Annotated in this window: 41 protein-coding genes and 15 pseudogenes (1 of these 56 running past the window's edge); 15 read left to right on the forward strand and 41 right to left on the reverse strand. The window is 64.9% G+C overall.

The features are described 5' to 3' along the window. Window positions 1–66 precede the first annotated feature (66 nt). The 5 genes and pseudogenes from BTO02_RS34945 to BTO02_RS00015 all read left to right on the forward strand — a co-directional run. Window positions 67–165: pseudogene (locus tag BTO02_RS34945) on the forward strand (flagellar biosynthetic protein FliO); the annotation flags it as partial. Then, window positions 166–381, forward strand: a complete 216-nt coding sequence (locus tag BTO02_RS34670) for a hypothetical protein (RefSeq protein WP_198039164.1) — start codon at window positions 166–168, stop codon at window positions 379–381. Window positions 382–440: 59 nt separating this feature from the next. Then, window positions 441–993: pseudogene (fliP, locus tag BTO02_RS00005) on the forward strand (flagellar type III secretion system pore protein FliP). 115 nt (window positions 994–1,108) lie between these two features. Beyond that, window positions 1,109–1,377 (forward strand): annotated as a pseudogene (gene fliQ / locus BTO02_RS00010) (flagellar biosynthesis protein FliQ). A 59-nt stretch (window positions 1,378–1,436) separates the two neighbouring features. After that, window positions 1,437–2,120: pseudogene (locus BTO02_RS00015) on the forward strand (flagellar biosynthetic protein FliR). Between the two features lie 280 nt (window positions 2,121–2,400). Here the strand turns inward: BTO02_RS00015 and flgL are convergent. The 12 genes and pseudogenes from flgL to flgB all read right to left on the reverse strand — a co-directional run bounded on the left by flgL (window position 2,401) and on the right by flgB (window position 14,623). Beyond that, window positions 2,401–3,456 carry a flagellar hook-associated protein FlgL gene (flgL, locus tag BTO02_RS00020; RefSeq protein ID WP_232243405.1) on the reverse strand — a complete coding sequence of 352 codons (1,056 nt, stop codon included), beginning with the start codon at window positions 3,454–3,456 and terminating at the stop codon, window positions 2,401–2,403. 12 nt (window positions 3,457–3,468) lie between these two features. Then, a pseudogene (flgK, locus tag BTO02_RS00025) lies at window positions 3,469–5,460 on the reverse strand (flagellar hook-associated protein FlgK). Window positions 5,461–5,835: 375 nt separating this feature from the next. Beyond that, window positions 5,836–6,591 carry a flagellar brake protein gene (locus BTO02_RS00030; protein WP_075155278.1) on the reverse strand — a complete coding sequence of 252 codons (756 nt, stop codon included), beginning with the start codon at window positions 6,589–6,591 and terminating at the stop codon, window positions 5,836–5,838. A 253-nt stretch (window positions 6,592–6,844) separates the two neighbouring features. Next, a pseudogene (gene flgJ / locus BTO02_RS00035) lies at window positions 6,845–7,848 on the reverse strand (flagellar assembly peptidoglycan hydrolase FlgJ). A gap of 16 nt (window positions 7,849–7,864) precedes the next feature. Beyond that, a pseudogene (locus BTO02_RS00040) lies at window positions 7,865–9,114 on the reverse strand (flagellar basal body P-ring protein FlgI). Between the two features lie 5 nt (window positions 9,115–9,119). Beyond that, window positions 9,120–9,808 (reverse strand): annotated as a pseudogene (flgH, locus tag BTO02_RS00045) (flagellar basal body L-ring protein FlgH). A gap of 71 nt (window positions 9,809–9,879) precedes the next feature. Next, window positions 9,880–10,665: pseudogene (gene flgG, locus BTO02_RS00050) on the reverse strand (flagellar basal-body rod protein FlgG). A gap of 66 nt (window positions 10,666–10,731) precedes the next feature. Then, window positions 10,732–11,489, reverse strand: a pseudogene (flgF, locus tag BTO02_RS00055) (flagellar basal-body rod protein FlgF). A gap of 80 nt (window positions 11,490–11,569) precedes the next feature. Then, a pseudogene (flgE, locus tag BTO02_RS00060) lies at window positions 11,570–12,835 on the reverse strand (flagellar hook protein FlgE). Between the two features lie 24 nt (window positions 12,836–12,859). Further along, the gene (locus tag BTO02_RS00065) at window positions 12,860–13,585 is read right to left on the reverse strand and encodes a flagellar hook assembly protein FlgD (RefSeq protein ID WP_075155279.1); all 726 of its coding nucleotides are present in this window, start codon (window positions 13,583–13,585) and stop codon (window positions 12,860–12,862) included. 22 nt (window positions 13,586–13,607) lie between these two features. Further along, the gene (flgC, locus tag BTO02_RS00070; protein ID WP_232243400.1) at window positions 13,608–14,030 is read right to left on the reverse strand and encodes a flagellar basal body rod protein FlgC; all 423 of its coding nucleotides are present in this window, start codon (window positions 14,028–14,030) and stop codon (window positions 13,608–13,610) included. Window positions 14,031–14,136: 106 nt separating this feature from the next. Beyond that, window positions 14,137–14,623, reverse strand: a pseudogene (gene flgB / locus BTO02_RS00075) (flagellar basal body rod protein FlgB). Between the two features lie 1,061 nt (window positions 14,624–15,684). Here flgB and flgA point away from each other — a divergent pair. The 3 genes and pseudogenes from flgA to BTO02_RS00090 form a co-directional block, all read left to right on the forward strand. Next, window positions 15,685–16,541: pseudogene (flgA, locus tag BTO02_RS35585) on the forward strand (flagellar basal body P-ring formation chaperone FlgA); the annotation flags it as partial. Between the two features lie 134 nt (window positions 16,542–16,675). Beyond that, window positions 16,676–17,020: pseudogene (gene flgM, locus BTO02_RS00085) on the forward strand (flagellar biosynthesis anti-sigma factor FlgM). A 112-nt stretch (window positions 17,021–17,132) separates the two neighbouring features. Then, window positions 17,133–17,567: a flagella synthesis protein FlgN gene (locus tag BTO02_RS00090; protein ID WP_075155281.1), complete on the forward strand. Its 435-nt coding sequence runs from the start codon at window positions 17,133–17,135 to the stop codon at window positions 17,565–17,567. A gap of 19 nt (window positions 17,568–17,586) precedes the next feature. On the opposite strand, the gene BTO02_RS00095 is transcribed toward BTO02_RS00090, so the two are convergent. The 22 genes from BTO02_RS00095 to flhD all read right to left on the reverse strand — a co-directional run bounded on the left by BTO02_RS00095 (window position 17,587) and on the right by flhD (window position 40,847). Next, on the reverse strand, window positions 17,587–18,378 hold the full coding sequence (locus BTO02_RS00095; protein WP_232243409.1) for a GSU2403 family nucleotidyltransferase fold protein: 792 nt from the start codon (window positions 18,376–18,378) through the stop codon (window positions 17,587–17,589). 373 nt (window positions 18,379–18,751) lie between these two features. Further along, on the reverse strand, window positions 18,752–19,483 hold the full coding sequence (locus tag BTO02_RS00100; RefSeq protein WP_075155282.1) for an RNA polymerase sigma factor FliA: 732 nt from the start codon (window positions 19,481–19,483) through the stop codon (window positions 18,752–18,754). A 24-nt stretch (window positions 19,484–19,507) separates the two neighbouring features. Then, window positions 19,508–20,377 carry a nucleotide-binding protein gene (locus tag BTO02_RS00105; protein WP_075155283.1) on the reverse strand — a complete coding sequence of 290 codons (870 nt, stop codon included), beginning with the start codon at window positions 20,375–20,377 and terminating at the stop codon, window positions 19,508–19,510. After that, a complete protein-coding gene (flhF, locus tag BTO02_RS00110; protein WP_075155284.1) occupies window positions 20,370–22,226 on the reverse strand; it encodes a flagellar biosynthesis protein FlhF in 1,857 nt (618 codons plus the stop codon). The genes BTO02_RS00105 and flhF overlap by 8 nt, the downstream gene beginning before the upstream one ends. Beyond that, window positions 22,223–24,331, reverse strand: coding sequence for a flagellar biosynthesis protein FlhA (gene flhA, locus BTO02_RS00115; RefSeq protein WP_075155285.1), 2,109 nt, complete (start codon window positions 24,329–24,331; stop codon window positions 22,223–22,225). Before flhA ends, flhF begins: the two co-directional genes overlap by 4 nt. Next, window positions 24,328–25,590 carry a flagellar biosynthesis protein FlhB gene (gene flhB / locus BTO02_RS00120; RefSeq protein WP_075155286.1) on the reverse strand — a complete coding sequence of 421 codons (1,263 nt, stop codon included), beginning with the start codon at window positions 25,588–25,590 and terminating at the stop codon, window positions 24,328–24,330. Before flhB ends, flhA begins: the two co-directional genes overlap by 4 nt. Before the next feature lie 194 nt (window positions 25,591–25,784). Beyond that, window positions 25,785–26,999: a DUF3443 family protein gene (locus BTO02_RS00125; protein ID WP_232243402.1), complete on the reverse strand. Its 1,215-nt coding sequence runs from the start codon at window positions 26,997–26,999 to the stop codon at window positions 25,785–25,787. Between the two features lie 79 nt (window positions 27,000–27,078). After that, entirely contained in the window at window positions 27,079–27,690 is a 612-nt protein-coding gene (locus BTO02_RS00130; protein ID WP_075158481.1) for a DUF2844 domain-containing protein, read from the reverse strand. Between the two features lie 353 nt (window positions 27,691–28,043). Next, on the reverse strand, window positions 28,044–28,751 hold the full coding sequence (gene cheZ / locus BTO02_RS00135; RefSeq protein ID WP_075155288.1) for a protein phosphatase CheZ: 708 nt from the start codon (window positions 28,749–28,751) through the stop codon (window positions 28,044–28,046). Between the two features lies 1 nt (window position 28,752). Beyond that, window positions 28,753–29,148 (reverse strand): chemotaxis response regulator CheY, encoded by a 396-nt coding sequence (gene cheY / locus BTO02_RS00140; RefSeq protein WP_075155289.1) that lies wholly within the window; start codon window positions 29,146–29,148, stop codon window positions 28,753–28,755. Window positions 29,149–29,361: 213 nt separating this feature from the next. Beyond that, on the reverse strand, window positions 29,362–30,453 hold the full coding sequence (locus BTO02_RS00145; RefSeq protein ID WP_075155290.1) for a protein-glutamate methylesterase/protein-glutamine glutaminase: 1,092 nt from the start codon (window positions 30,451–30,453) through the stop codon (window positions 29,362–29,364). Window positions 30,454–30,458: 5 nt separating this feature from the next. After that, window positions 30,459–31,226: a chemoreceptor glutamine deamidase CheD gene (gene cheD / locus BTO02_RS00150; protein ID WP_075155291.1), complete on the reverse strand. Its 768-nt coding sequence runs from the start codon at window positions 31,224–31,226 to the stop codon at window positions 30,459–30,461. Further along, window positions 31,223–32,158 carry a CheR family methyltransferase gene (locus BTO02_RS00155; RefSeq protein WP_075155292.1) on the reverse strand — a complete coding sequence of 312 codons (936 nt, stop codon included), beginning with the start codon at window positions 32,156–32,158 and terminating at the stop codon, window positions 31,223–31,225. The genes cheD and BTO02_RS00155 overlap by 4 nt, the downstream gene beginning before the upstream one ends. Before the next feature lie 177 nt (window positions 32,159–32,335). Then, window positions 32,336–34,270: a methyl-accepting chemotaxis protein gene (locus BTO02_RS00160; protein WP_075155293.1), complete on the reverse strand. Its 1,935-nt coding sequence runs from the start codon at window positions 34,268–34,270 to the stop codon at window positions 32,336–32,338. Between the two features lie 27 nt (window positions 34,271–34,297). Further along, complete coding sequence (cheW, locus tag BTO02_RS00165) at window positions 34,298–34,825, reverse strand: chemotaxis protein CheW (protein WP_075155294.1); 528 nt, start codon at window positions 34,823–34,825, stop codon at window positions 34,298–34,300. Window positions 34,826–34,876: 51 nt separating this feature from the next. Continuing rightward, window positions 34,877–37,210 carry a chemotaxis protein CheA gene (gene cheA, locus BTO02_RS00170; protein WP_075155295.1) on the reverse strand — a complete coding sequence of 778 codons (2,334 nt, stop codon included), beginning with the start codon at window positions 37,208–37,210 and terminating at the stop codon, window positions 34,877–34,879. A gap of 122 nt (window positions 37,211–37,332) precedes the next feature. After that, the gene (locus BTO02_RS00175; RefSeq protein WP_075155296.1) at window positions 37,333–37,704 is read right to left on the reverse strand and encodes a response regulator; all 372 of its coding nucleotides are present in this window, start codon (window positions 37,702–37,704) and stop codon (window positions 37,333–37,335) included. A 29-nt stretch (window positions 37,705–37,733) separates the two neighbouring features. Next, the gene (motB, locus tag BTO02_RS00180; RefSeq protein WP_075155297.1) at window positions 37,734–38,828 is read right to left on the reverse strand and encodes a flagellar motor protein MotB; all 1,095 of its coding nucleotides are present in this window, start codon (window positions 38,826–38,828) and stop codon (window positions 37,734–37,736) included. Between the two features lie 25 nt (window positions 38,829–38,853). Continuing rightward, complete coding sequence (gene motA / locus BTO02_RS00185; protein ID WP_075155298.1) at window positions 38,854–39,714, reverse strand: flagellar motor stator protein MotA; 861 nt, start codon at window positions 39,712–39,714, stop codon at window positions 38,854–38,856. Window positions 39,715–39,848: 134 nt separating this feature from the next. Beyond that, window positions 39,849–40,394, reverse strand: a complete 546-nt coding sequence (gene flhC, locus BTO02_RS00190; protein WP_075155299.1) for a flagellar transcriptional regulator FlhC — start codon at window positions 40,392–40,394, stop codon at window positions 39,849–39,851. Beyond that, window positions 40,384–40,518, reverse strand: a complete 135-nt coding sequence (locus tag BTO02_RS35355) for a hypothetical protein (protein ID WP_269667971.1) — start codon at window positions 40,516–40,518, stop codon at window positions 40,384–40,386. The genes flhC and BTO02_RS35355 overlap by 11 nt, the downstream gene beginning before the upstream one ends. Continuing rightward, window positions 40,518–40,847, reverse strand: a complete 330-nt coding sequence (gene flhD, locus BTO02_RS00195) for a flagellar transcriptional regulator FlhD (RefSeq protein ID WP_075155300.1) — start codon at window positions 40,845–40,847, stop codon at window positions 40,518–40,520. The genes BTO02_RS35355 and flhD overlap by 1 nt, the downstream gene beginning before the upstream one ends. Before the next feature lie 713 nt (window positions 40,848–41,560). On the opposite strand from flhD, the gene BTO02_RS00200 reads away from it, so the two are divergent. Further along, window positions 41,561–42,631: a glycosyltransferase family 4 protein gene (locus tag BTO02_RS00200; protein ID WP_075155301.1), complete on the forward strand. Its 1,071-nt coding sequence runs from the start codon at window positions 41,561–41,563 to the stop codon at window positions 42,629–42,631. A gap of 519 nt (window positions 42,632–43,150) precedes the next feature. On the opposite strand, the gene BTO02_RS00205 is transcribed toward BTO02_RS00200, so the two are convergent. After that, a complete protein-coding gene (locus BTO02_RS00205) occupies window positions 43,151–43,456 on the reverse strand; it encodes an H-NS histone family protein (RefSeq protein WP_075155302.1) in 306 nt (101 codons plus the stop codon). Window positions 43,457–44,015: 559 nt separating this feature from the next. On the opposite strand from BTO02_RS00205, the gene BTO02_RS00210 reads away from it, so the two are divergent. Beyond that, on the forward strand, window positions 44,016–44,294 hold the full coding sequence (locus tag BTO02_RS00210) for a PXPV repeat protein (RefSeq protein ID WP_075158482.1): 279 nt from the start codon (window positions 44,016–44,018) through the stop codon (window positions 44,292–44,294). A gap of 178 nt (window positions 44,295–44,472) precedes the next feature. Here BTO02_RS00210 and BTO02_RS00215 read toward each other — a convergent pair whose 3' ends face one another. Next, window positions 44,473–45,294, reverse strand: coding sequence for a Cof-type HAD-IIB family hydrolase (locus tag BTO02_RS00215; RefSeq protein WP_075155303.1), 822 nt, complete (start codon window positions 45,292–45,294; stop codon window positions 44,473–44,475). A gap of 57 nt (window positions 45,295–45,351) precedes the next feature. Then, complete coding sequence (locus BTO02_RS00220) at window positions 45,352–46,242, reverse strand: BadF/BadG/BcrA/BcrD ATPase family protein (RefSeq protein WP_075158483.1); 891 nt, start codon at window positions 46,240–46,242, stop codon at window positions 45,352–45,354. Between the two features lie 231 nt (window positions 46,243–46,473). On the opposite strand from BTO02_RS00220, the gene BTO02_RS00225 reads away from it, so the two are divergent. Beyond that, complete coding sequence (locus BTO02_RS00225; RefSeq protein WP_075155304.1) at window positions 46,474–47,109, forward strand: DNA-3-methyladenine glycosylase I; 636 nt, start codon at window positions 46,474–46,476, stop codon at window positions 47,107–47,109. Window positions 47,110–47,202: 93 nt separating this feature from the next. Here BTO02_RS00225 and rpsU read toward each other — a convergent pair whose 3' ends face one another. Both rpsU and BTO02_RS34055 read right to left on the reverse strand, forming a co-directional pair. Further along, a complete protein-coding gene (gene rpsU, locus BTO02_RS00230; RefSeq protein ID WP_075155305.1) occupies window positions 47,203–47,415 on the reverse strand; it encodes a 30S ribosomal protein S21 in 213 nt (70 codons plus the stop codon). Between the two features lie 352 nt (window positions 47,416–47,767). Then, window positions 47,768–48,175: a hypothetical protein gene (locus BTO02_RS34055; protein ID WP_156883722.1), complete on the reverse strand. Its 408-nt coding sequence runs from the start codon at window positions 48,173–48,175 to the stop codon at window positions 47,768–47,770. On the opposite strand from BTO02_RS34055, the gene BTO02_RS00235 reads away from it, so the two are divergent. The 4 genes from BTO02_RS00235 to BTO02_RS00250 all read left to right on the forward strand — a co-directional run bounded on the left by BTO02_RS00235 (window position 48,174) and on the right by BTO02_RS00250 (window position 55,169). Further along, complete coding sequence (locus BTO02_RS00235; RefSeq protein WP_075155306.1) at window positions 48,174–49,616, forward strand: flagellin N-terminal helical domain-containing protein; 1,443 nt, start codon at window positions 48,174–48,176, stop codon at window positions 49,614–49,616. The genes BTO02_RS34055 and BTO02_RS00235 overlap by 2 nt on opposite strands. A gap of 312 nt (window positions 49,617–49,928) precedes the next feature. Continuing rightward, window positions 49,929–51,491: a flagellar filament capping protein FliD gene (fliD, locus tag BTO02_RS00240; protein ID WP_075155307.1), complete on the forward strand. Its 1,563-nt coding sequence runs from the start codon at window positions 49,929–49,931 to the stop codon at window positions 51,489–51,491. Window positions 51,492–51,546: 55 nt separating this feature from the next. Beyond that, window positions 51,547–51,846 (forward strand): flagellar protein FliT, encoded by a 300-nt coding sequence (locus BTO02_RS00245; RefSeq protein WP_075155308.1) that lies wholly within the window; start codon window positions 51,547–51,549, stop codon window positions 51,844–51,846. Window positions 51,847–52,139: 293 nt separating this feature from the next. Further along, window positions 52,140–55,169: a tetratricopeptide repeat protein gene (locus BTO02_RS00250; RefSeq protein WP_198039165.1), complete on the forward strand. Its 3,030-nt coding sequence runs from the start codon at window positions 52,140–52,142 to the stop codon at window positions 55,167–55,169. Between the two features lie 1,417 nt (window positions 55,170–56,586). Here the strand turns inward: BTO02_RS00250 and cysC are convergent. After that, window positions 56,587–57,156 (reverse strand): annotated as a pseudogene (gene cysC / locus BTO02_RS35590) (adenylyl-sulfate kinase); the annotation flags it as partial. Between the two features lie 274 nt (window positions 57,157–57,430). Beyond that, window positions 57,431–57,671: the 3' portion of a thiamine pyrophosphate-binding protein gene (locus BTO02_RS00260; RefSeq protein WP_075155309.1), read on the reverse strand. Its footprint extends 1,475 nt past the window's final position; the window shows 241 of its 1,716 coding nt (coding positions 1,476–1,716); its start codon lies beyond the right edge, outside the window — the gene reads right to left on this strand; its stop codon occupies window positions 57,431–57,433.

Consider the following 57,671-nt stretch of genomic DNA (forward strand, 5'->3'; position numbering starts at 1 on the left):
CCGGGCGCCGCTCATGACGACTTCGCCGCCGCTTCCGCGGATGGCCACCACGCCGCTTCCTCGGCCGGCAGCGGTCTGCCCGGCACCTTCGGCCAACGCTTTCGCGACGCGCTGAAAAACGAAGCGGCGAAACGACTACAGCGACACAGCGGCGGAGATCGATAGATGGAAGTGCTTCGTTCCGCGATGCGCCGTGACGGCGCGGCCCGCTCATTGACCACGCTCGCGCACTTGCTTTCATCGGTGCGGCTACGCCGGCTGGCGGCATGGCTGCTGCCGGCGCTGATGCTCGCGCTGCCGTCGCTTTCCTTCGCCCAGGTCGCAGGCCTGCCCGCGCTGAACGCAACGCCTGGCCGAACGGCAGCACGACGTATTCGCTGAGCGTGCAGACGATGCTCGTGCTCACGATGCTGTCGTTCCTGCCGGCGATGGTGCTGATGATGACGAGCTTCACGCGCATCATCATCGTGCTGTCGCTGCTGCGCCAGGCGCTGGCACGACGACCACGCCGCCCAACCAGGTGATGGTCGGCCTCGCGCTGTTTCTGACGCTGTTCGTGATGTCGCCGGTGCTCGACAAGGCATACAACGACGGCTACAAGCCGTTTCGGCAGGCACGATCTCGATGGACGACGCAGTCCAGCGCGGCGTCGCGCCGTTCAAGACCTTCATGCTGCGCCAGACGCGCGAAACCGATCTCGCGCTGTTCGCGAAGATCGCGCACACGCCGCCGATGCAGGGCCCCGAAGACGTACCGCTGTCGCTGCTCGTGCCGTCGTTCGTGACGAGCGAGCTCAAGACCGCGTTCCAGATCGGCTTCACGATCTACATTCCGTTCATCATCATCGACCTCGTGGTCGCGAGCGTGCTGATGTCGATGGGCATGATGATGGTCTCTCCGGTCACGATTTCGCTGCCGTTCAAGCTGATGCTGTTCGTGCTCGTCGACGGATGGCAGCTGCTGATCGGCTCGCTCGCACAAAGCTTCACCTAGCCGCGCGCGTTTTCGCGACGCTTTCGACGCGCTTTTTACCCGTTTTTTTACCCGCTGTTTTCCCGCTGTTTACCGATACCCGCCTGATTCTCAACCGACGCAGGAGCACCCCGCGATGACGCCGGAAACCGTAATGACCTTTTCGCACGACGCGATGCGCGTCGCGCTGCTGCTTGCCGCACCGCTGCTGCTCGTCGCCCTGATCGTCGGTCTGATCGTGAGCCTGTTCCAGGCCGCGACGCAGATCAACGAAAGCACGCTGACCTTCATTCCGAAGCTCGCCCGGTCGGCGTCACGCTCGTGATCGCCGGCCCGTGGATGCTCGAGACGATGATCGACTATATGCGCCAGGTGCTGGTGAACATACCGAACGTCGCAAACTGAAAAAAGCGCGACGCGGCGCGGCGCATGTTCGCCCGTCGTCGCATCCGGATTCGCCCGTCATGTTTACCGTCACCTATGCGCAGCTGAACGCGTGGCTCACCGCGTTTCTCTGGCCGTTCGTGCGCATTCTCGCGCTCGTGGCAAGCGCGCCGGTGCTCGGTCACGCGTCGGTGCCGATCCGCGTGAAGGTTGGTCTTGCCGCATTCATGGCCGTGATCGTTGCGCCGACGCTCGGCGCGATGCCGCAGTCACGGTGTTTTCGGCCGCGGGCACGTGGATTCTCGTCAATCAGCTGCTGATCGGACTCGCTCTCGCTTCACCATGCAGATCGTGTTCGGTGCGATCGAGACGGCCGGCGCGATCGTGGGCCTCGGCATGGTCTCGGTTTCGCGACGCTGATCGACCCGCAGTCGCATGGCTCGACCGACGTGCTGTCGATGCTGCTGAACATGATCGCCATGCTCGTGTTCGTCGCGCTCGACGGCCATCTGCAGGTGATCAGCGCGCTCGTCATGACGTTCCAGTCGGTGCCGGTGAGCGCGAACCTTCTCAGTGCGCCCGGCTGGCGCATGCTCGCCGAATGGGGCGCGACGCTGTTCGCAGGCGGCATGCTGATCGCGCTGCCGGTCGTGGCGGCGCTGCTGATCGCGAACCTGTGCCTCGGCATTCTGAACCGCGCGCGCGCCGCAGATCGGTATCTTCCAGATCGCTTTGCGTCACGATGCTCGTCGGCCTGCTGCTGATCCAGCTGCTGCCGAACATGATTCGCTCTTCGCGCGATGATCGATAAATCGAAGAAATGGGCGCGTCCGCTTGCGTTGCGGCCCGCGTAGCGTGTAGCGCTTTTGCGCTTCATCGAGACAGCGACAGCTTCGAAACGGACGCAAACGTCGTTTCGGTCGCGCTCAACATCGACTCCTGCAGCGTGAGCTGGCTGAACACGGTAGACGGATCGGCCTGGTGATGTCGGTCAGATCGGTGGTGGTCTGCAAGGACTGCTGCGAGTTGATCTGCCGAGCGCCGTCACCTGCTGTTCGCGGCCCGCCACGGATGCATGCACCGTGGTACGTTGGTCATCGTGTTGTCGATCTGCGTGTGCGCGGTGTTGATCGCGTTTTCGATGGTCGCCATTGCGGCGTATCGTCCTGCGCCGGATTCTGCAGCGCGGCGATGACATCGTCGATCGTCTTGAACACGTCGTGTTGCCCTGCGCGGCCGGCGTGACCGTGAACGAATCGCCTGCGACCGGCGTGCCGGAGATCGAGACCTCTCGCCGCCGCCGAGATCGATCGGCTGACCCGCCGTAAACGCTTGAGGCGTGCCGATCGCCGTGGGCGGCGTGGTCGACGTGTCGTTCACCTGGTAATCGAGGTCGCCCGTGGTCGGATCGGTCAGGAACGTGATCGAGTACGGCTTGTTGTTGCTCGCCGCGCCCTGTGTCGAAATCGACACCGGGCCGATCACGCCGGTACCGGCGTTCGTCGATGCGCCGGCCGGAACGGGGTCGGACAGACCGGGCAGCACGCTCAGGAATACGCTTGCGCCGTTGTCGGTGGTCGCAACCGATGTCGTGTTCGAGATTTGCAGCGTACGCGTGCCCGAATCGCCGTTGTAGGTCACGCCGCCGTTCGAGGCGTTCGAAAACGGCGCCGTGCCGCCCTGGAACCCTGAAAAGATGAAGTTGCCGGTGCCGTCGGTCGTATTGGCCAGCGTCATCAGCTGGTCGCGCAACCCCTGCAGCGCCTTTCCGGCCGCCTGCCGGTTACTGTCGTTGATGGTGCCCGAGCCCAGCGCATTCAATTGCGTAAGCACGTTTTGCAGCGCTGTCGAGACGTTGCTCAATGTCGTGTCTTCGGTTTGCAACAGGCTTGTCGCCGTGTTCTGGTTCGACGCGAACTGCGACAGAACGGACCCTGTGGCCGACAGCTGCACGGCTTGCGCAGCGCCGAGCGGATCGTCGGCAGCCGTTGCAACGCGAATGCCCGTCGATGCCTGTTGCTCGAGTCGCGCCAGCAACGACTGCTGGTTGTCCATATTCGAGATCGTGTTCGCGTAAATCTGTGTCGTAGCGATACGCATGGTCGAAAGCCCCTAGCCGAGTGCCTGCAGGATCGTCTGAAAAAGCGATTGCGCGGTCTGGATTACTTTGCTGCTCGCCTGGTACATCTGCTGGTACTCGAGCAGGTTCGTTGCTTCTTCGTCGAGGTTCACGCCCGATACAGACTGCTGCTGCGACTGGATCTGCGCAAGCGTGCTGCTCTTGGCGGTGGCCATCGACTCGAGATTGCTGGCGGTATTGCCGACGTTGTTCACGAACTCCGCGTAGCCGTTCGTCAGCGTGGTGCCGCCGAACGCGGTACTGGTGCTGACGTTGAAAATCGCAGTCGCATTGCTGCCGTCCTGCGTGCCGCCCGTGTTCGGACCGATCGTGAAGGTGTCGCCGTCGGCGGCGTGCCCGACACGGTGAACGAAATCCCGTTCGGCGACGTCGCCGGCGGACCCGGGTTGGTGACCGTATAGGTGTCGCCGTTGGTCGGGTCGTACGGCACGCCGGGATTAGCCGCCGTGACCGTGAAGCTTTGCTGCGGATTGCCGAACGTGACCGTCGAGCCGATCGGAAGACCCGTGAGCGTGCCCGTGGCGGCATCGTAGGTGAGCGTTACCGGCGAATCGATCACGAAGCCCGAACTCGCCGCGCCGATCGCGATCTTGCCCGTGCCGGTGTTCGACTGATTGGCGCTCGCGATCGCCGGCGACGACGCGGCGATCGCGCTGCCGTCGGTGGTCGCGACCGCGAAGCTGTCGAGTGCGCCCGAGGTCGGCTGGATCGTGAACGAATCGCCGGCCGCCATCGTGCCGTTGATCGTGATCGCCACGCCGCCGATCGGGTTCGTTGCGCTCGGCGGCGTCGTCGACGTGCCGAGCACCTTGCCCGTGGTCGCGTCCGTGACCGTGTAGTTCGTGCCGTCGAAGGTCAGCTTGTAGTCGTCGGTGGGCGGCGAAGCCGGGTTCGTCAACGTGGCCGACACGGTCGCGCCGCCCGTGTTCTTCGTGTTCGCGATGACGTTCGGCGCCCCGACGTTGAAGAGCGGGCCGCCCGTGTTGCCGTTCTGATCGATGCCCAGTTCGTTCTGCGCATTGACCTGCGCGGCGAAGCTCGTGGCGAGCGCGCCGAGTTGCCGGCGGCAGGATCGAGCGTCTGGCTGCGAAACTGCAGCACGCCGCCGAGCGACCCGCCGCTGATCGCCGAGTCGGGCAGAACCGTGGTGACGAACGAACCGGGTTTGGTCGAGTCCGGCTGCTGATACGTAACCGCCAGTTCGGACGGATTGCCCGGCGACGGCGTGGTACCCAACTGGTAGCTCTGAGTGCCCTGCACGAGCGTCATGCCGTTCGGCAGCGAAATCGTATCGGTGCCGTCGCTCGCCTGCTGGACATTGACGCCGACGAGCTGCGACAGCTGCGAAACCGCCTGGTCGCGCGTATCCAGCAGCTGGTTCGGCGGCTGTCCGTTAGGGCCGACCGCGGCGATCTGTGCATTCAGCTGCGCGATCTGTTTGGTCAGGTTGTTGATTTGCGTGACCGTGCTCGAGATCGTCGTATTGATGCCCTGACGCGTCTGATCGATCTGGCTTCCCATCGAGTTGATCGCGTCCGCGAGAACCGATGCGGCGTTGATCACCGTCTGACGGGTCGGACCATCGTTCGCGGAGCCCGCGAGCGTCTGCAGGCTGTTGAAGAAACCCGTGAAGTCGGCGCCGATTCCCGCGGTCGGTCGCCGATCTGGTTGCTCAGATTCGTGATCAGCTGGGAATACGAGCTCAGCGACGAGCTTTCGGACTGCGTGCTGTAGAGCTGGCTCGTCAGGGTCTGGCTGAACTGGCGCTGGATCGTCTGCGTCGTCACACCGCCGCCGATGAAGCCCGAGCCTGTTTGCAGCCCGCCCGCTTCGACAAAAAGCGCAAGCTCGCGGTTGTAGCCAGGCGTCGCCGCGTTGCTGATGTTATTGCCCGTGGTCGACATCCCGAGCTGCGCTGAATTCAGTCCGGTCAAACCGAGGCTAAAAAGGTTTCCTCCTGACATGCATGCTCCTGAGAGGCGGGTCCGGCGACGGCCGCCGATTGCGTGAACAAGCGGTATATCGGCGCGGACGGCGCGAAATTTAGGGATCGCGCGTACGTCGGCGAAGATTCTGCGGAAGACCTCGGCGTTGCTGCCGGCTGCGCGCGGCGGAACTGGCCGAGGCTGCATTATCGGCAACACCGGCGCAAGTCAAAACGAGGATGAAGCGGGGAATTGGGCGCTATATCAGGCGCGGAGGGTATGCGGGCAGGCTTGCTGCAAGGTTCGCCGAAAGGCTCGTAACGGAAACTGTCCGCACGGGCCAGATGGCACAAGTCAAACGCGTGACATTCACTGCGCGGCATGCCGCCGCGCCGCTGTGCACCGCTAAAGAACTTACGCGCGCACGAGCGAGCGGCGCTTCATTTCGAGTTGAGTGATCAGGCGTTGCAGCGTATTTTCCGCGCTGCCCGGCAGCGACATGAAACGCAAAACGAGCAGATAGCGCGTGCCGTTGCCGTGCGGCAACGGTGTGGCGCGCAGCGAGACGATTTGCAGATCGAGCGAGAGCATGCCGCTGCCATTGAGGTTCACTTCGACGTCCGGCAACACGGTGCTCAACGGCAGCGTCGCGACACGGTCGTCGTTCGTGCGCAGCCCGATGCCGCCCAGCGACAGATCATGAATCTCGAAGCGGAACGAATCGCCCTCGGGCAGCTTGCCCGAGCAGTAGTACGGGTTCAGGATCGGCGTCTCGACGCGGAAGTACTCGCGCCGCTGGATGTAGTACAGCACCTCGGGAAACGCCGCTTCGAATGCCGGGCGGCCTTCGAACGAGGTTTCGCGCGGCGTGCCGGTGCCGAACTCGACGCGCACGCCTTCCGGCGCCGCAAGGAAGTGGCAATGCGGCGCCGCGAGCAGGCCGCGGTTCTGCTCGGGCAGCGCGCCCCAGTCGAACACGAAGGTCTGCGTACGCACGTCGACGTCGAGGATACGCGTCACGAGCTGGCCACCCTTGTACTGCACGGTCAGAAAGTCGCCGCGGTTGAAGAGGTTGCGCAGCTGCACGCCGATTTCCAGCGGATTGCGGCGGCCGAAATGCTCGGTCGGTTCGACTTCATCCGTCTGGGCGGTCGACAGATTGGGTTCCATGATGGTCGTAGTCTCGCGATGCGGGCCGCCGGCGGTGCCGGCGAAACGCGTATTCTATGACCGTCTTGCCGGTGTCCTCCGGCAATCGATCTTTACGCTATAGCGGCAATTATCCGCGAAGTTTAGAGTTCGACCGCAAATAAATTTCACGCGCACGCACGCGCCGGTCGCAAATCGCGACCGGTGTCTTCGTCATTATGCGCAATGCGTGCAGGGATACGGCGTGAAAGAGCCGCTGAAGCGGCTCGCCGCGTCACTCGAGATTGAGCGACGCAACCGGCTGAGCCCCCGCCGGGCTCATCTGCTGCATGATCGACATCAGCTTGCGAGCGTAGTGCGGATCGGTCGCATAGCCCGCGCGCTGCATGCCGGCCGCAAAGCCCGCCGCGCTCTTTCCGCGCGAAGCGGTGAGCACCGCGGCATAACGCGGATTGCTCGTCAGCATGCTCGCGTAATCGTTCATCGCTTCCTGATACGAGCCGTACGAGCGGAATTTCTCGACCCTGCGCTGCGGCTGGCCGTTCACATACTCGGTCGTGACGGTCGACACCGTATCGCCGGTCCAGTCTTTGGTCGCCTTGATGCCGAACACATTGTGGCTCGTCGAGCCGTCCGCCTTTTTGATCTCGCTTCTGCCCCAGCCCGACTCGAGCGCGCCTGTCCGATGATGAAACGCGCCGGGATGCCGGTCGCCGCGCTGGCCGCCTGCGCGGGCGCGGCGAGCTTGTCGACGAACGCATCGACTTTCGGCGACTGGCCATTGCCGCGCAATGGCGGCGTCAGCGCGTTATTGGCCGAGTAGCCGCGGCCCGTCGTCAGCGCGCCGTTCGAGGCCGGATTGGCATAGGCGCGCGCGAGCGAGTTCAGCGTCGAAATCGAGCCCATGCCGCCGCCCGCGACACCGCCCGTGTCCGCATCGCTGCCGTCGAGCGGAATATGAGCCTGACGCGCGAGCTGTTTGATCATCATGTCGGCGACGCCGACGCCCTTCGACGACATCTGCTGCGCCATCTGCTCGTCGAGCATCGACATGAACTGGTCGCCTTCGCGCGAATCGAGCGGGCCATCGTGCGGCGTCGCCTCGCGCATGCTTTTCAGCATCATTTGCAGGAACACTGCGTCGAACTGGCGCGCAGCGCTCTTCAATGCGGTTTGCGGGGAATTCTTCGCCTGCATGCGCAACGCATCGAAGCCCTGCACGTCGAGTGCGAAGCGCTGGTCGAGATCGGCTACCGGTTTTGAGGAATCCGCGTTCATCGGTCGTGCTTCCTGCCTAGATGATTTCGAGGTCGGCGCGCAACGCGCCTGCGGCCTTCATGGCCTGCAAGATCGACATGAGGTCGGCCGGCGTCGCGCCGAGCGCGTTCAACGCCTTCACGACGTCCGCGAGGTTGGCGCCGGCCGTCACGTATTTGAGCGACCCTTGTCCTGCTTGAGCTGGATCTGCGACTGGCGCGCGGCGACCGTCTGCCCGTTCGAGAATGCATTGGGCTGGCTCACCACGGTCTGCGTATTGACGACGACCGACAGATTGCCGTGCGCGACCGCGCAGCTATCGAGCGTGACCATCTGGTTCATCACGATCGACCCGGTGCGCGCGTTCAGAATGACCTTCGCGGCAGCCTTCGCGGGCTTGATCTCGAGGTTCTGCAACTGCGCGAGGAACGACACCTGCGAGCCCGGATCGCTCGGTGCGTGCAGCTGGATCGTGCGGCCGTCGAGCGCGGTCGCGGTGCCGGGCCCGAACGCATTGTTGACGACTGCGACAATCTTCTGCGCGTTGTCGTAGTCCATGTCGTTGAGGTTCATTTCCATCATGCCGCCGGCCTGCGCGACGTTGACGGGCAACGAGCGCTCGACGATCGCGCCGGCCGCGACGCGCCCGGCCGCGAGCTGATTCACCTGGACGCGGCTGCCGTTCGCGCTGGCACCGGCGCCGCCGACCGCGAGGTTGCCCTGCGCGAGCGCGTAGACCGTGCCGTCCGCGCCTTTCATCGGCGTGAGCAGCAGCGTGCCGCCGCGCAGGCTCTTGGCATTGCCGAGCGACGACACGGTCACGTCGATCGCCTCGCCGGGCCGCGCAAACGGCGGCAGCGTCGCCGTCACCATCACGGCGGCGACGTTCTTCAGCTGCAGGTTCGAGAGCGGCGACACGCCGCCGTTGGTCGCGCCGGCCTGCTGGTTGTTGATGCCGATGCCGAGGTTCGCGAGCATGTTCGCGAGCGTTTGCGTCGTGAACGGCGTTTGCGTCGTCTGGTCGCCGGTGCCGTCGAGACCGACGACGAGGCCGTAGCCGATCAGCGGATTGTCGCGCACGCCCAGAATCGAGACGAGATCCTTGAGCCGCTCGGCATGCGCATCGGGCGCCGAAGCGGCGACGAGTGCGAACACCGCGACGGCGAACAGCGCGGCGCTGGCCGCGGCGCGCGCGGACTTGCCGGCGCGGCGCGCGGCAAGGCGCCCGAAGTGCGCGAAGTGCCGGAGCGTGCCGGTCAAAGCGTGACGAAGAGTCGAGGCGTTCATCGTCATCACCACGGCGAGATATTGAGGAAGAAGCGCTGCAACCAGCCCATCTGCTCGGCTTCGTCGATATAGCCCTTCGCCGAGTATTCGATCTTTGCGTCGGCCACTTCTGTCGAGAATACCGAGTTGTCGCCGGCCACCGTATTCGGATTCACGACGCCGGAAAAGCGCACCCACTCGTTGCCCTGATTGATCAGCATCTGCTTCTGGCCGCTCACGACGAGATTGCCGTTCGGCAGCACGTTCGTCACCGTGACGGTGATCACGCCGTTGAACGTATTCGATGCATTTGCGCCGCCTGCCGCCGTGAACTGGTTCTGTCCGTTCGCCGCGATATTGGCCTTGTTGAAGAGGCCGGACAGGAAGTTGGCCTGCGTAACCGCGACGTTCGTCGAGCCGTTGCGGTTCGCATTCGCGCCGGACTGCTTGGTCGCGTTGATGTTTTCGGCGATGACGATGGTCAGGATGTCGCCGACATTGCGCGGACGCTGGTCTTCGAACAGCGGATGCCCGGCCGTGCCCGGGTTGTAGATCGATCCGGCGCCTGCAGTTGCGGCGGTACGGGCGGCACCGCGCTCATCGGCTGCTGCACGATCGGTTCTTTCGGCACGAGCGCGCAGCCGGCGAGCGCGGCGGCGAGCGCCCCCGCCGCCGCGAACCGCAGCGCCGCCTGCGCGGCGCTCGTGCGAACCATAAGACTGATGAGCTGCGACATCTTCGTAACCGCCTGCTGGATATCCACCTGTTCGATGCGACGACGTGCGTTCAAACCTGCATCTGACTGAGCGTCTGCAGCATCTGATCGGACGTGGTCACGGCCTTGCTGTTGATTTCGTATGCGCGCTGCGTCTGGATCATGTTCACCAGCTCCTGCACGACGTTGACGTTCGACGTTTCGACAAACCCCTGTTGCAGCGGACCGATGCCGTTCAGGCTCGGCTGACCGACGTTCGGCGCGCCCGACGATTGCGTCTCCTGGAACAGGTTCTGACCGATCGAGTCGAGGCCGGCCGGTTGATGAACGTCGCGAGCTGGATCGAGCCGATGTTCACCGTGTTCGTCGAGTTGCCCTGCGTGATCGAGACCGTGCCGTCCTGGCCGATCGTCAGCTTGGTCGCGTTCTGCGGAAGCGTGATGGCCGGCTGCAGCGGAAACCCGTCCGATGTGACGAGCCGCCCCTGCTGGTCGGTCTGGAACGAGCCGTCGCGCGTGTAGGCGATCGTGCCGTCCGGCATCTGCACCTGGAAGAAGCCGGCGCCGTTGATCGCGATGTCCTTCGAATTGCCGGTCTGCGTCAGGTTGCCCTGCGTGTAGAGACGCTCGGTCGCGACCTGCTGCACGCCGGTGCCGACCTGGCTGCCCGACGGGATCTCGGTGTTCTGCGTCGAGTTGGCGCCCGGCTGGCGCAGCGTCTGGTAAATCAGATCCTCGAACCGCGCGCGAACCCTTGAAGCCGTTCGTGCTCACGTTCGCGAGGTTGTTCGAAATCACATCCATCTGCGCCTGCTGCGCATTCATGCCGGTCGCGGCAATGTAGAGGGAACGGTTCACGGTCTCTATTCTCCTGGTGTTACACCACGTGTTTCAGATGGCTAGCCCGCTTGCGGCGGGCCCGCGTCAGCTGAAATTCAGCAACTGGTTGGCCGACTGCTCGTTCTGGTCGGCGGTCTGCAGCATCTTCGTCTGCATCTGGAACTGACGCGCATTCGTGATCATCGAGACCATCGCGTTGATCGGATTCACATTGCTGCCTTCGAGCGCGCCCGAGACGATCTGCACGTTCGGATCCTGGTCGGCCGGATTGCCGTCGGCCGTACGGAAAAGTCCGTCGGCGCCGCGCGCCATCGTGTTCGGATCCGGGTTCACGAGCTTGATCTGATCGACCAGCGCGATTGCGTTCGGCGGGTCGCCGGCCGCGATCACCGACACGCTGCCGTCCTTGCCGATCGACACCTGCGCCTCGGGCGGCACCGCGATCGGGCCGCCGTTGCCGATCACCGCAGGTTGCTCGCGTTGACGAGCTGCCCGTTCTCGTCGACGTGCAGATTGCCGCCGCGCGTGTACGCTTCATTGCCGTCCGGCGTCTGCACGGCGATCCAGCCCTGCCCCTGAATCGCGATGTCGAGCGGGTTGCCGGTCTGCGAGATCGGGCCCGGCGTGTAGTCGGAGCCCGGCGTCGCGGACAGCACGAATGTACGCGTCGTGACGTCGTTGACCTGCGAGCCGTCGCCGAAACTCATCGGCACGGAACGGAAGTTCGCGAGCTGCGCGCGAAAACCCGTGGTCGACGCGTTGGCGAGATTGTTGGCGACGACGGCCTGCTGGTCGAGCGCCTGCGTGGCGCCCGTCATCGCGGTGTAGATCAGTCGGTCCATGACTAGCTCGTGTCCTTTTCTGGCATCCGGCTACCGGGTGGCTCGCGCATCGATCGCACAGCCGCCCGGGCTTGCCTGCGTTACAGATTGATCAGCGTCTGGTCGATCGTCTGCTGCGTCTTGATCGTCTGCGCGTTCGCCTGATAGTTGCGCTGCGCGGTGATCAGATCGACGAGCGAATTGGTCAGGTCCGCGTTCGACGCTTCGACCGCGCTGCCCTGAATCGAACCGAGCGTCGACGTGCCGGCCACGCCCACTTGCGGCTCGCCCGAATCGTTCGTCTGCGCGAACTGGTTGTTGCCGAGGTTCTGCAGGCCGTTCGGGTTCGTGAAGGTGGCGAGCAGCACCTGGCCGAGCACCGCGGTGCGGCCGTCCGTGTACGAGCCCGTGATCGTGCCGTCGGAGCCGATCGTGAAGTTCGACAGCTGCGAGGTGCCGAAGCCGTCCTGCGAGGGCGCCGAGGTCGCCGCGCTGTCGGTGCCGTCGCCGCCGAACTGCGTGGTGCCCGACAGGTCGACCGTGATGGTCTGCGCCCGCTGCGCCGTCGGTATTGGGAATCGCAAGACTGAACGAGCCGGCCGGCGTGATCGGGGTGCTCGCCGGGGGCGGGCTCGCCGATGCGGTCAGCGCACCCGACGAATCGAACGTCATGCTGCCGAGATCGGTGGGCGTTGCGCCCGACGGGCCGCCGAATACTTCCCACTGGCCCGACGTGGCCGACTTCACGAAATACATGTTGACCGTGGTCTTGGCGCCGAGCGAATCGACGGTCTGGATCGAGGTCGAGAACGTAAAGCTGCTCGGGTCGCTCGGGTCGAACGTTGCGTCTTTCGGCTGCGCCGCAGCGGCATCGAGATTGACGTTGAACGTCGCCTTCGTCGTCGCGACCGGCGGCAGCAGGCTCGAATTCGGAATCTGGATCGGCACGACCTGGCCCGTCTGCAACTGGCCTTGTGCGTTCGCCTGGAAACCCATGATCTTGTTGCCCTCGGCGTCGACGATGAAGCCTGCCTTGTTCTCGACGAGCTGGCCGTTACGCGAGTAGGTGACCGAGCCGTTCGGATTCAGCATCTGAAAGAAGCCGTTTCCGTTGATCGCCATGTTGGTCGGCACGTCGGTCGTCGTCACTTCGCCCTGCGAGAAATCCTGCTGCACGCCGCGAGCCGCGACGTACCGATACCGATCTGGTTGTTGACTGCGGTGGCGATCGAATTCGCATATAGATCGGCGAACACCGCCGTGCTCTGCTTGAAGCCGACCGTCTGCGCGTTCGCGATATTGTTGCCGACCACGTCGAGGTCGTTCGATGCGGCCGCGAGGCCGCTCAAAGCTGTCTGATAACCCATGTTGCGCTCCGTATCGAATGCTTGTTAAAGGATGGCCGATGCGCCGCCGTTGAGCGGGATGGTCTGGCCAGTCTGCAGGGTGAGTCCTGGTGTTCCGTCGGCCTGCGTGACGACGCCGATCACCGGGAAGCCGGTTAGCGCGACGGGAGCGTTGTCGCCGGTCGCGGCGCCGCCGGCGTCCACGACGTTGAACGTGTAGTTGCCCGTGGGCAGCGGCTTGCCACCTGCATCGACCGCCTTGAAACTCGGCACCGGAATCACGCCGGCCGGCTGCTGGCCGAGATCGATCGTGTTCACGACGTTGCCGTTCGAATCGACCACCTGCAGCTTCAGGTCCGACGTCGCGGCCGGCAGCTTGATACCGAACGGCGATGCGGCCACCTTGCTCGTGTCGGTCGTGCCGTCGGCGTTGAGCGGGTTCGCGACCGTGAACGTATTGCCCGGCACGAGCACCGTGCGGCCGACCAGCGACGCTGCCTGGCCCGCCTCGCTCGCCGACAGTTGCGCGGACAACGAGCCGAGCGACTGGTTGAGCTGCGCGATGCCGCTCACCGTGTCGATCTGCGCGAGCTGCGACGTCATCTGCGAGCTGTCCATCGGCGAGGTCGGATCCTGGTTCTGCAACTGCGTGACGAGCAGCTTCAGGAACGTCGACTGAAGGTCGGCAGCCGACGTGCCCGCGTTCGGGCCCATCGTGTCGGTCGGCGTGTTCGTCTGGCTGGTGCCGTTATTTCCAATTGGCGTGCTCAAAAAACTCTCCTTGGCTGCCGGGTCACGTACCGATCGTCAGCGTTTTCAGCATCAGATTCTTCGCGGTGTTCAGCGTCTCGATGTTCGCCTGATACGAGCGCGAGGCCGAGATCATGTTCACCATCTCCTGCACCGGGTCGACGTTCGGCGATTCCACATAGCCGTCCGCGTTCGCCGCGGGGTTGCTCGGGTCGTACGTCGTCTTCATCGGCGTCGGGTCGTCGACCACGCCAGTCACCTGCACGCCGCCGACCTGCTGGCCCGACGCGGAGCGCGCGCCGCCGAGCGGATCGACCGCGAACACCACCTGCTTCGCGCGATAGGGCTTGCCGTCCGGACCGGTCGTGCTGTCCGCGTTCGCCAGATTCGACGCGGTGACGTTCAGGCGCTGCGATTCCGCAGTCAGCGCCGATCCCGCCACCTTGAAGATGTTCATCAATGACATGGCCTGTCGAGCCTCCTTCGTTGATCCCGTAGCGTTAATTGAGTGCTTGCTGTTGCGCGGCTGGTTATGCCGTTATGTTCTGTTAGCTGCCGATTTAGCTTCCGAATCAGCTTCCTGAAGTGATCGCCGACAGCAATCCCTTGATCTGCGACGACACGAGCGTCATGCCCGATTCGAGATGCAGGGTGTTGTCGGCGAATTGCACGCGTTCCGAGTCGAGGTCGACCGTGTTGCCGTCGAGCGCGGGCTGCACCGGAATCCGGTACTTGAGCCGGCCGTAATCTTCAGCGGGGCCGCCCGTGGGGATCAGCTTCGCCTTGCCCGCCATATGGCCGGGCTCGGTCGTGGCGAGCGTCATGCCGGTCGTCACGCCGGCCGGCTGGGCCATCTGAAGCGGCGAAGCGCCGAAGCCCGATTCGCCATTGGCTTTGCGCAACGCACCCGCGAGCGACGAAGAGAAATTGATGTCGCGCGCCTTTGTAGTTCGGCGTATCGGCGTTCGCAATGTTCGACGACAGCACTTCCTGCCGGTATGCGCGCACGTCGAGCGCTTCCTTGTTGAACGCAAAATTCTGATCGAGCCTGTCAAGCATCGGACACCTCTCCGTATGAACGGTCCGCGGTCATATTCGCCTGCCCGCCCTTGCGCATCCTCGCCGCGGCACAGGGCCGGCGGCGCAAGCAATCAGCAAGGGCTTTTTCGCATGGAGTGCATCTTAGGGGCGCGACGCAAGGGCCAATTGAACGAATAGCCGGGGAAGCGCCCCTCTATTCAACGTTTGCGATGGGAGGCCACTCCCTAGAATGCGTCCTGTACCGTGAGTACCCGTGGGCCGTTGCGGCTCGCGCGTTGGTCCCTGATTCCGGAGAGTTGCCATGACCCTGCCCGCTTTCGCTGCCCTGCCCGGCGTGGTTCGCGCCGCGCGGCTGCACGGCGCGATGCGGCGGGGCTGGCGTGCATGGCGTGTCGTCGGTCGCGGCGTTGCTCGGCATGGCGTTGCCTGGCGCGGGCTTGCCTCTCGCATCGATTGCAGCCGGCGCAGTGCCCGCGCTCGCGTATGCGCAGGACAATGGCGGGCCGATCGTGATCCCCGGACCCGGCGAAAAAAATCCCGCCGATGCGCAGGCGCTCGCCGCGCGCATGGGCCTCGCCGCTCATTCCACCCAGCCGGGCGCGGCGGCGCTCGCCGCACTGCGTCCGACGCCTGCGGCACAGCGTGCCCTCGACGCGGACAACGGCCAGATCGTCATTCCAAACGGCGAGCCTCGCGGGCAGCTGGCGCCAGGTGCTTATGCCGCGAACGCGACGAGCGGAACCGTCACGAGCGGCCGCGTCATGACTGCCCGCGCGGTGCCGGCCGTACCGGTGACGCTGCAACGCGTCAGCGTGCAGCCGCCGGCGCAGGGTGTCGCGCCGGTCGTCGTCAGCAATGCGCAGGCGCGCTACAGCGTGCCCGCGTCCGACTTGCACGCGACCGATGCGGCGGCCGCGTCGGCGCCGATCCAGATCGATCCGCTTGCCGCGCGCGGCGAGCCGCCGCAACTCGGCGGCGCCAGCGGCAGCACGGCTGCGGTCAGGATGCAGCTGACGGGTGCACAGCCGACGAATGTGCAGCCGATGACTGCGGAGCAGGCGAACGCGGCCCAGATCAGGGCGGCGCAGCAGTGGGCCGCTCAATCGACAGCAAGAGCAGCAGTACAAACCGCCGCGCACGCCGCGGTGCCCGCGCCCCAGCGGTCCGCGCAAACGGCCCAACTGCAGCCTGTGCGTTACACGCCGCCGCGCGCCGCCCTGGCCAATGCCGCGGCTCAGACTGTGGCCACGGTCAACGCCGGCGGCGCCAACACGCTGGCCGCGAGTACCTCCGATGCCACCCCGGTGCCCGCCGGCCAGCAGGACGGCGAGACGATCCGCGCCACGGCGCTCGCGTTCCTGCAGCAGCAAACGGCCGGCTTGCCCGGCAAGATCACGATTGACGTCGCGCGCCCCTTTCCGCGCGGCCTTGCGGCCTGCACGGCGCTCGAGCCGTTCATGCCGGTCGGTGCGCGCCTGTGGGGACGCACGTCGGTCGGCGTGCGCTGCGCGGCGCGCGCCCGTGGACGCTCTACTTGCGGGCGCGCATCTCGCTGCAGGCGACCTACTACACGGCGGCGCGCCAGATCGCGCCGGGCGAAATGCTGACCGCCGCCGATCTCGTCGCCCACGAAGGCGATCTCGCGACCCTGCCGCAAACGGTGATCACCGATCCGTCGCAAGCCGTCGGCGCGGTCGCGCTCGTGCGTATCGGCGCCGGGCTGCCGCTGCGCCAGGACACGATCCGCAGCGCGGCATCGGTGACGGCGGGACAAACAGTGCGCGTGGTCGCATCGGGCGAGGGTTTCTCGATTTCGGCGGAAGGTAGCGCGATGAACAACGCAACGCCTGGCCAGCAGGTGCGGGTCAGGACCACGAACGGCCAGATCGTGACCGGCGTGGTGAAGGACGGTTCGACCGTCGAGATCCAGATGTAAGGCAGATTCGGCCCGGGGAACGCGTTTCGGACAAGGAAAAGGTGACGGAAGACGAAAAACAGTGGGCTCCGGTTGCGCTAAAGTTTCAGCCGGCGTTTGCCGATATCACGGTCAAATCGTTCAGGAAGCCCATCGTGAAAGTCGATTCCAGCACCAACCCGAATCTGACGCCGCTCAGCAACGGCGTGCAGCGCGGCAGCAAGGCGAAGCCGCCGCGGCCGGCGCTACTGCCGCACGTACGCCAGCCCCGAGCTCGAGCGGCGGCGGCGCGGCCGCGGACGTCAGCCTGTCGGCGCTCGCGGGCCATCTGCAAGCACTCGGCGCATCGAAGCCCGGCCGATATCGATACGGCCCACGTCGAATCGATCAAGCAGGCAATTTCGCGACGGCTCGTTGAAATCGATGCGTCGAAGATTGCCGATGGCGTGCTCGAAACCGCACGCAGCCTGCTGCAAGGCACCCAGCCGTCCGGCAGCTGAGCGTCCGAACGTTCTTTCTCGGGGCGCTCTCACTGGCGGACGCATGTAGAAACCTGCGTCGCCTGCGTCATGCGGGCGGGTTTAACGTTTGAGTGAGAGATGAAAGACGCCCCTGCTTGACACCATCATCGACGAATACGCGACCGTCGAAGCCTTTGCCTCCTTGCTCGCCGTCGAACAGAAAGCGCTGACCACGGCGTATCCGGGCGAAGTCCTGAAGCCGATCGTCGAGCAGAAAACCTCGATGGCCGACAAGCTCGCGATGCTCGAACGCGCGCGCGAAAGCCATCTGCGCGAACGCGGCCTGCCGGCAGGCAAGCGCGGCATGGATCTCGCCGCGGCCGAGGACGCGCGCCTGAACGAGCAGTGGGGCCTGCTGCAGAAATCGGCGGAACGCGCCCGCAAGCTCAACTTCAACAACGGCCTGATGATCCGCACGCGCATGGACTACAACCGCCGCATTCTGGCGGTGCTGCGCGGGACGCCCGAAAAGGCATCGACGTTCTACGGTCCGGACGGCAAGGTGCCGATGTATTCGGGGCTGTAGGCAACGCGCGCTTCAGGCTTCACGCGGCGCGGCTCAGGTCCGCGAGAAAATCGCGCGCACGCTCCGACACGTCCAGTTCGAAGTTCATCGCAAGCGCAGCGGCCGTCGACACACGCGGCCGCGCCTTCTTCTCGATCCTTTCCGCCGCCGCTTCCAGCGAGTCCGGGTAGCGCTCCATCAACGCATCGATGAGCACCACCGCCTGGCGCCGATCCTTGCCGGCCTTCGCGGCGAACCCTGGACCGCGCAGCGTGCTGACGACCAGTTTGTGAAGCGCAAACCTGGCGGGATCCGGCACGGTGACCGGAACCGCGTGTTCCTTGCCGAGCACGAAGCCCTTCGCGGGCTCGGTCAGCAAATATCTGAAGTACGGCAGTCCCGTTGCATGCGCGCGCAGATGCGGCAGCGGTTTCGTTTCGTACGCTTCGGTGCCCGGCACGAGCAGATCGACCTTCAATGGCTGGCCGCGCGCCTTGAACGATGTCGCGGGCCGGCGCGCGTCGAGTTCCGGCACTTCGAGAAAGGGCAGGCTGCTGTCGCGCAGAATGTCGAGGAAGCTGCGATTCTGCGGAATGGCGACCGAAATCGCGCCGGTGCTGCCGATATCGATGTCTTCGGTCCGATAGTTCGCCGACATGCGCACACCGAGCCCGTTCAGCAGCGCGCCGAATGCATGCGAACCGACGAGCACGCCGCCGTGACTGAAAATGCCCGCGTTGTAGAGCGTCGCAATGGTAAGGGCGGCGGAATTGTCGGCTGCGGCGAAACCGGCTTTGCGTAATATCTGAACGTCGGCGGCAAGCTCGCGCATCTCGAAGCTTTCCTGCAGTTTCGCGTCGAGCGTGGCGTTGGTTGCCGGCTCGCCCGCACGGCCGAGCGAGGTCTCGACCCGCTTGCCCGATGCAAGATAGACGCGCCAGTAAACGTAGCTTTTTCCGTCGACGGACTTGATCGACGCAGAGCCCGGAGAATGAAGCAGGATTTGCGTTTGCGCGCGGCACGCTCCGCAACGGAGGCGTACAGCGTTTGCAGCGCATCGTTGTAGAAGGTCGGCATGGCGGCGGAAATTTATACCCTACGATTGCATTGTAGGGTATAAGACCAGCCGGCGCCGTTTTATACCCTATCGTTGCATCGTAGGGTATAAACTCGCGCCGGATCCTTATCAGGCGGGCATGCCCTTTTTAGCTCTCCTCGGCCGCCCACGCCATTTCGCGCAAGCGCGCACGCAGCCGCGCGACTGCCTGGCTATGCAGCTGGCACACGCGCGATTCGCTCACCTCGATCACGGCGCCGATCTCGCGCAGGTTCATCCCGCGCTCGTAATACAGCGACATCAGCAGCTTCTCGCGCTCGGGCAGCCGCTCGATCGCCTCGATCAGCGCGCCGCGCAGGCTCTCGTCGAGCAATGCCGAGAGCGGGTCCGAGTGATCGACGCAATAGCGGTCGAGGAACGGCTCGTCGTCGGCGGAGCGGTCGAAGTCTTCGTAATAGATGAGCTGGCTGCCGTGCAGGTCCTGCAGCATCGACTGATACTCGTCGAGCGGCATCTTCAGGTGCTGCGCGATTTCAGCTTCGCTGGCCGCGCGGCCGAGCTGCTGCTCGACCTGGTGCACCGCCATCTCGAGCTCGCGCGACGTGCGCCGCACGCTGCGCGGCAGCCAGTCGTTGCTGCGCAGCTCGTCGAGCATCGCGCCGCGAATGCGCTGGCTCGCGTAGGTTTCGAACTGCGCGCCCTGATCTTCCTTGTAGCGGCTCGCGGCGTCGAGCAGGCCGATCATGCCGGCCTGAATCAGATCGTCGAGGTCCACGCTCGCCGGCATTTTTGCCACCAGCTGCAGACCGAGCCGCCGGACCAGCGGCGTGTATTTCGTCAGAACGTCGGCCTGAGAAATCTTTCCTTGAGCGTTGTACATCGAGCTCCCCTTGTCCGCTGCCTGTCAGGCGTGCTGTGCGGACGGTTGTTCGGCGTGTGACGCCGGCGTGACTGCCGCGCTCGCCGCCCACGGCGCGCGCGATGACATCGCTGGCCGCATCGGCCAGTACTGCAATTCCGCGGCAAGGTGCCGGAAGTCGCGCGCGGCAGGTGCCGAAGGAAATGCTTCGACGATGCAGCGCGACAGTTCCGCGGAGCGCGTCGTGAGCGGGTCCGCCGCGACGCAGCCGGCGCCTTCGAGCGCCACGGTCAGATAACGCCCCGCGACGGCCGCGAGGTTGTCGAGCGCGAGTTGCGCATCGGAGACGCTGTGCACGTGATTGACGAGCATGCGGAATTGCGCGATCGCATACGCGTAGTGCAGGCGCTTCATGCAGGCGTACGTATCGGTGATCGCCTGCGCGGCAACGCGCGTGACCATCATGAGGTCGTGCGCCTGCAGCGCGAGGTCCGACAGCATGCCGTCGCGTTCGAACTGCACGTCGATCAGCACGACATCGGCCGTGCTGTCGAACACCGCGGCCAGCTGCGACGGTTTGCACATGTCGCGATGGCTGCGCGGCGCAGCGAGCACCGCGAAGCCTGCGCTATGGCGTTCGGTCGCTGCATCGAGCGCCAGCTCGCCGCGCGTAAATGCGACGAAGCGCTCGGCCGCGGCGCCGTTGGGCGTCGCGACGATCGCGTCGGGTTCGCCCGCATGCTCGTCGACGACGAGCACGTCCTTGCCCTGCGCCGCGAGCGCCGCCGCAAGATTGACGACGGTCGTCGAACAGCCGACGCCGGCCGTGCCGCCGGTCACCGCGATCGCGCGCGAACCGTGCCGCGCGAGCAGGCGCCGCAGTCCTTCTGCCTGATCGGACACGAACTTAGCCAAACCGGACCTCGTGCTGCTCGGCAGTCGAGCGTGCGGACAGCGCGGAGAGCAGACCCGGCACGTCGTCTTCCTGCGGAACGAACGGCGAATGATCGCGCGGGATGCAGAACGCGCTGCGAACGAGAAATTTCTTCGTCGCGACGTAAAGGTTTTCCGGCACCTTCTGGCCGGTCGAGACATAGTGCACGGGCAGGCGGTAGCGCAGCACCGCATCGAGCGTGCTGCCGAGATTCGTCGCTTCGTCGAGCTTGGTCAGGATGCAGCCGGCGAGCGGCTGCTTGTCCGGCGCGCTCTGATAGGCCTGTACGACTTCGTTGAGCGTGTCGCCGTGGCAGGTCGCGTTCAGCAGCAGCAGACGCTGCACCGGTTGGCCCGCGCGGCTCAACATCGCGATCTGGTCCGACACGAGGCGGTCGCGCTGGCTCATGCCGATCGTGTCGATCAGCACGATGTGCTTGTTGCGCAGCTCCGAGAGCGCGAGCTGCAGGTCGGCGCCGTCCTTCACCGCATGCACCGACACGCCGAGAATCTTGCCGAAGATGCGCAGTTGCTCGTGGCCGCCGATCCGGTAGCTGTCGGTGGTCAACAGCGCGACCTTGCTCGCGCCGTAGCGCATCACGCAGCGCGCGGCGAGCTTGGCGGTCGTCGTCGTCTTGCCGACGCCGGTCGGACCCATCAGCGCGAACACGCCGCCGCGCTCCATCAGCGCGTCTTCGCTTTCCATCACCGGCAGGTTCGACTCGAGCACCGAGTGCACCCATTCCATGCCCGCGTCGAAGCTCTCGACGGCCGGCAGGTTGTCGACCACCATCCGCACGAGCTGCGCGGAGAAGCCCGCTGCGAACAGGTGCCGCGTGAGCGCCGACTGGATCGGGCTGCGCCGCTGGCTATCGGCCCACAGCAGACCGGCGAAGTGCTCTTCCATCATGCCGCGCAGCGAGGCCAGCTCGTTCATGACCGTTTCGTTGACGATCTGCGACATGCGCGCATTGATCGCGTCGGTGACCGCGGCCGTCACGTTCTCGGGATAGCCGGACGCCGTCGTCGCGCGCTGCGTGGCGCGGCGCGCGGCGAGCTGCGCGGCCTCGCGCGCCCAGTCCGGCGCCTCGTTCGTGAGCGTCGGAATCGCGGCAAGCGAAACGCCGTGCGGATCGTCGCGGCGCGCGCCCGACGCCGGCACCGGCGCGGACATGGGTGCCGGTGCGGCGCCCGGCGCGCCGAGACCCTTCGCAGCGGCGGCCGCAGGCGTGAGCGGCGGCTGTTTGCTGCTGTAGTCGCCGGGCTGGCTATCGCGCTTCGCGGCGATCTGCTGCGCATGGTCGATCAGCCACGGATTCGTTTCGGCCATCGTGGGACGCGGCGCCGGCGCCGGATGCCGTTCCACCGGCTTCATGATCGATGCGGCCGGCACAGCGGGCTTCGCGGGCGCAGTTGCTTCGCTCTTCTCGACGCGCGGCCGCGCCGGTTCGATCTCGGGCCCGATCAGCGCGGCCACGGTTTTCGCTTCGGGCGCGCTCGCGCCGGGTTCGCCGTCGGCGCCCGCTTCGGGGCTCGCGCCGAATACCGACGAAAACACGTCAGGCAAACCGCTCGCATACGGATTGGCAAACCCGGAGACCGCGCCGGCACGCGCTGCGCCTTCCCCGGCCGCGCCTCCCAGCGCCGCCGCGGCGCGCTTGCCCGCAGCCGGCGCGATGGAGGCGAGTTCGCTGTCGGCGAGCGCGACGATCTCGACGCTGCCGTCGGCGAGCGACCGGTTCGACAGCACGACCGCATCGGCGCCGAGCGCTTCGCGAACGAGGCGCAACGCATCGCGACTCGTGGCGCCGGTGAATTTACGGATGTTCAAGCTTGACCCCCGATGAGGTTAACGACCTTGATGTTTCTTGTGTCGGGCACTTCCGCGTACGAAAGCACCTTCAGTTGCGGCAGGCTGCGGCGCAGGAAGCGCGCGAGCATGGCGCGCAGCGAGTGCTGCACGAGCAGCACCGGCGCGTAGCCGAAGCTTTGCTGGCGAGTCATCGCCCGTTGCGTTTCGGTAAGCAGCGTCTGCGCGAGGCCTGGTTCGAGACCGGGGTTCGGACCGGTCGTCAGCGCCTGCGCGAGCACGCGCTCGAGATTCGAATCGAGGCCCATCACCTGCATGTCGCCGCTGCCCGGGAACCATTGCTGCGTGATCGCGCGGCCCAGCGCGAGGCGCACGATGGCCGTGAGGTCGTGCGCGTCGGTGACCTTCGGCGTGTGCTCGGCGATCGATTCGAGAATCGTGCGCATGTCGCGGATCGGCACGCCTTCCTCGAGCAGGTTCTGCAACACCTTTTGCAGCGTCGTGATCGACACCTGCTTCGGGACCAGTTCTTCGACGAGCGACGGCGACGACTTCGTCGTCCGTTCGAGCAGCGCCTGCACTTCCTGGCGGCCCAGCAGCTCGGACGCGTGCATGACGACCAGATGGTTCAGGTGCGTGGCGACCACCGTGCTCGAGTCGACCACCGTGTAGCCGTACACCTGCGCCTGCTCGCGCAGGTTCGTGTCGATCCAGACGGCCGGCAGGCCGAACGCCGGGTCGGTGGTCGGCGCGCCCGGCAGCGCGGCGCTGACCTGCCCCGGATTGATCGCGAGCCACTGGCCCGGATACGCCTCGCCGACGCCGATCTCGACGCCCTTCAAGGTGATGCGGTAGCCGTTCGGACGCAGTTCGAGGTTGTCGCGGATATGGATGACGGGCGGCAGAAAGCCGATTTCCTGCGCGAACTTCTTGCGGATGCTCTTGATCCGCTTGAGCAGCTCGCCGTCCGAGTTGCGGTCGACGAGCGGAATCAGCCGGTAGCCGACTTCGAGGCCGAGCGTGTCGATCATCGTCACGTCGTCCCAGCTCGCCTCGGTGTTCTCGGGCGCGGTCAGCGTGGCCGGCGAAGCCTCGACGAGGGCCGACGCCGACTTGCGCCGCTCGGCGCGCTTCTTCAGCACGCGGCCGAGCTGGATCGCGCCGCCGCCGAGCGCCAGGAACGCGAGGTGCGGCATGTCGGGAATCAGGCCCATCAGCACGAGGATCGAGCCCGTGATCATGAGCACGCGCGGGTTCGAGAACAGCTGCGAGGTCAGCTGCGTGCCGATGTCCTCGTTGGTCGCCACGCGCGACACGATCACGCCGGCGGCCGTCGAAATGACGAGCGACGGGATCTGCGCGACAAGGCCGTCGCCGATCGTGAGCAGCGTGTAGTTCTTGCCCGCGTCCGCGAAGCTCATGCCGTGCTGCGCGACGCCGACGATAAACCCGCCGAGGATGTTGATCACCATGATCAGCAGGCCCGCGATCGCGTCGCCGCGCACGAACTTGCTCGCGCCGTCCATCGAGCCGTAGAACTCGGCTTCCTGGGCGATCTCGCTGCGCCGCTTGCGCGCCTGCTCTTCGTTGATCATGCCGGCGTTCAGATCGGCGTCGATCGCCATCTGCTTGCCCGGCATCGCGTCGAGCGTGAAGCGCGCGGACACTTCGGCAATGCGGCCCGCACCCTTCGTGATCACCATGAAGTTGATCACCATCAGGATGATGAACACCACGATGCCGACCGCGAAGTTGCCGCCGACGAGGAAGTGGCCGAACGCCTCGATCACCTTGCCGGCCGCATCGGGGCCCGTGTGCCCTTCGAGCAGCACGATGCGGGTCGACGCGACGTTCAGCGACAGGCGCAACAGCGTCGAGAACAGCAGCACGCTCGGGAACGCGGCGAAATCGAGCGGCTTGGTCGTGTACATGCTGACGAGCAGCACCATCACCGACAGCGCGATGTTGAACGTGAACAGCAGATCGAGCAGGAACGGCGGCAACGGCAGGATCATCATGCCGAGGATCATGCAGATCAGAATCGGCCCGGCGAGCGCGCGCAGGTTCGCGCTCTGCAGCATGTCAGGGCGGCGCGAGAGGAAACCGGCGCGGGGCGGCGTGCTCATGCGCGGCCTCCGTCGTTGCGCGGGTTGCGGTTGCCGCGCGTGTCGCCACGCTCGCTGGTACGGGCTTGCGGATCGATTGCTTCCACGTCTTCGATATCTTCGATGTCGTCGTCTTCGTCAGCGGCCGGGCCGCGCTTGTCGAGTTCGGCCGGCACGTCGAGGTCGCTCGGGCGTACCGGCTCCGCGCCGCCGTGCGTATTGAAGCGGCGCAGCTGATAGACCCATGCGAGCACTTCGGCGACCGCGCCGTACAGCACGCCCGGCACTTCGGCGTCGAGACGCACGTTGTAATAGAGCGCACGCGCAAGCGGCGGCGCTTCGAGCAGCGGCACGTTGTTCTCGGTCGCGAGTTCGCGAATGCGCGCCGCGACGAGGTTCACGCCTTTCGCGACGACCTTCGGCGCGCGCATCTTGCCGTCCGTGTATTGCAGCGCGACCGCGAAGTGCGTCGGGTTCGTCACCACCACGTCGGCCTTCGGCACGTGCTGCATCATGCGGCGCCGCGCGGCCGCGCGCTGTTGCGCGCGAATGCGGCCTTTCACATGCGGATCGCCTTCGTTTTCGCGGTGCTCGCGCTTGACCTCTTCCTTGGTCATGCGCAGCTTTTTCTCGTATTGCCAGATCTGGTACGGCACATCGAGCGCGGCGATCAGGAACATGCCCGCGACGGTCGTCGCGCAGCACACGGCGATCAGATGGGCGGTGTTCGCGAAGGCCACCGACATCGGCTGCGTGACGAGCGCGAGCACGTCGTCCTTGTGATTCCAGACCGCGAGCGTGCCGATCCCGCCGACCACGAGCGTCTTCGCGAGCGCCATGCCGAGCTGGATCACGCCGTTCGGCGAAAAAATGCGGCCGAGGCCCGACACCGGATTGAGCTTGTTCCACTTCGGCTCGAGCGACTTTGCCGACAGCAGCCAGCCGCCCAGCGCGATCGGCGCGACGAGCGCGGCGAGCCCGGTCAGAAACAGCAGCGGCGCGAGCGCCTGCAGGCCCTGCATGCTCGCGGCGCCCGCCCCGATCAGCATGCGGCGCGTTTCGAAGACGCTCGCGTGATCGAACGTGAACGAGCCGCGCAGCATGCCTTCCAGATGAGCGCCGATCTGACCGGACAGGCCCCACGCGCCGAAGAAGCCGGCCGACAGCAGCGCGAACGAGACTAGCTCGCGCGAGCGCGCGACCTGCCCTTCCTCCCGCGCCTTCTGACGGCGACGGGGGGTGGCTGATTCGGTCTTTTCGAGGTCGCTGTCCTCTGCCACGGGGCTCTCCAGGCGGTCACGGCATCCATTGCCGGTTTTCCGGGTGAGAGCGATTATTCCCGTAGACGTAAAGGGACGATCGGCGGATAAAGGGCGTTAAACCGGGGTATTTCGCGGGATGGAGGAAGCAGCGGGCCGGCAACCCCGCAGCGGCCCCGGACGGGGCCGCTGTTTCGCCGTACGCGAACGCGCGGCTAGAACGCGATAAACGGCGCCCGGCCGCCGGACGCGCGCAGGTCGAGGCCGTGATACACGGTCTTGCCGAAGTAGAACGGCAAGCCGAGATCGAGCGTGCCGCTTGTCGCTCCGGCCGAACCCGTGAGATTGCCTAACGCGAAATTCCCAGTTTTGAGAAGATTATCTGCGTTGTCTGCTGCGAAATTTACAGTTGTCACGGTCGTGCCGACCCCTTGCAGCGTGGCGGTGAGGATCTGCTTGGCGGCTGGGCAGTAGAAACCCTGCGCGTTGCTGCCACACAATGGGAGAGACGCGATCATGAACACGCCGTTAGAACCCGTGTCGAGGAAAGCTTTCACGCCGCTCACGCCATTGAAAGTACTGTTTTGGAGGTCGCCCGCCAAGTCGGAAACGAGCATTGTCACTGTGCCCGGCATCGCGTTGTTCGACTGTGTGTTGATGCCAAAGGTGACAAGGCCCGTCGCGGTCTTCGAGCCTCCGTCTGGCACAGCCGGGAACTGGACGATTACGCCGTTGTTGTCGCTCGCGAAGCGCGCCACAGGGTTCGTGACCTGCTGCGTGACCGCGACCGGCACACGCGTACAATTGGCCGTCGTCGTATTGGGTGGGCAGGAGAAGTACGTGCTCGGATTGTTGACCGACATCGCTGCGGCACATGCGGTTCCGCAGTCCGTAATCGCCACACCGACGCCGAGAATGCCGTTTGCATTGAGCGCATTGGCTGTGTCCTGGGCATTTGACGCGGGCACGCTGTTCGTGCAATTTTCGCTCGGAATCGTTGCCTCCGGTAAATCACCCACCACTTGGATTGGAATACTAGCCGCCGTCTCCCCGCCGATATGTACGTCGGCCGTACGAATCGTCCCCCACGTGAAGCTTTGCGCGAAAAGCGCACATTGCGCAAGGATGCCGGATCCCGATGGCAACGCCGGCAGGCTGGCGCCCACCGAACCCAACGATGTGTTGAGCACACGCAGGCCGAAAGACCTGGTATCGAGCAACACATTGTTGATGGTTTGACACGCGGTCGCCGAACCAGGTGCGCAGACAGTCACGGTCACGGTCGGAATATTCACGTTGCCCGACACACCCTGGCTGATCACCGCGGCGACCTGATTCGCTCCCGAGGGCGTCGGAGTGCTCGGTGAATTCGAACCGGCGCTGTTGTCGCTGCCGCCGCCTCCGCCGCAACCGGCGACGATCAGCGACACGGCAAGCGCGGCGGCGCCTTTCAGCCAAGGCGTCATTCTGGTTGTTCGTTGCACGAGAATTTCTCCAGTCGTCGGTCGATTAGCGGAGTTGGTCGCCGGTTATGCCGGCCGGCATCAGCGCGGGCAGATACCCACAACCGACATAGCTCCCCATGTGGCCGCCCGCGCGAACCACGAGGCCGCCCTGTTCGACCGTCGCCGGGCCGCGTGCGGCACCGCGTGCCGCCCGAGCGGCGCGCGCGCCCTCCACATACTGCTGGTAGTAGTCGTTGCCGAAGATTTCGGTGAGATTCGGATACGCGGGTCCGTTCCAGCATGCGGCGAACACCTGGCCGTTGCCGTCTACGTATTCGCGCACGACGGTGCCGGTTGCGAGCGTGGTCGAGCGCACCGTATAGGCGGCGGGACCCGACGCTGCTGCAGAACCCGACGCAGCCGACGCCACACTTGACGCCGCAGCCGATGCGCCCGGCGTGATCGCATTGCGCATCGTCGCCGTGGCCGACGCGGACGGCGCGCCTGACATGGCCGACGGACCCGACGTCGTCACGCTCGCGCCTTGCGGCGTCGTCATCGGACTGCTGCCCAACGCCGCGTTCGCTGACGGCGCGGCGGCCAGCATGCCGGCCGCGCAGAATGCGGCAGCGGCAAGCGCGAGCACGCGACGCCGCAACGGGTTTGATTCGAACATCGGCACTCTCTCCTTGAAAACCGCGCTCGCGATGCGAGCCGCATGCAGTCCGAACCTGTTTGCATGGTCGCCGACGCATGTTGAAGCGCGATGACACACCGCACCGCGCGCCATTCGGATCCGCCTTCCAGGCCACGCCAGCTGCTTCTCGAAAGCGCGCTGGCAACCGCCCGACAGCGCTGCGCAAGCCCGATGCCCGTTGCCGGAACGGGAAAGGGCCTTTTGCGTTACGCGATGGCTAGTATGCCTGCGGAGAGATCGAAGGGACAGACTCCGCGGCTGCGTGAGCATTCGCTTTCAGCAGCCGCGCAGCCTTCGGGGACGAGAGAGAGCGGGAGTCGGAGAGATCCGCGTCAGAAGCCGAGGCTCGCGAGCAGATCGTCGACTTGCGACTGATCCTGCATGACGTCGGCCTTGCCTTCGGGGTTGATCTGCGGACCGTTGAGCAGACCCTCGGGGCTGCCCGTCGACGACACTTCCGCGACGAGCGCCGCGGCCGTCGCCGCGAACTGCTCGCGCCGCTCGGGCGCGATGTTCTCGACGAGCACGCCGAGCAGTTGCTGCTCGATCACATAGACGATCTCGGTGATCTTCTTGATCACCTGGCCCGTCAGATCCTGGAAATCCTGCGCGAGCATGATCTCGAGCAGTTGCTGGTTGGTCGCCGCCGTCGCGTCGGGCAGCTTGCCGAGAAACGCGTGCGTGTCGTCCATCAGCGTGCGCACTTCGTCACGTTCGAGCGGCGCCGCGTACCACTGCGCCCAGCGCGCATCGAGCTTGCCCGCGTCCTGCTGCAGCTGCTCCTGGATCGGCTTCGCGACTTCGATCGCGGTCAGCACTTTTTCGGCGGCCTGCTCGGTCATCGTCGCGACGTATTTCAGGCGGTCGCGTGCGTCCGGCACGGCTTCCGCGGCACGCTCGACATGCTTGTCGATGCCGAGTTCGCGCATCGAATCGCGCAGCGTGCGCGTCAACTGGCCGATCCGGGCGAGAATCCGGTCGGTGGTGTGATCGCTGTCGTCGCGCGCGACCGCGTCCTGCGCGTTGGTCGGCTGGTTCACATTAGCCCCCGGTTTTGCCCATCTTTTCAAGAATCTTGTTCAGCTTCTCGTCGAGGGTCGCCGCGGTGAACGGTTTCACGACATAGCCGCTCGCGCCGGCCTGCGCCGCCGCGATGATGTTTTCCTTTTTCGATTCGGCGGTCACCATCAGCACCGGCAGGTGCGTCAAGGCTGCGTCCGCGCGAATTTCCTTCAGCATCGCGAGGCCGTCGAGGTTCGGCATGTTCCAGTCCGAGATCACGAACTCGTAGCTGCCGCCGCGCAGCCGCGCAAGACCCGCCGCGCCGTCTTCCGCTTCGTCGACATTCGAGTAGCCAAGCTCCTTGAGCAGGTTGCGGACGATCCGGCGCATCGTCGGAAAGTCGTCCACCACCAGAATCTTCATTCCCTTGTCCATCTGATTCCCCTCTATTTCCCAATCCAGCCGGGCGGCGCACCGCCACCCGTTCGTCATTCAGTTCCCGGTCCGCTCAGGCCCCATGCAACAAAGCTGCATCGATGTGCCGTATAGAACGGTTATCGGCTGCACCGCGGTTACTCTGTAACCCAAATGGCCCGCTCAAGACCCCGTCGCGGCGTCGCCTTCGCACGCGCGCCGCGACCGGCATGATTACACACGCTGCACCCGTTCGCCCATCGAGTTGAGTCGCGCCATCACGCGGCGGCTCATGTCGGCAAGCGGAGAGATGTCGTCGGCGGCGCCCATCGCGATCGCTTCGCGCGGCATGCCGAACACGATGCAGCTCGCCTCGTCCTGCGCGAGCGTATAGGCGCCCGCGCGGCGCATGTCGAGCAGGCCCGCGGCGCCGTCGCGGCCCATGCCGGTCAGGATCACGCCGATCGCGTTCTTGCCCGCATGCTGCGCGGCCGAGCGAAACAGCACGTCGACCGACGGACGGTGCCGGTTCACCGGCGGCTCGTCCGACAGGTGCGCGATATAGTTCGCGCCGCTGCGTGCGAGCAGCAGGTGCGCATGGCCCGGCGCGATGTAAGCGTGGCCCGGCAACACGCGCTCGCCGTGCTCCGCCTCTTTCACCGTGATGCGGCACAGGCCGTTCAGACGTTGCGCGAAAGATTTGGTGAAGCCCGGCGGCATATGCTGCGCGATCAGCACCGCCGGCGCATCGGGCGGCAGCGGCACGAGCACTTCGCGAATCGCCTCGGTGCCGCCCGTCGACGCGCCGACGATAATCAGCTTCTCGGTCGATACGAGCGGGTTATTGAAGAGCGGCGCATGCGCGGCGGCCGCCGGATGCGCGCCGCCTGCTGCCGGATGCGCGGCCGGCGCCGCCTGCCGCACGCGCGCGCGGGCTGCCGCGCGCACTTTGTCGGCGAGCTTCTCCGAGTATTCGAGCATGCCGTCGCGGATGCCGACGCGCGGCTTCGTCACGAAATCGACGGCGCCCAGTTCGAGCGCGCGCAGCGTGATTTCCGAGCCGCGCTCGGTCAGCGACGACACCATCACGACCGGCATCGGCCGCAGTCGCATCAGCTTCTCGAGGAAATCGAGGCCGTCCATGCGCGGCATTTCGACGTCGAGCGTCAGCACGTCCGGGTTGTGCTGCTTGATCAGCTCGCGCGCGACGAGCGGATCGGGCGCCGTCGCCACCACTTCCATGTCCGGCTGGCCATTGATGATCTCGGTCATCAGGCTGCGGATCAGCGCCGAATCATCGACGCACAGTACCTTGATCTTTTGCACAGTTGCTACGCCTCCTCTGCGGTCCGCGCATTTTTGGAATCGTTCTCGCGGCCGCCCGCGTTGAACAGCTCGATACGTGGCTTCGTCGCGCCGCCTGCGGTGCCGGCTGCGGAGCCGCCGGCGCGCGGCGCGCTGCCGCCGCCCTTGCCGGCACTGAACAGCTCGACGCGCGCGCGCGCCCTAGCGAGGCGTTCGGCGCGCTGCTCGGCGCTCTGCCGGGCCAGCACGCGTTCGCGCTCCGCCACATCCGGGTCTTGCTGCAATCCGAGTTTCTTCACCATCACCTGGCCGGTGCGCGGCAGGAACGCGACCTTGCGCGGATGTGCGCCCTGCAGGTCTTCGGCGATGATGCGGATTTTTTCGAGCGCGAGATAGCGGCGCACGAATTCGGAATTGCGATCGCCGATATTCATCGTCGTCATGCCGGCGAGCACGGCGGCGCCGCCGAACACTTTCGCTTCGAACCGCTCGCGGCGCCCGCCCGCCTTGATCAGCTCGTTGATCAGCACTTCCATCGCGTACGCGCCGTAGCGCATGGCGTCGGAGGCGGCCTGCACGACTTCGGCGCCGTCGTCGGGCAGCATGAAGTGATTCATGCCGCCGATGCCCGCGGTGCGGTCCTGAATGCAGGCGGCGACGCACGAACCGAGCACGGTGACGAGCACCATGTCTTCGTTCGTCGTATAGAACTCGTTGGGCAACAGCTTCACGCCGGGACGCTTGAAGTGGTTGTCGTAATAGAGGTTGTTCGCGATCGGCAATCCGGTGCTCATGCGCTCACCTCGTTCATCGCACCGTGCGTGCGTCCCTGCGCGGGCGCGGCGCCGCTGTCGCGCGTCAGCTCGTAGACGGTCTGGCCTTTGAGCCGGAACGCCTGCGTCACATAGGTGAAGTTCTCCGAGTGGCCGGCGAACAGCAGGCCGCGCGGCTTCACGAGCGGCTCGAAGCGCGCGAGCACCTGCGACTGCGTCGGCTTGTCGAAGTAGATCATCACGTTGCGGCAGAAGATCGCATCGAACGGGTTGCGCAGGCCGTAGTCGCGATCGGTCAGGTTGAGCCGCTCGAAACGGATCATCGCGCGCAGTTCGGGCCGCACCTTGACGAGCCCCGCATGCGCGCCCGTGCCGCGCAGGAAAAAGCGCTTCAGGCGCTCCGGCGACAGATGCCGCACCTGCTCGTACTGATAGACGCCCGCATCGCATTTGGCGAGCACTTGCGTGTCGATGTCGGTGGCGAGCACGCTCGCGTGGCGCGCGGCCGATTCGCCGAGCGCTTCGACGAGCGTCATCGCAATCGAATACGGCTCTTCGCCGGTCGAAGCCGCCGAACACCAGACCGACACCGGCTGCTGCCGCTTCTTCACGAACTCCGCGAGAATCGGGAAGTGATGCGCTTCGCGGAAGAACGCGGTCAGGTTGGTGGTCAGCGCGTTGGTGAACGCCTCCCATTCGGCCGGATCGTCGTTTGCTTCGAGCTGGTCGAGATAGTCGCGGAAGCTGTCGAGGCCGAGCGTGCGCAAGCGGCGCGCAAGCCGGCTATACGCCATATCGCGCTTGTGATCGGACAGCGAAATGCCCGCGCGGCGATAGATGAGCTCGCGAATGCGCGTGAAGTCCGCCGACGTGAATTCGAAGTCGCGGCCCGGCTCGCCGGCGCGCGGTGCGTCGGCGCGGCCGCCGCGTTGCGTTGCGCGCGTGTCGCTCATTGGATTCCCCGCTTATGGATTCCCTGCTTATGGATTCCCAGCTTACGCGCCGCGTATGGGGCACGGTCGTGCGCCGGCAACGGACGGCCCCGCCCGAGCGCGCTGCCAAAGCGCGCTGTGCCGTGTCGCCCGTTCGCGGGCGCGAAGCCGTGCCGCTGCATGTTCGCGTCAATCCTTCTAGAACGTTTCCCAGTCCGCGTCGGCGCTCGCGCTAACCGTCGTCGGAACCACCGGCGCCGCTGCGGTGGCCGTGGCACGCGCAGCCGGACGCTTCAGCACCGGCTCGCGGCGGGCCGCCGGTTTCGCGACATCGTGCTTCGCTGCGTCGTGCTTCACTGCGTCGCGCTTCGCTGCGTCGTGCTTCACTGCGTCATGCTTCGCTGCGTCGTGCTTCGCTGCGTCATGCTTCGGCGCGTCCACGCTCGCGCCGATATAAGCCGGCACCACGGGCTTCGTTGCCGATGCAACCGGTCTGACCAGAGCGGCGGACGCCGCCGACTGCGCACGCACCGGCGCACGCGCAGGCGCTGCCGCAAAGCTCGCGAAATCGGCCGAGCCGTTGCTGGACACGCGCCAGCCGCCGACCACGCCGCGCAACTGCCGCGTCTGTTCTTCGAGCGATGCCGCTGCGGCCGCCGCCTGTTCGACGAGCGCCGCGTTCTGCTGCGTCACGTCGTCCATCTGGCTGACCGCGCGATTGACCTGCTCGATGCCGCCCGACTGTTCTTCCGACGCCGCGCTGATCTCGCCCATGATGTCGGTCACGCGCCGCACGGCCTGCAGGATCTCTTCCATCGTCGCGCCGGCGCGGCCGACGAGTTCCGAGCCGCCCTGCACCTTCGCGGCCGAGTCGCCGATCATCTCCTTGATTTCCTTCGCGGCGCTCGCGCTGCGCTGCGCGAGGCTGCGCACTTCGCCCGCCACGACCGCGAAGCCGCGTCCCTGCTCGCCCGCGCGCGCCGCTTCGACGGCGGCGTTCAGCGCGAGTATGTTCGTCTGGAACGCGATGCCTTCGATCACGCCGATGATGTCGACGACCTTGTTCGAGCTGGCCGCGATATCGCGCATCGTGACGACGACTTCGCTGACCACCTCGCCGCCGCGCGTCGCGATTTCGGACGCGTTGACCGCGAGCTGGCTCGCCTGGCGCGCGTTCTCGGCGTTCTGCCGCACGGTGCCGGTCAGCTGTTCCATGCTCGACGCCGTTTCCTGCAGCGAGGCGGCCTGCTGCTCGGTGCGTTGCGACAGATCGGTGTTGCCCATCGCGATTTCGCGCGCGCCCGTATCGATCGACTCGGTGCTCGAATGCACCGACTTCACGAGCGTCACCACGCCGTCCTGCATCTTGCGGATCGCCGCGAAGAGCCGCCCCATTTCATTGCGGCTCGTATTGCGCACGGTCTGCGTGAGGTCGCCGGTCGCAATGCGCTCGAAGCATTCGATCGCTTCGTCGAGCGGCTTCGAGATCATGCGGCTCATCACCACGCGCACGACGATCATCATCAGCAACGCGACCACGATGCCCGCGCCGATCAGCGCCTTCATCGTGGCGATATAGTGCGCGGCGTCCGTCTGCTGCTGGTTCGCGCGTTCCTGCAGCGCCTTCACGATCGGCGCGGCCGCGTTGTCGAACGCGACGAACATCGGGCTGATTTTCGTATTCGCGATCTTGCGGTATGTGGTCAGGTCGACGTCGCGCAGCGCGGCGATTTCGGGCTCGACGCCTTCGTGCAGCAGCGAAGTGCGGCGCGCCACGGCCTCGTCGATCAGCGCCTGGTCGATGCCGCTCTTTTGCAGCGACGCGAACGTCTGCCACGCTTCGTTCGATTTGTTGAACAGCTCCTGTGCGCGATCGATCGCCGCCTTCGCCTGATCGAGCTCGCCGTCGCCGAGCAGGCCGCTCGCGCGATCGAGCGAGACACGGCCGCGCAGCAGATAAGTCGACGTATCGCTCAACGCGCGCGTGGCCGTCAGATCGCCGTTCGCGATTTCATCGAGCGCATCGGTGGCGCGCGTCAGCGAAAACACCCCGAGCGCGCCGACCGCGACCGTCAACAGCACGAGCACGGCGCCGACCACGGTCAGCGCCGCGCGGATCGACCATCGGTTCATATGTCGTTCTCCCGCTCGCGTGGGCCTTTAGAGGCTGACTGCCTCGATCAGCTCCATCTCGCGGCTCGTCATGAGCTTTTCGATGTCCATCAGGATCAGCATGCGGCCGTCGACGGTGCCGAGGCCCGTCAGGTATTCGGTCGTCAGCGTCGCGCCGAATTCGGGCGCGGGCATGATCTGATCGGCCGTCAGCGTCAGCACGTCCGACACGCCGTCGACCACCATGCCGACCACGCGATGCGCGACGTTGAGGATGATCACGACGGTCTGGTGGTCGTATTCGACGCGGCCCAGATGGAACTTGATACGCATGTCGACGATCGGCACGATGATGCCGCGCAGGTTGATCACGCCCTTGATGAAGTCGGGCGCGTTCGCGATGCGCGTGACGCTGTCGTAGCCGCGGATTTCCTGCACCTTCAGAATGTCGATGCCGTATTCCTCGGCGCCGAGCGTAAAGACGAGGAACTCCTGGCCGCCGGCATCGGCTTGCGCTGCATCGCGGCGGCTCACTGCGCCGCCAAGGGCCGGGTTGATCGATTGAATGTCTGCCACGTTAGCCCCCAAAGGGTTGGGTATGAGTTGATTTATCGGTTGATCAGGCGATCAGGCCATCGCGAGCGCGCCGTGCGCGGCACGCGTCTCGCGATTCAACGCCGCCACGTCGACAATCAGCGCGACGCTGCCGTCGCCGAGAATCGTCGCGGCGGAAATGCCGTGCACCTTCCGGTAGTTCGTTTCGAGGTTCTTCACGACCACCTGCTGCTGGCCGACGAGTTCGTCGATCAGCATCGCGAAACGACGGCCTTCCGTTTCCATGATCGTGACGATGCCCTGGGTCGGGTCGGTGCGCGCGCCGTCGACATTGAACACTTCGTGCAATGCGACGAGCGGCAGATATTCGCCGCGCACGCGCACGACGCGCTCGCCGTTCGCGACGGTGTAGATGTCCTCGGCGCGCGGCTGCAGCGACTCCATCACGAAGTTCAGCGGCAGAATGAAGATCTCGTTGCCCACCTTGACCGACATGCCGTCGAGAATCGCCAGCGTGAGCGGCAACACGATGCGCGTGGTGCTGCCCTTGCCTGCGTGCGACGTGATTTCGACGTGGCCGCCCATCGACTGGATGTTCCGCTTCACGACGTCCATCCCGACGCCGCGGCCCGACACATCGGTCACCTGTTCGGCGGTCGAGAACCCCGGCAGGAAAATCAGGTTCCACACTTCTTCGTCGGTCATCGATTCGCTGACCGACATGCCCTGCTTCATCGCCTTCGCGAGAATCTTGTCGCGGCGCAGGCCGGCGCCGTCGTCGCTGACTTCGATCACGATATTGCCGCCGTGATGCGCGGCCGACAGCACGAGCTGGCCCGTGCCGTCCTTGCCCGCTGCGCGCCGCGCTTCGACGGTTTCGATGCCGTGATCGAGACTGTTGCGCACGAGGTGCGTGAGCGGGTCGATGATGCGCTCGATAAGGCTCTTGTCGAGTTCGGTCGCCTGACCGAAGGTGACGAGTTCCACTTCCTTGCCGAGCTTCGCCGCGAGATCGCGCACGAGACGCGGGAAGCGGCTGAAGACGTAGTCCATCGGCATCATGCGGATCGACATCACGGCTTCCTGCAGATCGCGCGCGTTGCGCTCGAGCTGCGCCATGCCGTTGTAGAGGCGATCGTGCAAGGCCGGATCGAACGTGCTCGTGGTTTCCGCGAGCATCGCCTGGGTGATCACGAGTTCGCCGACGAGGTTGATCAGCTGATCGACCTTCTCGACGCCGACGCGGATCGAACTGCCTTCGGCGCTCGCGGCGGCGGCCGGACGCGCCTTGCGATCCTGCTCGGCGGACTGCTGTTGCGACGCGGCGGCCGGTGCGGCCACCGACGTGCTTGCCGCCGCTGCGGGCGCGGCCGGCGCCGCGACCGCCGTTGCGGCCGGCGCCGCGCTTGCTGCCGGCGCGGCGGCCGGTACCGGCGCAGCCGACGCTGCCGCGGCTTGCTCGGCCGCAGCCGGCGCCGCCGCGGCGGCAGCCGGTTGTGCCGCTGCCGGCGGCACGGCGTCCACCGCTTGCGTGGCCGGCGCCGCCGCTGCTTCCACCTGCGCATCGCCAGCGGGCGCGCTGCCGCGGCCCACCGAGATCTGACTCTCGTCGATCACGAAGCACAGCACCGCGACGATGTCGTCGGACGGCACATCGGTTTCGAGCCACAGCGTCAGGTCGCCGCCTGTCTTCACCTGTCCGACGATCTGCCCGAGGTTGCCCAGCTCTTCGGCGAGCAGCGCCTCGTCCTTCTCTCCCACGCCCCGTAGCGTAATTTTCAGATGTGGCCCGGCGGCGTCTGCTGCGCCGCTCGTGGCCGGTGCTGCTGTCGTTGTCGATGCTGCCGCGTCGATGCCGTGGCGGGCATTCGCTGCATCGACGGCCTGATCGACGACGTGCTCGGGCGGCGACCCCGCAGGCGCTTGCGCCGCAGCCGGCGCAATCGTTGGCGCGGCTGCGGGCGCTGCGGCCGGCTGCGCCGGCGCTGCCGCCGCCGACGTGTCGGCGCCGAAGCGGTTCTCCGCATTGAGCCGCTCGAGCTTCGCGCAGATCGCCGCGGCCACGGCCGCGTCGGGTTCCTGGCTCGCGCGATAGTCGGCGAGCTGCCCGGACAGCACGTCCTTCGTTTCGAGGAACGTGTCGATCATGTCCTTGCGCAGCACGAGTTCGTTGTTGCGCGCGCGGTCGAGCAGCGATTCGAGGATGTGCGTCGTCTCCGTCAGCGCGGTGAAGCCGAACGTCGCGGCGCCGCCCTTGATCGAATGCGCGGCGCGGAAAATCGCAGCGAGATCTTCGGGGTCGGGTTGGCCGACGTTCAGATTGAGCAGCAACTGCTCCATCTGCGCGAGCAGTTCATCCGCTTCGTCGAAGAACGTCTGATAGAACTGTGTGATATCGAGTGTCATGCCTGGTTCACCGCGAATATTTCTGTCTTCTGGGCTCGTACTGCGGGGCTCGTACTGCGGGGCCCGTACTGCTCAGCTCGTGCCGCCGGGTTGTCAACTTGCTGTGTGGCGGTGCTTCAGGTTCAATCCGGCGCATCGAGCGTCGAAACGAGCTCGGTCAACATATCCGGATCGAGCGGTTTCTCGATCCAGCCCGTTGCGCCCGCCGCGCGCGCGGCCTCCTTGAACGGTTCGCCGGATTCCGTTGTCAGCAACAGGATCGGCGTCGCCTCGTAGGCGGGGTTCGCGCGCAATTCGGCGATCAGATCGACGCCGGTCTTGCCCGGCATGTGCTGATCGGTCAGCACGAGATCGAACGCCATCGCGAGCGCGTGCTCAAGTCCTTCGTCCCCATCTTTGGCGACCGTCACGTCGTAACCGGCGGTCGTCAGCGTCGCGCGGAGAATCTCCCGCATCGCGGCCGAATCGTCGATCGCGAGAATGTGCCTGATCATGAAAACCTCGCTGCGTCCCCAATATGGATTTACTTGATCTGTACCGCGGCCGCGGCGGCGGGTGCCGGCTGCGGCGTCGTGATGCCCGGCGCCGGCACGTCCGGCATGACCACGCCCGGCGCCCGCGCGGCGGGCCCCGCGCCCGGCGCCGTCGCCTGCCCGATCTTCTGCACGAGCGGCGGTGCGAACGATGCCGAACCGCCCGCATCGTCCGACAGCGTGGTGGTCGTCGTGTCGTCCTGGTTCATCTGCTCCTCGGACTTCTTGTTGAGCACGATGATGCTGATGCGCCGGTTCTCCGGATCGAGCGGATCGGCCTTGTTCAGGTTCTGCGTCGAAGCGAGGCCGATCACGCGCAGCACCTTCGATTCGTCCATGCCGCCCGCGATGAGCTCGCGCCGCGACGCGCTCGCGCGGTCCGCGGACAGTTCCCAGTTGCTGTAGCCTTTCTCGCCGCCCGCGTAAGGCACGGCGTCGGTGTGGCCCTGCACGACGATGCGGTTCGGCACGTCGTTGAGCGTCTTGCCGATCTCGCGCAGGATGTCGCGCATATACGGTTCGACTTCGTCTTTCGCGGTCGCGAACATCGGCCGCTTCTGCGAATCGACGATCTCGATGCGCAGACCCTGCAGCGTCGAGTCGATGCGGATCTGCTGCTTGAACTGGCGCAGCACCGGGTTCGCCTGGATCGCGGCCATCAGCTTGACCTGCAGGTCGTGCAGGCGCACCTGTTCGCGCCGCTCGAGCTGGCCCTGGCTCAGCGCGGCCGCTTCGTCGTCGTTGTGCGCGACCGAATGCGTGCCGTTGCGCGTCGTGCCGTCGGTCTGGCGCATCACGCCCTGGCGGTCGGTCGATACGTCGCGGCCGCCGGCGCGAATCACGCTCGAATCGGTCGAGCTGCGGTCGCCGCCCCACAAGGTGATTTTCAGCGGCTGGTTGAAGTAGTCGGCAATGCCCTTCAGCTGGACGGTGGATGCCGAGCTCAGCAGCCACATCAACAGGAAGAACGCCATCATCGCGGTCATGAAGTCCGCGTACGCGAGCTTCCATGCACCGCCGTGGTGGCCGGCCTTTTTCGGCGACGCGCGCTTGACGACGATTGCGCGATCCTTGTCCTTGCTCATGTCGGCTGCTCCGCCTGCCTCTGCGTTACTTCGCCTTCACGCGCCGCACGTGCTCTTCGAGCTCGGCGAACGACGGGCGCTCGGTCGAAAACAGCACCTTGCGGCCGAACTCGACCGCGATCGCGGGCGCATAGCCATTCAGGCTCGCGAGAATCGTGACCTTGATGCACTGGAACATCTTCGTCGACTCGGTCACGCGCTGTTCCGCGACGCTCGCGAGCGGCCCGATCAGGCCATACGACAGCAAAATGCCGAGGAACGTCCCGACCAGCGCCTGGGCGATCATCTGGCCGAGAATCGCGGGCGGCTTGTCGGCGGACGCCATCGTGTGGACCACGCCCATCACCGCGGCGACGATACCGAAGGCCGGCATCGCGTCGCCGATCTTCGAGAGCGCGTGGCTCGGCGCTTCGCCTTCGGCATGATGCGTTTCGATCTCTTCGTCCATCAGGCTTTCGATTTCGAACGCGTTCATGTTGCCGCCCACCATGAGCCGCAGGTAGTCGGTCAGGAATTCGACGATGTGGCGGTCGGCGAGGATTTTCGGGTACTGCGTGAAGATCGGGCTCTTTTCCGGGTCGTCGATATCGGCTTCGAGCGTGAGCGTGCCTTCCTTGCGCGCCTTCGCGAGCAGCACGTACAGGAGCGCCATCAGCTCCATGTAGACGTCCTTGTTGTACTTCGAGCCCTTGAACAGCGTCGGGATCACGCGGACGGTCGCCTTGATCGTCTTCATGCCGTTGCCGAGGATGAAGGCTCCGACGCCCGCGCCGACGATCATCAGCACTTCGACGGGCTGCAGCAGCGCGCCCAGATGGCCGCCCTCCAGCGCATAACCGCCGAAGACGGACAGCAGCGTCACGAGTGTTCCCAGGAAAATCAGCACCGCGGAGCCCCCAAATTAGGCGACGGAGATCGTCGTTAATTGGGTTTACGGCAGGGAAACGAAAAACCTTTGACGGAAAAGCCGCTTGCCGCCCCCGTGTAAACCTTGGGGCGGCGGCGCTTTGCGGGGAGAGGTCAAACCGCCGCGCGGGCCCGCTCGTCGGCGGCCTTGCGGGTCTTTCCGGCCCGTGAAGGCGGCTGGCACAGCCCGCAAACGAAGCCCGCGCGCGGATCGTGCGCATGCGCGACGAAATGTCCGCCGCAACGCGTGCACGGCGTCAGCTGCAGCATGCCTGAGTCAAAAAAGCGCACGAGCGTCCAGGCGCGCGTCAGGCTCAGCACGGGTTCTTCGCCGTTCATCTGCACGTGCTCGCGATACAGCCGGTAGCCTTTGACGATCGATTGAATCGTCTCGCAGCCGCCGCGCGCCGACATGAACCGGTAAATGTTGTAGAACAGCGACGAGTGAATATTCGGCTGCCACGTCATGAACCAGTCGGTCGAGAACGGCAGCATGCCCTTCGGCGGCGATTCGCCCTTCAATTCCTTATATAGCTTGATGAGCCGGTCGCGCGACAGGCTCGTTTCGGCCTCGAGCAGTTGCAGACGCGCGCCGAGCTCGATCAGCTCGATCGCCAGCGTGATTTCGCGCACCTCGACCACGACGCTCCTAGTGGCCATGCGCGATGCGCTCCATGCCGTCGCCGCTGGCCGCAATCGCCGGCACTGCGGCGGGCCGCCCGAGCGCGCGGTAAAAGCCGCGCCGGGCGGCATCGTGCGTGCGAGCCTGCAACGCAGCGCGCATCAGCCGATCTGCTCCACGCGCTGGCCCGCCATGAGGATGGCCGAGTGCGCCTGGCTCACGGAAGTCGGCTTGCCTTTGTCGGCGAGCGAAGAAAGGATCGCGTGATCGTCGAAGCGGAAGCGGCACAGCAGCTGGTTCGACGCCGACAGCTTGACGGTCTGCGCAAGTGTCAGATTGACGAGCACGTCGGCAAGCTGCTCCGAGATCCCCATGCGGAACATGCCCATCGGTTTGTCCTCTCGCAACAGACGTTGCGCGAGCAACAGATACGACAGGTTCACTTCCTTGATCTCATTGAGCATGTCACTACTAGCGACGGTAGCGCTCATGATTCCCCCGAATTTGAATCCCGATTGAAGCTTGATGGTCTTGACTGGTCTTGTCTGGCCCGGCACGAAATCGTTTGCTCTTTCGCGTCCGCCGGGTTTTTTCAGGGGACACGATCGGCAGTGTGATGACCGTGCAAGCATTGTGTCTCTGGCCGTTTCGCACGAAAAGCGGACATTCGCCCGTCCGGACGACGGAATAGTCCATTAATGCTGTAGGAATTTTTCCTACAAAACGGAGATCAGGCTCGGAGAATGCTAAGGGATGTTTCGCTGCCGGGTGGTGCTGCCGGCGCGGGGAGATGGGCGAGCGAATTATAGGGTGCTTTCATGCTGCTGCAACAATCGAGGTGTAACCGGCGACGCGCCGCTTGCCATGACGGGGCGGCCTCGCCCATCATGGCGGGCGGCCGCAAAGCCTTGTCGCGCAATGGTCGAGGCTTGATCGTGACAATTGCAACGACGGTCGTTTCCCGCTGTAACAACATTAAGCGTTTGAAAAATAGGTCGAATTATCGCGCTGGACATCGATAATAGGCCTTAAGGGATAACCCGATTCGGCTTCACGCCGCCATCGGGCGAGCGCACCCAGAGCTTCATCCAGGTCCGGCTCATCGCCGCCTGAGCGCGCCGCCCATCCGTCCGACCGGCATTCGCCTTCCGCTGCGCCTCTTGCGCCGTCGTGCGAAGTAGCCCTTTGAACAGGAGTTCATACAATGCGAATCGCACAAATCGCGCCGCTTTACGAAGCCGTTCCTCCGAAGCTCTACGGCGGCACCGAGCGAGTCGTGTCCTATCTCACTGAGGCACTGGTCGACCTGGGCCACGACGTGACGCTCTTCGCGAGCGGCGATTCCGTGACGTCCGCGAAGCTCGAGGCCGCATGGCCGCGCGCCTTGCGTCTCGATCCGACGATCCGCGACGCCATGGCGCCGCACATGCTGCTGCTCGAGCGCGTGCGCCGTATGGCGCATGAGTTCGACGTGCTGCACTTTCACCTCGACTACCTGCCGTTCCCGCTGTTTTCGCAGATGGACACGCCGTTCGTGACCACGCTGCACGGCCGGCTCGACCTGCCCGAACTGCAGCCGATGTTCGACACGTTCGGCGACGCGCCGGTCATCTCGATCTCGGACTCGCAGCGTCAGCCGCTGCCGCAGGCGAACTGGCTCAATACGATCTACCACGGCCTGCCGGACCAGCTGCTCACGCCGCGCACCGATCGCAAGCCCGAGTACCTGGCCTTCCTCGGGCGCATCTGCCCGGAAAAGCGCGTCGACACGGCGATCCGGATCGCCGCACAGTCGGGCCTGCCGCTGAAGATCGCCGCCAAGGTCGACAAGGTCGACATGGACTACTTCAAGACGGAAATCGAGCCGCTGCTGTCGCAGGCGCATGTCGAATTCATCGGCGAGATCAACGAGGCGCAGAAGCCCGAGTTCCTGTCCGGCGCGAAGGCGCTGCTATTCCCGATCGACTGGAGCGAACCGTTCGGCCTCGTGATGATCGAGTCGATGGCGTGCGGCACGCCGGTCATCGCGTTCAACCGCGGTTCGGTGCCTGAGGTGATCGATCACGGCGTGACGGGGTACATCGTCGAAGACGTGCAAGGCGCTGTGGCCGCGCTCCAGCGCATCGACGAGCTGTCCCGCGAGGAAATTCGCGCGCAGTTCGAAAAGCGCTTCAGCGCAAAGACGATGGCGCAGAACTACGTCGACGGCTATATGACGCTGATCGAAGCACAGCGTCGGCCGATCCTGCGCCGCGTGGCCGCTGCCGCGGGTTAAGACGTCGAGCACGCCGCCACCCATGGCGCCGGCGGGCTTCACCCCTCGGCGCCACACATGCAGGTTCGGCGGGTCCTGTTTCGGTTCGCTCCGGCAATGCGCGTTTCCCTGATCTTTGTGCGGTTTTTCGGGAAAGCATGGGGGAATGCACGGCATACGTTTTCAACGAATTAACCGATGTAAAACGTTTGCGCGTGTTCGTATTGCCGTAGAAGTATGCATGACATGCAAAAGCCGCCTTGCGAAGGCGGCTTTTTTATTGCCTTTGCCTCGTAGCGGCCTACGCCCTTGGTATAGGTAACTCGGCTTACTTGAGCGGACGGTCGTCAGGTTTTGGGGCAAACAGTTTGCCCGAAGGTTTAGGATCGCCTTTGAGAACGCATTAGACTGCTTCTACGCGTTCTTGCGAATTCCGAATTGGCTCAAAGTTGAGTCAGATTTCAGTAGATTCGGAACAGCAATGCGTAACCATGTATGGGATCGGACCATGCACGGTTACGCAATATCCATACACTTCGATTACGACTGGCCGCCGATCAGAAAGCGGTCGCGGCTCTTGCCGGCGATCCATTTCGGCGGTTTGCCGCGCCCGCTCCACGTACTGCCGGATTTGGGATCGCGATACTTCGGCGGCAACGGCGCCTTCTTCGGCGGACGCCCGCGCCGCGCGGCGGCGGCAAAACCCAGGTCCTGCGGCGTCAGACCATACTCGGCGATCTGACGTTGAATCTCGGCGATCACATTGCCCACTTCGATACGGCGGGCTTCCTCCGCCTGCGCTTGCAGCTTGGCGATCTGGCTCTTCAAATCAGCATATTGCGACATTTCGGCCTCCCTTTTTGTTCAACCCCGTCGGTTCGGAGATTAGCGTCGTTTAATAAAGTCCGCAACGGACCATAATCATTTTACGCGAAATCTTCTGATAATTTTTACGGAAGAAACTGATAAATACTCTGCAAATTTTACGAAGAATAAGGGAACGTCGAGTGCGGAATTAACAAAAGTTGACATCCTCTTTCGAAATGCGTCTGTTCGAATGCACTCCAATCTGGATATACCGGCAAATTCGCGGGTTCGGGTTAGGCGCATCGCGACTCGGAGGCGTGTGTGATTCGTCGTGCGCGCCGCTGCGAAGATTAATCGCGCAGCACAGATGTAAGGCGGGTTTACGGTTGACGCAACGCGCAGCTCACCGCCCATGGCAGCACGGCCTGCACGGGCCGTCGGTCATGTCGCTTTGCGGCCGCCCGCTGCTCGCGCACGCGCGCGAGGAGGCAAATCCATGCTTGCACTCCGTAACATCCTGTCTCAGTACTCGGCCGGTCGAATGCGTAGATTGAACCTGTGCGACAGAGATGTCGCGTCGAACCAGGAGGGAACCAACATGAAGCGCATCGTCACTCATCTGCTCGTCGCAGCGGGCCTCGCGGCCGGCGTATGCGGAGTCGCGCAGGCGCATGGCAACGTTGGAATCGGCATTTCGCTGGGCACACCGGCACCGGTCTATGCGGCGCCGCAGCCGGTCTATTACTCGCACTGGAACCATGGCGGGAACCGGTATCGCCATGACTGGAACCGCGGCGACGATCATCGCTGGGAGTACCGCGACCGGGATCACCGCAGCTGGGACCATGGCCGCACGTGGGGCAACTGGCGCGACTAGCGACATAACGAGCACAAACGCCACAGCGGTTGCGTACGCAACGCGTGGTGCGCCGATGCCGGAGCGATACCCGCACAGCCGAAATCGCGGTTCACATCGCGGCCAACATCGCGTCTATTAACTCGTCCGATCGCATAACGGACCCGCTCGCGGGCGCACGGCACGGCGCCCGCGTTTTTCACGACATGACTTCATCAGGCAGTTCGAACAGCTTGCGCAAATGGTGCGCAACGCCCGCTTCGAAGTTATTGCCGATGCGCGGCACCGCGGGCAGCCTTGCCATCAGATCGGGGTTTGCGTTGTTCATCATGAACGGATGGCCCGCTGTTTCGAGCAGATCGATATCGTTCATGTTGTCGCCGAACGCGACGCAGCGCGCGGCATCGATATCGAGGCGGTTCAGCACGACGCGCAGCGCGCGCCCCTTCGACACGTTCGGCGCCATCACCTCGAGACAGTCCGGCATCGAATACGTGACGTATAACGACGCGCCGAATTCGCGTTCGAGATTGGCCGACACTGCGGCGAGATCGCCGGGCTCGCCGATATACAGCACCTTCGCGATATCGCGGCCGTCGTGTGCGTTCAGATCGACGACTTCGTAGGCGAAGCCCGAATCCTGGTGATAGCGCAGCAGATGCGGCGCATCGCGATCGATAAACCACTGCCGGTCCGCGAACAGATTGGCGATCACGCGCCCATGCGCGCCCGTGATTTGCGGTTGCACGAGTCGCTTGACCATGGCGGGCATCAGGTTCTGCGCGTGAATCATCGCGCCGTCGGGCGCGTGAATGCGTGCGCCGTTCGACGTGACCAGATACGGACGGATGCCAAGCACATCGCGAATGCCGGCCACGTCGCAGTAATGACGGCCGGTCGCAATGATGAAATGCAGCCCTTGCGCCTCGAGGCTGCGCAAGGTCGAGACCGTGAACGGATCGACCTGATGGTGGGCGTTGAGCAGAGTGCCGTCGAGATCGGTGGCGATGACGCTATACATGAGGGTGGCGGGCGAACGACTTTCGGAGTTCGTATTTTATCGTCGCCCGCCCGCCGGTCATGCTCGCGCGGAGAATACTTTTGCCGCTTCGCGCTGTGCGAGCTGCAGCGCGCCGTGCGCCGAGTCCGAGCGCGGCGCGCGCAAGCGCGCCTGCAAACGGCCAGGCACGAACTCGCGCAGGGGCACGGACAACCCGCCGCACAGCGCAACGGGCAACGCGTGATCGGGATCGAGCGCATCCGCCAACTGTTCGATCTGCTGACCGGCTTCGGCGAGCAGGCGCGCCGCGACCGGATGTTCGCGATGGGCGAGCACGACCGGCGCAAGACTCGCATAAGCCGTCGTATTCGCGGCGCAGAGCCAGACGACGAGGCTGTCGCGGTCCTGCGCGCCGACCTTCTCGAGCAGGGCGCGCGCGAGGTCGTCGAGCGGTGCGCGGCCATCGAGCGCACGCTGCGCATGCACGATGATGCGCAGCCCGAACCAGGCGCCTCCCGCTTCGTCCGCGCTCGGGTATCCGTAGCCGCCTGCGATCCGGCAGACGCCCGATTCGTCGAGCGCCGCGGCAATGCTGCCGGTGCCGAGCGCAACCACGACACCGGGCACGCCGCCGTGCGCGCCGAGCAAAGTGGTATATGCATCGCTTTCGACGGCAAGGCCGGCCACGGCCGGCGCGCGCTCGCGGAATGCGGCGAGCCAGTCGCGATTGTTCACGCCGGCGAGCCCGCAACCGACCACGCAACGCGACCAGTCGAGCGTGAGCCCGGCGCGCGCAAACGCATCGGCGCTCGCCGCGCCGATCGACTGCCATGCGCGCTCGACGCCGAGCGCGAGGCCCGACGGGCCGCTCGTCGCGATAGCAAGTTCGCGCCCTTGCGCATCGCCGAGTACGACGCGTGTCCCCGTGCCGCCGCCATCGACGCCAATCAGATAGAAGTGCGTATCCATCGGATAAAGTTCATTGAGAGTGGGCAGCGGCCTCGACCGGATGCCGCCATTGCGCAACAGCGCCGCCGCGCCATCGGCACCCGACCGCCGGATGATCGCCGTTCGATGATTGCCGATCGATGATTGCCGATCGACCATCGGCCGGACGGCCGGCTTGCGAACCGATGTCGATCGGCTATGCTTGCAAAGCTTTTCTTCACCCGTTCACATTCACCACGCCGGAGCCGCAACATGACACAGCGCGAGACGCCACGCTGCACCTGGGCAACCAGCGAAGCACTCGCACACTATCACGACAACGAGTGGGGTGTCCCGTCCCGCGACGATCGTCATCTGTTCGAGATGCTGGTGCTCGAGGGCGCGCAGGCCGGCTTGTCATGGTCCACCATTCTGAACAAGCGCGAGGGTTACCGACGCGCGTTCAGGAACTTCGACATCGATGTGGTCGCGCGCTTCACGCCGAAGCAGATCGACGCGCTGATGCTCGACGCGTCGATCGTCCGCAATCGCGGCAAGCTGGAGTCGGCCGTGGCCAATGCGCGCGCGGTCCAGCAGATTCGCGACGAACACGGGTCGCTCGCGAACTTCGTCTGGTCGTTCGTCGACGAAACGCCGATACAGAATGCGTGGAAGTCCTACCAGCACGCGCCCGCCTCGACCGAAATTTCCGACGCCCTCAGCAAAGCCCTGAAGGCGTACGGCTGCAAATTCGTCGGCACGACGATCTGTTACGCGTTCATGCAGGCGGTCGGCATGGTCAACGACCATCAGGCCGACTGCGGATTTCACGCGAAGTGCGCGGCGCTCGGCAAGAAGCGCCGCGCACGCAAGGCGGCAAAAGAGACGAGCAAAGAAAAAGCGGAGTGAACCTGATGGTTCACTCCGCTTCTGAATCTGAGCCCCGCGCTGCCCCGCCAGATTGATGACCTGGCGTTACCGGTGGGGTCGAGCCGCCACTTTTTAGTGGAGCTTCTTCGGCAGCATCTGGCTGCGCAGGCGCTTGTGCAGGCGCTTGACCGCTGCTGCCTTCTTGCGCTTACGCACGGCCGTCGGCTTTTCGTACGACTGACGCTCGCGCAGTTCGGCGATCAGGCCGTTCTTTTCGATGGCGCGGCGAAAGCGGCGGATCGCCACTTCAAACGGCTCGTTTTCCTTCAAAAAAATGGTCGTCATGGAGTTCCTAACTCGATCATTGATACGGTTTCAACTGCGTGAGCAACTGCGCGAGGCAAAGCCGCTTACGCGCCGGCGCTCCGGTGGGATGCCCCGCCGGACTCACAGCCACACGGGCCGGAACGGGGCAAACAGCTTGCGAAGCGGCCCGGAGGCCGGAAAAGAGGTCGGAAGTTCACCGCCGGTGCGAAGCCGCCCAAGAAATTACCAAAGGCGGCGCAGGTAGCAAACTCACGGTCGCCCGGAGGACGATCTCAATCCAATCCGCGATCATAACAGGATTTTAGGTTGTGGACGAGCCATTTTTCCGTTCGTTCAACGACTTGCGGAACATCCATGCACTTTGGGCCGCTCACTGCACCGCAAGGCGGCCATTCATCGATCCATAGGGCATCGATGCCGCAATCGCAAGGACACCACGCGATCTTCCTGCAACGAGGACCGCAGCAGACGCGCAGACACGCCGGCGCACAGCCATTTTTTTAACGCCCGCACATAGCGCTGCTAACAAATTCTTACAAGTGCCGCGCCCGATTCCAAGCAACTGAATCGCAAAGATTTTCGGCCCTGCGCGCAGAAACGGCCCGGAAAGCCTTGATTGGCGCGGCTCTCCAATAATTGCGCGCAATTCTGTTTGCTCCCTCAAGTTTTTTTTCTCAACGCCGTCAACCTTCACTGAGGCGGCCAGCAATGAACGAGTGCTTCCGCCGATCTCAACGTTGCCATGTTTCAAGACTAACGCCTCTACGGAGAACCACATGTCTCTTTCTATCAACAGTAATATTCCGTCGCTGGTCGCTCAGGAGAACCTGAACGGTTCCGGCAGCGCCCTGTCGCAAGCCATCACCCGCCTGTCGTCGGGCAAGCGCATCAACAGCGCGGCGGACGACGCAGCCGGCCTCGCCATCTCCACCTCGCTGCAAACGCAGATCAACGGCCTGAACCAGGGCGTGTCGAACGCGAACAACGGCGTGTCGCTGGTGCAAACGGCCAGCACGGGCCTCGCGCAGATCACGGCAAGCCTGCAGCGCATCCGCTCGCTGGCTGGCGAAGCAGCAGGCGGCACGCTGACGACGGCCAACCAGCAAGCACTGCAGCAGGAAGTCACGCAGCAGATCGCCGAAGTGAACCGTATCGCTTCGCAAACGCAATTCAACGGCATCGACCTGCTCGGCGGCGGCGCTGGCGTGATTCAGGTGCAGGTTGGCGCGAACGTCGGTCAGACGGTTTCGCTCGATCTGAGCCAGGGCGTCTCGGCAGCATCGCTCGGCGGCGGCTTCGTGCAGAAGGGCAACGTGCTCGGCACGATTACGAACCTGAACCTCGACTCGAACGGCGCGGAAACGTCGGGCGCAGGCACGATCACGTCGGTCAACATCGTTTCGGACGGCAACGGCGGCTTCTCGTTCACCGACCAGAACGGCAACGCAATCTCGTCGACGGCATCGGCAGCCCTGTTCTCGACGACGACGACCAACGGCGTCTCGTCGCTGTCGCTGAACAGCACTGGCGCGCTCACGCCGGACAATGAACTTGCCGCCATCTCGAGCGCTGCCGCAGCCGGCACGGGTGCGGACGACGGTACGGTCTTTGGCGTGATTTCGGGCATCAACGTCGACGCCGCAACGGGTAAGGACGCAGCCACAGGCGACACGAACACGATCACGTCGGTGACGGTCGAATCGGACGGCAAGGGCGGCCTCAAGTTCATCGACCAGCACGGCAAGGCGCTCTCGTCGGGCGCGGAGGCAGGCCTCTTTGGAACGGGCGCCACCCCCGATCTCACCGCGTTCGCCAACGAGCCGACCAGCACGATCGGTTCCACCGCAGCTGGCGCGCAGCCGACGGGCTCGGCGCTCGCGAACATCAACACGTTGAACGTGCCGACGTCGGTGTCGCAGATCGACATCAGCTCGACGGAAGGTGCGAACAACGCGCTGAACTCGATCGACAACGCGCTCGCCGCCATCGCCAACATCCAGGCATCGCTCGGTGCTGCACAGAACCGCTTCAGCGCGATTTCGCAATCGCAGCAGAACGAGTCGACCGACCTCGCAAGCGCGCAGTCGCAAATCACGGACGCCGACTTCGCGCAGGAAACGGCGAACCTGAGCAAGGCGCAGGTGCTGCAACAAGCCGGCATCTCGGTGCTCGCGCAAGCGAACTCGCAGCCGCAGCAAGTGCTGAAGCTTCTGCAATAAGATTCGCCGACGGCGAATCGAAGGGCAGTAGAAAGTAGTCTGTAGCGAGCAGTACGCTGTACGCCCGCGGGTGAGCCGGCAGTTCATGCAGTACGGCTCATCCGCGGGCGCGTCTCGAGGGGCCAGGCCCCGCCTCGAACACTCGCGAGACACAAGCCGACGCAAAACGTCGCGCAATCAGATCGTCAGGCTATTGCAGCGCTGACGAAGCAAAGAATAACCGAACAAAGCAGTACGGCGACGCAGGTCTGCGTCGCGAACCCGGATCGTTGCACATCAGCTGGCCCGACGGGGCCGTATGGAGCCTCTCAGATGAGTTCACCCATTGCCTCCCAGGCAGCCGCCGCCGCCGCGGCAGCAGCAGCAGCCGTCAAGCAGGCCGCCGATTCGTTGATCTCCGGCTCGACCGGCAGTTCGCTCGACGTCAATTCGCTCGTGTCGGCGCTGGTGAAGGCGAAAACCGCGGGTCCTGCAGCCGCGATCTCGGCGCAGGCCCAGAGCGACAAGACCGAAATCACCGGACTCGCCACGCTGTCGGCCGCCATGTCGGGTCTGCAGTCGGCCATGGCGCCGTTTCTGAACGGCAATGCGCTTGCATCGTTCAGCGCGACCTTGAGCGGCGACGGGGTAACGGCGAAAGCCGGCGATGGCGCATTGGCGGGCAACTACTCGCTCGACGTCAAGCAGGTTGCACAGGCACAGTCGATCACTTCCGGGACGTTCTCGAACGCCGACGCGGCTGCGCTGGGCTCGGGCTCGCTCACCATCTCGCTAGGCGACGCCTCGAGCTCGAAGTCGTTCCAGATCAACGTCGATTCCTCGAACGACAGCCTGCAGCAGATCGCGGACGCGATCAACTCGGCATCCGACAACCCCGGCGTCAAGGCCACCGTCATCACGGGCGCGAACGGCCAGTCGATCACGCTGCAGTCGACCACCACCGGTGCATCCAAAACGATCAGCATCAGTTCGAGCGCCACCAGCGGCCCGCTGTCGCAACTGGCGGTGACGTCGTCGCCCAGCACCGATCCGAATGCGCCGGCCGGTTCGTCGGCAATCAGCTCGACCGGCAATTTCTGGACGCAGAACACGGCGGCTCAGGACGCGCAACTGACCATCAACAACAACCTCGTCACGAGCTCGACGAACACGATTACCGGCGCGCTGCCCGGCGTGACGCTGACGCTCGATCCCAACAACACGAAAACGGTCGGCGCGCAAACGCTCACGATCGCGTCCGACGACAGCTCGGTCGAAGGCGACGTGTCCGCGTTCGTCTCGGCCTACAACGCCGTGATCGACCAGCTCAACACGCTCGCCGCGCCGGGCACGGCGGGCGTGCAGGGCAGCGGCGGCCAGCTGCTCGGCGACGAAATGATCAACCAGATCGGCGCGGCGCTCGGCAGCATCGTGGGCGGCAAGGTATCGAGCGGCGGCTTGCAGGGCACGCTCGCGTCGCTCGGCATTTCGTTCCAGCAGGACACAGGCGGCCTGCCGTTCGCGGAACTGCAGATCAACGCCGATCCGAACCTGCCGACGCTCGACGACGTGATCGCGACCAATCCGGGGCTCGTCAGCACGCTGTTCAACGATACGAACGGTATCGCGACGCAGCTGAATTCGCTGATGGACACATACACGAGCGATAGCGGTATTATCTCGTCGCGCACGGACGCGCTCACCGCCGATATCTCTGCGCTCTCGAAACAGCAGGACGATCTGAACGATTTTTCCGCGCAGTTGACGTCGCAATTCAACGACCAGTTCACGGCGCTGAACACGCTGCTGGCCCAGACACAGCAGAATCAGACCTACCTGACGGCGTTGTTCGGCGGCAGCAACAGCAACGGCGCGCTGGCGCAGAACAGCAAGTAGGTCGCAAGCAAGCGGCAAACAGGCGGCGGTTCACCAACGAGGAGTACGCAAGGCCATGGACCAGAATCAATTGCTCGAGCGAGTCGTCGGGCTGACGCAGATGATCGAGGAAGCTGCGGCAATTTCCGACTGGCCGCGCGTCGCTCGTCTGATGGAGCGGCGCACGCCGCTGCTCGAATCGCTGACGTTGCCGACGTCTCCCGCCGCGCTGCAGGCGCTGCGCCGCGTGCAGGCATCGATCGAAGGGCTGCGTTCCCGCGCGATCACGTCGCGCGCAGAGCTCGAAACGGAATACAGTACCGCTGTGCGCGGCGTGCAGGCTGCCAACGCCTACACGCGCGTCGGCATGCTTTGATGCAACGGCATACGCATAGCCGCCAGGCATCCACCGAATATCGATAAGAAAAACGCGCCGTGACAGGCGTGCTCGTTCAGCTCAGGCCCGCTTCCGGCGGGCTTTTTTTATGGGCGCGCGACATCGCCATGGGCGAAATCGACGGTACGCGCCCCTACGCCCCGAAAAACGGGTGAATCCGGCATCTGCTCGTGGGATCGTCCCACGCTCGAGTCTCTAGACTTGTCCATGGGGCACTGCGCGCTCAGGCATATCGCGCTGACGTTCGATGCCCGATGCCCGGAGCAGAACCCATGACACTCGACGCCACCCTGCAGCAGGCCGTGCAACACCATCAGGCGGAAGCTTTCGCGGAAGCGGAACGGCTATATCGCTCGATCCTGCAAGTGCAGCCCGATCATCCGGAGGCGAATCACCATCTCGGCATGCTCGCGGTGCAGCTCGAGCAGCACGCGATGGGCTTGCCCTTTCTGAAGGCCGCGGTCAAAGCCAGCCCGCGGCACGCCGAGTTCCGGCGCGACTATGTCAATGCGCTCGAAGCGGCGGGCCAACACGACGAGGCCGCGCATGTGCGCGAGGGTGGCAGCCAGTACAGCGCGCCCGCGAACGCGGGGTTTGTCACCGGCATTCATACGAACGAAACGATCAACGGCGCGATCAACGGCGCGGCAGGCGATGCCACGAACGGCGCAGGCGCAACGCCGACGAACGGCGCGCCGGCGTCCTCCGAGGCCGACGTCCTCGCCGTCGAATTCGTCGAAACGATTGCCTTGCTGAGCGCCAAAGGCGATCACGCGGGTGCCGAAGCGCTCGCGCAGCAGATGGTGCGCCTGCTGCCCGAACACGGCTTCGGCTGGAAAACGCTCGCGCACGCGGCGCTGCGGCGCAGCGATCTCGACGGTGCGCGAGTTCCGCTTCAGCACGCGGTGCGGCTGATGCCGCACGACGAACCGCTGCGCAATCATCTGAACGCCGCGATGGCCATGCACAACGCGCGCGCGCTCGACCAGGCGGGACAGTACCAGGAAGCCGAGCGGCTCTACCGGATCGTCGTCGCCTGCTATCCGCAGTACCCGGACGCGCTCCACAAGCTCGCTGTCGTGCTGATCCGCCAGCATCAGCCCGATGCGGCCGTGCCGCTGCTCGAGAACGCGATCGGCATCGCGCCGAATCAGCCGCAGTACTGGATGAACTATGTCGATGCGTTGCTGCAATCGGGCCAGACAAAGGCCGCCTGGCTCGCGCTCGAAATGGGCCAGCAACGCGGCATGACCGGACCCGCCGTGGACGCGATCATCAACCTGATGACGACGATCACCGCGCAGAATCTCGAGATCAGGCCGGAACCGATCACGCAGCAGCCGCGCATCGAAGCCACGCCCGCGCAGAACGATGCGGCCGCGTCGGCATTGGCCTTGGCAACGGCAGCGCCCGCGCGCCGCGCGCCGCGGCCCGGCGCCGCCGGCGGACCGATGCCGTCGCAACGCGAATGCGACGAGGCGATCGCGCATTTCAACAAGGGGCGGCTCGACGAGGCAGTCGCCGCCGGCCGGTCGCTGACCGAGCGGTTTCCGTCGCTGCCGCTCGGCTGGAAGGTGCTCGGTTGCGGCAGCTACCGGCTCGCGAACTATGACGATGCGTTCGGCGCGCTGCAGAAGGCAAGCGAACTGGGACCGCTCGACGTCGAAGTGTTGCAGGCGCTCGTGAGCCTGCTGATGGCGAAGAACATGCATAAGGATGCGGAAGCGCGCTGTCAGGCGATGCTCGACATCGAGCCCGACCACCCGGAAGGCCACCGCATCATGGGCATCGTGCTGCTGACGCAAGGCCGCCTCATGGAAGCGGAGCAACATGCGCGCACCTCGGCTGCGACGTCCCCCGATGCATCGGGCACGCAGGTCACGCTCGGCGCGATCCTGCTGCAGCAAGGGCGGCATGCCGAAGCCGCGACGGTATTCCGCCGCGCGCTGGAACTGGATCCCTCGCACAACACCGCCTTCGAGAATCTGAACTTCTGCCTGACCCACGTCGAAAACGTGGCACCGGAAGATCTGTTCGCCGAACACGTCCGCTACGGCGAGCATTTCGAAAAGCCGCTGAAAAAGCGTTGGAAACCGCATCGCAACCGGAAAGATCCGGACCGGCCGTTGCATGTGGGCTTTATCTCGGGCGACTTCCGCGGCCATGCGGTGGCCAACTTTATCGAGCCGGTGCTCGAGCGGCTCGCGAACGACCGCAGCGTGATTCTGCATGCTTACTCGAATACGCCGGGCGAAGATCAGGTAACCGACCGGCTGCGGCAGCACTTCGCTCATTGGCACCACATCTTCGGCACGCACAATGACGTCGCGGCCGAGCAGATTCGCGCCGACGGCATCGACATCCTGATCGACCTCGCGGGTCACACGGCCAACAACCGGCTGCTCGTGATGGCGCATAAGCCTGCTCCGGTGCAGGCGAGCTGGATCGGCTATCCGGGCACGACCGGCCTGACCGCCATCGACTACTTCCTGGCCGACCGGTTCTGGGTGCCGTCCGACGAATTCCGCAGCCGCTTCACCGAAAAGATCGTCTACCTGCCGGCGATGGCGCCGTTCAAGCCCGAAATGCTGTGCCCGCCGGTCAACGGGTTGCCCGCGCTGCGCAACGGCTATGTGACGTTCGGCAGTTTCAACCGCATCGAAAAGCTGCGGCGCGATGTGATCGAGTTGTGGGCGAAGGTGCTGCATGCGGTGCCGGGATCGCGCATGATGGTCGGCTCGATGCCGAAAGACAGCGTGCCCGAAGAGCTGATCGGCTGGTTCGCGGACGCAGGTATCGGGCGCGAGCGGCTCGACTTCAAGCCGCGCGCGTCGGTGGCTGTTTATCTGCAGCAGCACTATCACGTCGACATCCTGCTCGACACGTTCCCGTTCACCGGCCTCACGACGACAATGCAGGCCTTGTGGATGGGCGTGCCGATACTGACGATGCCGGGCCGCACGGTACCGGGCCGCAGCGGCGTGACCGCGCTGTCGCACGTCGGGCTTGAATCGTTCGTCGCCGATGGCGTCGACGATTACGTGAAGAAGGCGGTCGCGCACGCGAGCGACGTGCAGGCGCTCGCGACGTTGCGCGCGGGCATGCGCGCGCGCTGCGAGGCGTCGCCGATGTTCAATCCGGATCTGATCGCGACAAGCTTCACGCAGGCGCTGCGCGTGATGTGGCGCAGATGGTGCGAAGGCAAACCGGCTCAGATGTTCGACGTGTCGGAACTTGCCCAAGCGGCACCGACGTCTCGCGCGAAAGATCAGGAAGCTGCGGGGACGATCGCTGTTCGATGAGCGAGTCGTTCGCCGGTGCATTTCACGCGTCGGTCGCCTCGGTCAATCAGAGCCAGCGAGAAAACAGAAACGCCGTCTGCGATCGAGATCGCAGACGGCGTTTTCTTTGATGCGTTGATGCGTTGATGCGTGTCTGCGCCAGCTAGCGGCAAGCGCACGTTCAGGATTGCGCGACGCGCAGATTCCGGAACGCAGGGTTTGCGGCGCCCTCGCCGATCTGCTGGTTCGCCGCTTCGATCGCACGACGCTCGAGCGGATTGCGCGGCACCGCCTGCGCCTCGAGCTTGCCGAGTGCGTTCAGCTTCGCCTCGTCATAGCGGATCAGCGCGATGCCCGCATTCGCGTCGAGATATCGATGCTCGCCGTCCGTATGCACGTAGTAGTTCACGTTCGACGGCGCGGCGCGATACGGAATGCGGTCCATCACGATCGCGAGCCACATCGACACCTGGTCGACGCGCTGCAGCGTGCCGCTGCGCTCGAGCGGCTTGTCGTGTTCGATCAGCCACTGCGCCCAACGGCGCCACGACTGGTCGACGATCTCCGCGATCGCTTTCGGGATGCCATAGAAGCCCGCGTTGCAGTGGCCGGCGAACGTCGCGACATATTCGATATCGGCCGTGCCGACCGGCGGACGATTGCGCATGCGGGCCGCGCGTGCGATTTCTTCGAGCACCGGCACCGGCGGCTCCGCGGTATCGACGACTTTCGCCACGAGCGCTTCCGTGCCGAGGAACGGTCGAATATCGGCGACGGCGATCATGTCGGTATCGAGCAGCACGACGTGGTCGAAGTCGAAGCGATGCAGATTGGCCAGTTGCGCGATCTTGTTGCAGAAGCGGCCGTCGCCGAAGCGCTCGATGTCGTGCAACGTGCAGCCTAGGTCGCGGAACAGATCGCGCGTTTGGGCATCGACTTCACGCGTGAACTGCACGTTGATGTCAGCCGGCGCGTCGCAGCTATGCCGGATCAGCGAGCGCGCGAGGTGATAGCCCTCGTGTGCGAAGCGCGGCTCGGCGTCGACGACGAAAGAGAAGATCGTGCGCGTGCGCAGCCCGGGACTGGCCGGTGGCGCAGTCGCGGCGTCGCTGGCAGCGGTATGGTTGGCTGCAGCATGGCTCGCTGCTGCCTTTTTCGCCGCCATCGCTGCAGCGACGATCGGCGACCCGGCATATTCCGCTGCGGCGCTGTTCGCCGCGGCCGCGGCGATCGGCGCGCCTGCGTGGCTCGCGGCCGGGTCGATCGCCGTGACCTCGATGCCCGACACGATGCCAGCCGCCGCGCCGCCCGTCGCCGGATGGCCCGTCGCTTTCTTCGCCGCCATCGCTGCGGCGACGATCGGCGAACCGGCATATTCGTCCGGTGCACCCGCGTTCGCTGCCGCGCCCGTCGCGTGCGAGGAATCGTCGCGCCACATCCGCTGCAACGCGGCCAGCACCTGCGACGCCGACGTCGCCGCATCGCACTGCGCCGTCTCGACGCGAATTTCGGGATTTTCAGGCGCCTCGTACGGCGAATCGATCGCGGTGAAGTTCTTGAGCTCGCCGCGCCGCGCCTTCTTGTACAAGCCTTTCGGATCGCGCGCTTCGGCCACTTCGAGCGGCGTATCGACAAAGATCTCGATGAATTCGCCCGGCTTCATCAATTGGCGGGCCATGCGCCGTTCCGCGCGGAACGGCGAGATCAGCGACACGAGCACGATCAGACCGGCGTCGGCCATGAGCCGCGCCACCTCGGCCACGCGGCGCACGTTCTCCGCGCGATCGGCATCGGTGAAGCCGAGATCGCGATTCAGGCCGTGCCGGACATTGTCGCCATCGAGCAGATAGGTCGGCTTGCCGAGCGCATGCAACTGCTTTTCAACGAGATTCGCAATCGTGGACTTGCCGGCTCCCGAGAGCCCCGTAAACCACAGCACGCACGGTGCGTTGCCGAGCAGCGCCGCGCGGGCGGCGCCCGTCACTTCGAGTTGCTGCCAGCGGACGTCGACATCGTCGAGCGCCTTCGACCCGCTGACGCGCGGCATGTCGTCGTTCGACCCTTGAACCATCGAAACTACCCTCCGTTATGCTCAGTCTGCGATGTGCATGCGTGACAGACTGAATCTCGCGATTATCGGTGATGCCGGTTATGCCGAATTGTCGAATAACAACTGAAAGTCGTCTCAGTTTAATGGCAGTTCGACACCGGCAATAATCGGCACCTGATTCGCGATGGAGTTTAACTCCGGCTCTTTAGTCCGCGCAGTTTCTGCGCACGCGTCACTCGCCGCGCAGTTTCCTGCCCTGCTCCCGGATCTGTTCGAGCGTCGCGCCCGGCGTGCTCGCTTCCTTCGGCATCCGAATCTCGATCAGCGCCGGGCGCTTCGCCGCAACGGCGCGCTCGAAGGCCGGCAGAAACGCCTCGGTGCGCAAAATCGTCTCGCCATGCGCGCCGAACGACTTCGCGAATGCCGCGAAATCCGGATTCGTCAAACCGGTGCCGTGTACACGGTTTGGATAA

The organism is Paraburkholderia sp. SOS3 (assembly GCF_001922345.1).
Classification (GTDB): domain Bacteria; phylum Pseudomonadota; class Gammaproteobacteria; order Burkholderiales; family Burkholderiaceae; genus Paraburkholderia.

Coding starts and splice junctions, on each gene's coding strand:
- BTO02_RS34670 (WP_198039164.1), top strand. CDS start 166: ATGGAAGTGCTTCGTTCCGCGATGCGCCGTGACGGCGCGGCCCGCTCA.
- flgL (WP_232243405.1), bottom strand. CDS start 3,456: ATGCGTATCGCTACGACACAGATTTACGCGAACACGATCTCGAATATG.
- BTO02_RS00030 (WP_075155278.1), bottom strand. CDS start 6,591: ATGGAACCCAATCTGTCGACCGCCCAGACGGATGAAGTCGAACCGACC.
- flgC (WP_232243400.1), bottom strand. CDS start 14,030: ATGTCATTGATGAACATCTTCAAGGTGGCGGGATCGGCGCTGACTGCG.
- BTO02_RS00095 (WP_232243409.1), bottom strand. CDS start 18,378: ATGCGCGAGCTTGCCGCCGACGTTCAGATATTACGCAAAGCCGGTTTC.
- BTO02_RS00100 (WP_075155282.1), bottom strand. CDS start 19,483: ATGTACAACGCTCAAGGAAAGATTTCTCAGGCCGACGTTCTGACGAAA.
- flhA (WP_075155285.1), bottom strand. CDS start 24,331: ATGAGCACGCCGCCCCGCGCCGGTTTCCTCTCGCGCCGCCCTGACATG.
- BTO02_RS00130 (WP_075158481.1), bottom strand. CDS start 27,690: ATGTTCGAATCAAACCCGTTGCGGCGTCGCGTGCTCGCGCTTGCCGCT.
- cheY (WP_075155289.1), bottom strand. CDS start 29,148: ATGGACAAGGGAATGAAGATTCTGGTGGTGGACGACTTTCCGACGATG.
- cheD (WP_075155291.1), bottom strand. CDS start 31,226: ATGAGCACCGGATTGCCGATCGCGAACAACCTCTATTACGACAACCAC.
- BTO02_RS00155 (WP_075155292.1), bottom strand. CDS start 32,158: ATGAGCGACACGCGCGCAACGCAACGCGGCGGCCGCGCCGACGCACCG.
- BTO02_RS00160 (WP_075155293.1), bottom strand. CDS start 34,270: ATGAACCGATGGTCGATCCGCGCGGCGCTGACCGTGGTCGGCGCCGTG.
- cheA (WP_075155295.1), bottom strand. CDS start 37,210: ATGACACTCGATATCACACAGTTCTATCAGACGTTCTTCGACGAAGCG.
- BTO02_RS00175 (WP_075155296.1), bottom strand. CDS start 37,704: ATGATCAGGCACATTCTCGCGATCGACGATTCGGCCGCGATGCGGGAG.
- motB (WP_075155297.1), bottom strand. CDS start 38,828: ATGAGCAAGGACAAGGATCGCGCAATCGTCGTCAAGCGCGCGTCGCCG.
- flhC (WP_075155299.1), bottom strand. CDS start 40,394: ATGGCCACTAGGAGCGTCGTGGTCGAGGTGCGCGAAATCACGCTGGCG.
- BTO02_RS35355 (WP_269667971.1), bottom strand. CDS start 40,518: ATGCGCGCTGCGTTGCAGGCTCGCACGCACGATGCCGCCCGGCGCGGC.
- flhD (WP_075155300.1), bottom strand. CDS start 40,847: ATGAGCGCTACCGTCGCTAGTAGTGACATGCTCAATGAGATCAAGGAA.
- BTO02_RS00200 (WP_075155301.1), top strand. CDS start 41,561: ATGCGAATCGCACAAATCGCGCCGCTTTACGAAGCCGTTCCTCCGAAG.
- BTO02_RS00205 (WP_075155302.1), bottom strand. CDS start 43,456: ATGTCGCAATATGCTGATTTGAAGAGCCAGATCGCCAAGCTGCAAGCG.
- BTO02_RS00210 (WP_075158482.1), top strand. CDS start 44,016: ATGAAGCGCATCGTCACTCATCTGCTCGTCGCAGCGGGCCTCGCGGCC.
- BTO02_RS00215 (WP_075155303.1), bottom strand. CDS start 45,294: ATGTATAGCGTCATCGCCACCGATCTCGACGGCACTCTGCTCAACGCC.
- BTO02_RS00220 (WP_075158483.1), bottom strand. CDS start 46,242: ATGGATACGCACTTCTATCTGATTGGCGTCGATGGCGGCGGCACGGGG.
- BTO02_RS00225 (WP_075155304.1), top strand. CDS start 46,474: ATGACACAGCGCGAGACGCCACGCTGCACCTGGGCAACCAGCGAAGCA.
- rpsU (WP_075155305.1), bottom strand. CDS start 47,415: ATGACGACCATTTTTTTGAAGGAAAACGAGCCGTTTGAAGTGGCGATC.
- BTO02_RS00235 (WP_075155306.1), top strand. CDS start 48,174: ATGTCTCTTTCTATCAACAGTAATATTCCGTCGCTGGTCGCTCAGGAG.
- BTO02_RS34055 (WP_156883722.1), bottom strand. CDS start 48,175: ATGTGGTTCTCCGTAGAGGCGTTAGTCTTGAAACATGGCAACGTTGAG.
- fliD (WP_075155307.1), top strand. CDS start 49,929: ATGAGTTCACCCATTGCCTCCCAGGCAGCCGCCGCCGCCGCGGCAGCA.
- BTO02_RS00245 (WP_075155308.1), top strand. CDS start 51,547: ATGGACCAGAATCAATTGCTCGAGCGAGTCGTCGGGCTGACGCAGATG.
- BTO02_RS00250 (WP_198039165.1), top strand. CDS start 52,140: ATGACACTCGACGCCACCCTGCAGCAGGCCGTGCAACACCATCAGGCG.